Here is a 57,671-nt window from a genome sequence, read left to right as displayed (position 1 = left end):
TTTTAATACTTTTTGCTTTATATGCAAGGTTTGCTAATTGTACGGCTTGAGTGGGTGTCAAAGTATTCATATAAGTTCCCTTTAAATAAATAGTTAAAGTTTACATGATGTGTATATCGCAAAAGTGTGGCTTGTATCTTCTTTAATTGGTATATCGTAAGTTTGTGGCTCTTGGCCAATATCACACTTTAAGTGTGCAAGAAGTTCTTTAAGTGTGTCACTTTCTTCATGAATTGAAATAAGTGTGTACCATAAAACAATCCCTTCTGGCGTACCGTTTTCTAAATAAATATGTTGAACTAACGAATCGTTATCAAACATATTAGCGGGCTTACCTGTTTTTATTGTTTTTTCTGTGAAGGTAAAATAACCCTGTTCATCTGTTGTGGTATCGTCAACGTATTCATCGCCATAGGTAAGTGAGCGCATTACTTTAGTGTTTGCAACTGGCTGCCCATTATCTAATAACTGCCCCTTTACTGGAGCCGATAAATAAAATTCTTGTTTATTAAAAAAGCCAAACATATCTGCACAAGCCCGTGATGTAGTAAAAAAAACAACGGCAATAGAGACTATCACCAACACAAAAATTTTTAAGCGCGATAAAAACAAAGCAAACTCTCTCCCAAGGCCTAGCTATAAACTACTTAATGTATATGGCTAATTAATTACACTAGCCATATTTATACTGAAAAGTAGGGGTCTAATTAGGTACAATTATACTGCATGTTTTTTAATCAAAAAACAATCACTAATCTAATTATAAAATAGTGTATATATTAATTTACCAATGCCACTAAACATGATGCCGCCCATAAGCAAAAAAGCATACATAATACTAATAGCACCGGCTGAAGGATCGCTCTTTTTATCAATTTCTATGCATGCCGTACAAACAACAAAAAATATAAAAAAGTTAGCAATAACGCCTAAAATAAAAGCATTGCCAAATAACGGCGATACGCCAGCTAAAACGGCGCCCAATATTAGCAGCGAGCCTGAAAATGAATGTTTATCAAACCGACTCTCTATTATTTTTATAGCTAATGTGGCTAGCATTAAGAGTAAAAAGTATAAGGTTGGCCAAAACTTATAATATAAATACCCCCAGTTTAAAAGCTCACCTGAATTTGATGAATAAGCTTGCTGGCCTATGTCGGCTGATGAAGCATTCGTGGCATTTTCGGTAAAGAGGTACGCTACCCCACCAATAATTAATTTTATAATCCAAAAAAATAAAAAGCTGGCAATAGTAAACCCAATAGCGTCATCCCTTGTTAATCGTTTTTTAGCTTTGTTTTTTACAATAATGGCAAGCATTAAACCTAGTAGGCATACACTTCCTAAATAAAGTACCGCCTGCCAAAAGTCATCAGGATAAAATACAGCTAACCCTGGCGCTATAAATAGATACATAGCATCTTCGTTATCTAGTGAACGGTTTTGAACACTCCGATCTGACTCTTTAAAAAGAGCTAAATATACAAATAAAGGCTGTAAAAACAGCATTAAAATACTCGTGGTAACAAGGCTCATACATCATCCTTAATGAGAATACGTTAATGCAGCACTTGTGCTGCATTAATATTAAAAATTGAGTGTGTAATTATGATGGGGGTTATAGGTTTATTTTTTGAAAATATGTTTTAAGTTTTAAAAGCCCCGACTCAAGTTCAAATTTTTGTATTTTAGGGTTTTTGAATTTAAACCCATTAGAAATATGGGTATTAATCATCGTCGCCATACCCTCAAACCCAGCTGGCGCAGTGGCAACTAAATCGCTCAACAAAGGTTTTATAAACATTTGATACTCTTCTATTAAAGTTGGGTTTTCGTATATATCGTAAACAAGGTTAGTTAGTGTTTGTTGGTTTTGTTGTTCCATATTATTTCTATAGTGCCTTAGCTTAGGCGTTTATAGCTCCCTAGAGTTCTAAATTGAATAAAGGTAAATAAAATTTTATTACTTTTTGTTCCTTCGGTTACCTTTTGCCATATCTTTTTCGACAGCAGCACGAGCGTCTTTTATATCTTTAAAAAAATCATACTGATATTTAATAAGACCTTGGTATTTTTCACCTTTAATTAAATAAAAAGAGAGCAACATAAAGGCTATATTGATAACTGTTGCAATATAATACCCATCACCTTCTAAAATTATAAAAGTCGGTAAGCAAATCACAGCTAAAAATAAAGCATAGAATTTTAATATATTTGCGCAAAAAAAAGAGCCTTGGCTTACTTTAAAATTTATAAGGCAAAATGCTATCCCTGTAGAAAATAAAATTCCTAACAGCCACTCAGGTTCTGTATCAAAGTATTGCGTTAACACAGTCATTCCGGAGTATACAGTCCCCAAAAGTAAGAGCACTGTTACTAATAGAAACCTTCGTAAAAGCTTCCATGGTGGAAATAATAAAAATACCTCATCGTTTTTAGACACTACTTACTCAACTCCTCATATATTCCAATTGCGAGTGAATTCACCGTTCCAGATAACGCACTTCCCCCAAAACTAAAAGATGCGCCAATAGTATCCTTAAGCTGTAATCTCAATGCTTGGGTAATTTGAACGCCGCTATAGCGCTTAGGAAATTGTCCGCTTCTGACCATCCTCTTCAATACTTGGTTAGAAACGCCAGGGTGATTCAACCTAATTATATCTTGGGTTAAACGTTTTCTTTCACTACTAGAAAGACCCTTTAGAAGAGCCTCGGTAGTTTTATTGGTATTTGCTTTTAGTAGTTTAACTGCTTTTAGAGTTGCAGCACCGGCAGCTGCAGCTCCAGCCAATGAAACTACATCAAGCGCCATAGTTACATTCTGATACCATTCCTTAGAGTCATATAAGTCGTTTAATTCAGGGTTTACGCTTTCGTTATAGGTTCTGACACCACCGTTAATGCATTGAAGTGAACTCGCCGTACTGGCAGCCACTGCTAAATATGTAACGGCAGAACTTGTTCCGCCAGAAATTGGGATCGCCGCAGCACTACCAAAAACGACTATCCAACCTAATACAGCCGCACTACAACTTAAAACTGTACCGGCAACCTCACCAACTAAACGTGACTCTCGTGCACTACTTTGACTGTTTTTCAAATGACCTGCAAACTCTTGCTGATTCATATTTTTTGGTTGTTCGCGAAGTACTATTTTCGGACGAGTTAAAGATGAGCCACTATAAGCTCTCAACTCTACAACCGTAAAGCTTGAATCAATATACATAACTCCAGCGCCAGTCAACCCCGGAAGTTTGTCAATATCTTTAAATAGCCTTGCTTGATTTATTTCATGACTAAGTCGAACTTTTAATTGTCTTTCTTTGTGGCGTTGGTATTCATTCCCAAACATTAAATAATTCCTTTTAATTTGTAAATTAAGTGGGCTTTAATCGATTTGCCCTGTAACGTCAAATATTAAGTTTAGTTATTCTTGTTATTACCCTAAGTACATCATCAATACTATTTTGATTTCGTCAGTACAAAACTATAAGCTTATGATTTTTTTTAACTCATCTAATAATCCACCTTCAATTAACATAATATCGGTTACAAAAAAGTCTTGAAATTTTTTATCTCTTTTCCTATTTGGCCTCGAAAAGTTAGTAAAACGAAAACCCTTTTGTCCTTTAGCTCCCATATTCATTTCTCTATATAAAGCTAAGGTTTCACCATCAACATCTTCTTTATAACTATACTGTCCTTTAGGTAACCCCCCCTGAGCTGCGCTTAACCAGAATTTCTTTTCGATACAATCAATTAACCACTTAATAGATTCCTTGCGAATTTCTAATTGATAAACATAATAGTTTGGGATGTCGGGATTACCGAATTTGGCCGGGGTTAATCCTAAAAAAATTGTATTTTTGCTATCTAAAACTATAAATAACTTCTCATCATCAAACCCGATATGGTCAGCTGAAAAAAAAATAGAGTAATGAGACTCAAGATTAAAAGGGTTAAGTAAATTCATTAATTTCCTTATTAGTTAACTGGGAGCGGAGTTGCTGGAATTATTGCAACAGCATCTCCTAATTGGTTTATTGTCATAGGGTCACGCTCAAAGGTAAACGTTTCAACTACACCATATTTAGTATTTACGTGCTTCCCCCAAGGTGATTCAAGATCAACTTCAGTAAGACCATTCCCGCTAAATAGCTCATTTGTAGTGGTCAATAAAATTGGCCACAGTTTTAGAGTCTTTTTATCTAATCTCAGATTCATTTGGCACTAATCCAGCATCAACCCTGAAAGCCATCAAGTGCAATAATATCTTTTCTAACTTGCCGAATTCTATTTTGGGGTGCGTGACCAGCATAGTCAGTATAATTCAAAAAAACAGTAGAGCACTTCTTGCAAACTCTTATTTTTGATTCGTGGTAGGGGTAATATGCAATTGCAATTGGCGCATTTTCACTCCAATAGTTTGTTCCTTCAGGATGAAATTCCGTATAACCATTTTTTTCTATGTAATAATCTGAATTTTGAAATATTCCGATTACATCCAGAGCTTGATCCATTTCTTTTGATATATTCCCCCAACTCACATATAACTCTTTTGTGCAATTTTCGCATACTTTCTGGTTACCTTTATCAACCAAAGACAAAAATTCATTCAATGTTACCTCTTTAACTTTATCCATCTGCTTACTTACCTTTTTTAATTATTTTAGTATTTGAAAAAAACTTTTCAAAACCTTCAAGGCTTTTATTATGTACTACTTTTTCTGAACCAATTAGTGCTGCTTCTCGCGTTCCCGATTTAGTCTGTCCTCCAGGCACCCATTCCCCAGGAATAGCACCAAACTCGTTACCTGTAGGCATCTCATAAGAAAAGCGACTATCTCCAGGTTCAATTTTTACATAAAGTATACTGTCATTTTCTAAGTCTACATCATTGCCAAGATTTAATTCATCTCTTAACACCTTCCAATCATTATTAGAATTTTTAAATTTATTTATTAGTTCAGTCATCTCTGGCTCTAAGCCAACAAATTTTCTAGGAGGCAATGATGGGTGGCGACCATTTTCTGTCCAACTACCAATAACAATGAAAGCACCTCCTAGCTCATTAAAAATCTGAGCATGAGAGTCTATGTACGATTGCGGAAGATAACTTGATACCTCAGGCTTTTCCCCTAAAGGTAAGACCGCAACTTCTTTCATTTTTTGATAGCTTTTTGATGCCTCACTACTGTTACTAAAGTGCCCTTTTGTTCTTTTCTGAAATACATTCCAGGCATTTTCCTTACAACTCAACCCAAACGGGTCCATCCAATTCACCGGGTTCGGCGCATATTGATAGTGGTTTATGCCACCCACTAAGCCAATTGGATCTTGGTTTATAAAGCGTTGTTGTTTGGGACTATAATAACGATAACGGTTGTAATGTAAGCCGCTCTCTTCATCTAAATATTGTCCTTGAAAACGAATTGGCTGAGTGAAGGTGTTTTCTTTATTAGTGTCAGGCTCGGCTTCTGGCTCTTCATAGCCATACACATCGGCTTGGTTTTCCCATACGACTTCTGCTTTGCTGTTGGTTACAAAGCGTGGGGTATTAAGCTGGTCTAGGTGGTAGTAGTACACCTCACCTTGTTTAATCAGCGCTACTGGGTGAAATTGATTCGGCAGGTTGATATACCACGTATATTCACCGTGCTGGCATTCGCCAATTAACTGGTTGTTATCCCAAATATAGTCAATTTTGCCCTGCTCGGTGTGCTTGGCAATACGGCGCCCTAATGGGTCGTAGTCGTATTGGGTGAGCGTGCCGTTGCTGTTAAAACAGCTTAACTGATTAAACGCGTTGTATTCACGGCGGGTTTTAATGCCTTTGCCGGTTTCGCGTATTTGGTTACCGAACTCGTCGTAGTAAAAGTCGCTGTCGCCAAAGTGTGTTAGGCGGTCGGCGTCGGTGGCACTGTTTATTGTGGTGTTGTTAGTGCCTTCATTATTTACTACTGAGTCTGCATTGCTACTATTTTTACTACTACTTTCACTATTATTTGGTGCTAATTCTTTGTATTCGCTATGCGTGGCGCGTGTTAAATCAATAGAAGAGCTCTCTGTATCGCTAGTTTCTGTATCACACGTGCTTGTATCTTTAGTGTCTGCATCGTTTGTGTTTGATTGAACAGTCTGACTTTGTGGGTTACCAAAGCTATCCCACTGGTAGTGTGTGGTTGTATCAGCACGTGGGCTTGCCAATGTTTGTTGTATTAATTGCCCTAGGCTGTTGTATTCAAAATTAATGTTTTGGCTGCTTACGCCTTCGTTTTTACGGGCAATGAGCTGGTTTACGCTGTCGTAATTGTACGTACAGGTATCAAATAATGTTTGCGCTGGATGTGTAAGCTGTTGCTGCGTTAAACGGTTGAATACATCAAACTGTTGAGTAAGGGTAATACTGTTACCAAACTGCTGGGTTTTAATATTACCTTGGCTGTCGTAGCCTAGTGTTACGAGCGGCTTTGCAAGTTCAACCTCTTTGCTATTGGCTTGCTGTAAGTGAATAGCACTTAGCTGGCCAAACTGGTTGTAGCTGTATTTAAGCGTGGTTGAATCTGGCAGGGTAAGGGTTTGTCTTCTGCCGTATTCGTCGTAACTGTATTTCAGGGTATGCGCTTGTTGCTGGTTATTAACTTGCTCGGCGCACAGTAGCCTACCGCCTTTATCAAAGCGTTGTTTAAGTGTTGATTGTGCATTATGCGCACGCGTAATTTTACCTTGCAGGTTATAACTGTAGTAATTGGCGTTATTAATGATTTGTGAGTCACTGGCAAGGCTTGCATGCTGCGCAGTTACACGGCCTAAACTGTCACGCTCTATTTTTACATGGCGTTTGTTGCTTTGTGTTACTGAGGCTAAACGGTTGCAGTCATCGTATTTATATTGCTGTAGCGTGCCATCAAACCCGGTTATTTGTGTTGGGTTTTCGTTCGCGTCGTAACTTATGCGGTATACGTGGCCGTCGCTTCGCTCGATAGCTGTTAAGTTTCGCTCTTTGTCGTACGTTAAATGCAGTGCGCTGCCATCGGGTTGAATAACACAATGCGGTTGGCTTAGCCCTTCAAAGTGTTGCTCGGTGGTGTCGCCTTTGCTGTTTTGCGAGCTAATTAATCGCCCTGCTTCGTCGTAGCTAAAATTTTGATGCTGTTTATTTTCAGGCTCGTTTTCATCAAAGGCAATGGTTTGTGTAAGCTGGCCGTGGTCATTGTATTTATACTGAGTGAGTAAGCCTGCGTTGTTAATTGTGGCATTTACGCGGCCTAAGCTGTCGTAGCTGTAACGTATTAGCTCATCGTTATAATGCTTTGCTAATAGCTCGCCTTGCTCGTTCCATATAAACTTGGTGATTTGGCCGTTTTTATTTATATGCTGAGTTAACTGGCCAAGCTTATCGTAGCTGTATAACGTGGTACGGCCATCGCCAAAGGTTTCGCTTTGTAATAAGCCAGCCACACTGTATTTACGCGTAATGGTTTGGCCATCAGGTAAGGTAGTTAATACACGTTGCCCAAGTTGGTTGTAAGCAAAATGGGTTTGGCTACCATCTGGCTGCGTTATTGTTTCTAATTGGCCATAAGGTGTATAGCTATAGCGCGTTGTGCTGTTATCGGGCTTAATTTCACTGAGCTTTTGGCCTTGCGCATTATATGTATATTGCCAAACGTTGCCGTTAGGGTCGGTATGTTTTACCAATTTGCCTTGTGCGTTATGTACAAAGTGCTCTTTGTGGCCGCGAGAATCTATACAGGTTGTTTCACCAGCTGCTAAGTTATATTCAAACTGGTAAGTATAGGTGTTGTTATCGCCCCACTGCTTTATACATTTAGCGCTAGGTGAGTAGCTATCCCACTCAAAATGATGGCTAAAGCCACTGGCTCGGGTACGCTTTGTTAATAAGTTAGCGGCATTATAGGCGTAGCGCTCAGTTTCGTTTTGCTGATTAGTAGCCTTAACAAGGTTTTTGTTTTCGTCGTACTCGTAGCTTGCTAGTAATGGCGATAGCAATTGCTGTTTGTTGTTTTTATCGGTGCAGTACGCTGCTACTTTGCTTAATAAACCTTGCGCGTTGTAGCTAATTATACAGCCACGTACTTTGTTTACTTCTATGCGGTGTAGGCGCTCTTTTGCATCGTAATAAAACGCGATGCTTTGGCCTTTTTCGTTAATTATTTTTTCAAGCAACCATGCGCTTTCGCCTGGTTTAAACGTAAGGTGTTGGTCGTCTGGCGTTACTAGTACTTGCTTACCATTTGTTTGGTAATGTAGCGCAAGGTTACTACTTAACTGATAGCTCGATTGGCCAGGCTTTACTTTTTCAAATTTATGTTTAGCGCCGTGCTCGTCTTGGTACTCTAACCAGTAGGTGCCTTTTTGCTTAGGGCCCACTTTTGGCGGTGGCAAGTAATGCTCTGTAAGGCTTGCCATAAAGTCATGGCGCCAACCATTACCCATTGTTGTGCACACATCAGCATGAGATGAGCGGTACAAACGTCGCCACACTAATTGGCGGCTGCCTGCTAGGGTAAAGTCGATAAGCGGGAGAATTTCTTCGCCAGAGAGCATTGATACCGGATCTGAACGGCACTCTTGATTTGTAATGGGCTCTTCGCTTGCGGTGTTATTACTTGCCCCACCCGTATTTTTTGCAGGTGCTTGCGTTGCGCTTTTACCAGATGCGGTTGAGCTTGATTTTTTGTTCGACTTTTTGCCCGCTGCTCCGCTATTGGTATTCTCGCTTACTTGAATGGCCGACTTTGCTTTTTGGTGGTAACACGTTACTGCGCCACTTACTAAGGCCTTGGTAAGTACGCTTGCTGTTTCGCGGGCAGAGGCGCTACGTGGGCAGTTAATGCCTGCACTATTTAGTAAATTAATTACATCAAGACGTTTGGCAGCGTCACCTGTTAACGCACCACCAATTTGGGCTATTTGCTGTTTAGCTGTATCTGGGGTGTTTGCCACAGTTGGCACATAACCTGACGGCGTTTGGCCTTTGCCAGCAACTAGGCAAATGGGGTAACTCGTTCCTTGTAAAACAACCGTATTACTTTGCATTAGTTGTGTACTTCCTCACTTATCCATAAGTATGATGCTGCGGCCTGATATTTTGCTTGTTCTTGAGAAATCACTAACGCGTGTTTAAAGTGATTTACAATAGCCGGGCTTGAGGACAATTGATATAAAATGACAAGTCCTTCAAGCGCACCCATTTTACCTAATTTGTAATTAGGTAATTCATAATGTGTATGCTCATTAATTAAACTGCTGAGCCTTTGTAAATTAGTAAGCCATACGTCACTTTGCTGGTGTATGCCGTTACCTGGAGCAAAAATAAGGTCTATGTAGTCTTTATTATGCTGTGCAATATTTGAAAATATACCGCCTAGTTGGTCGTGCTTTATAAAATCGATTGAAGGGGCAAGCTCATGGCTTACTTGCATCCAGCCGCTTTTAACCGTTTCAATAGCCGCCAGTGCACCACCCACTCCTAAGTATACCCACTCATTGTTTTTATCGGCTTTATAGGTTGCATCAATGGCTATAACATTTGCCTTACGCCATTTTTTTTGCCCCGCCATTTGTACTAACGTATTAGCGCCAACAGCACCATAAAATAATAAGTGCTCTACATGTTCAGGGAACAACTGTTTAAAACTTTTTGCTAAAAGCTGCTTTAGCTCATCTTGGTACGCCAGTGCTGGCAATAGCCATACAAGTGGCAAGTTTGAGTCTTCTACTTTTGCAAAAAGTTCTTTCGCTTTTACTATGCAATCATAAATAAAGGCATTCCATGATTGCCAATTAATACCGTTAGGTGAGTTTGGAGTATCTGCATATAACAGTGTATCTATGTCTTGCGACAAAGGCGTAGAAAAACAGCTTACGTTTACGTTAAACGCCTTCATGCTTGCGCCTCAGCTTTTACATTTTTAGCCACCGATTTATAGTAGGTATACAAATTGAATATTGCTTGGCTATAACAGTCCATTGCCGACATTTCTATTGCGTTTAACTTATGATTAAGTGCTTTACCAGCTACTAACCGTTGTACGCAAAGCTCCTCCTCGTATTTAGGCCAATTTTGCTGTAACTGCTGCTTGAAGGCATCTAGTGCTTGTTGTTCAGCATTAAACGCACTTAATTGAATGTCATAGCTTACGAGTAAGTCGAGCTTATCACCAAGCATACGCCTTATTAGGGCAATAATAGCTGTTGGGTTTTCTACTTGGTTTAACGACATACACGCTAAGGGCACTAGCTTTACATAGCCACTTTGTAATAGCACATGCAACGTATCATCTACTGTTAAAACGTGGCTTGCGTAGTTACTTAACGCGTTTACCTGTTCCCAACTTAGTGATAATAAAAAAAGCGACATTAACGGTGAATTAACAAGCCCACTTTTATATAGCTCATCAAACACATGTTTTAGCAATTTTATATTGGCATTAGGGTTGAATGCGCTGATAAGCGCGACTGTTTCGGCTGTTGTTACCTCTTGTTCAGCGCTATTAGCTAACGCAAAATAAAGAGTATTTAAATCAATTAATGCAATTAAATTAAAGCTGTGTTGCTGTAATAAAACTTTATAAATAACTGCCTTTGCTAAGCCATGCAAGGACGGGCTGTTTAGCAAAGCGTTTATAAAAGCAAGGTTAATTGTTTGCGGTAAATTAGCCATCACTTCTATGCATGCCTGAGAAATTACATCAAGACTCTGTTCGCTAGTTACTAAAGCACTAAGTTGAGTTAAATCGGGCTGGGTAAAACATTGAGGAGTATTGTTTTTTTTAGCGGTTAACCAGGTTATTTCTAACAGCTTTTTTTTGAGCGTTTTTACATAGCCTACAGAAGTAAAAGGGCAGCACTGCGCCTTACTTATATTGAGCAATTGTGCTTGATGATTACTTAAGTAGGTAGACAGCAAAATTAGCCACCTATTAATACAGTAGGGTTGCCAACTACAATTTTTCCGCCGTGGGAGCTATCATCACCCATTCGAGCTGCGGGTTTACCGTTAATTTTTACGCTACCAGAGCCTGACTTTATGCTGTCGGGTGGGCCAACACATACTAACATATCGCCTTTACGTGCCGCAGGCATTCCACCTATTAATACATTAGCAGAGCCAACCACAACAGGGCCGCCAACATGAGGGACTGTACCTGTTGTTTTAGGACATACATGCATATGACCAATTGTAGCTGCGGGCTTACCCATAAAGACTCCTTGTCTTATTTACTTTTTAACAATAAACCTAATCAAATAAAGGAATAATTAATAACTTACTTTGAGCAACTAAACCCGATAACGTATCAATTAATTCCGCTTTATTATAATCAGAAATAGATACAGAGCTTTGCAAAGCATATTGATACAAAGCGGTTATAACATCTTCACTATTTAATGCGTTATGTAAATTACTTAAAAACTGATTAGCGTAATAACCGTTCATCGCTTTTAAATGCGTTAATGCAGGATTTAGCAACGGATCATCAGGCCTATTTATTGGCAAACAAATTAAATAAGGCAATCCATAACGACAATATACAACATGTCCATTATTATTAACTCCGTTTCTATACCCTGAGTAAAAGCTATTTATTATTTCCATAATTGCACTAATTTAATTTAATCATACCGGCAGATAAAGTAATGGCACTACCATCAACTTTAACATTACTGCCTTTAATATCTATATTAGTGCCTTCTATAGTTATATTACCGCTACTGCTCATTTTAATTTGTGCAGAGCCAGTTTTAATTACTATTTCGTCACCCGCCTCAATATTAAGTGTTTTACCCACTTTTAATGTGTCGTTTTCACCTATATCATCGCTGCGGTTTTTAGCCACTTTAAGGGTTTCATTATTGCCAATATCAACTTTTCGATCGTTGCCAATTTCAATATTATGGTCATGATCTGTTTTGTCGTTTTGGTCATTTTTTACGTAAAGCTGTTTGTCTTTTTCTGCTTGAATATAAACAAGCTCGCTGCCTTTTTTATCTTCAAACCTTAGCTCATTAAAGTTATCAGCCCCGCCTTCTTTAGTAGAGCGTGTTTTGATACCACTTTGTGTTTTTTCGCCAGGTAATGCGTACGGAGGCATTAAATCTGCGTTGTAAACAGCGCCACTAATAATAGGTTGATCTGGGTCGCCATTTATAAAGTCTACTAGGACTTCTTGGCCAACTCGTGGGAAGAAAAACGCCCCCCACTTTTTACCCGCCCAGTTTTGCGCTACACGGATCCAGCATGAGCTTTTTGAATCCTTTTTGCCTTCTCGGTCCCAATCAAACTGCACTTTTACGCGCCCGTATTGATCAATCATTATCTCATCGGCGCTATCGCCAGTTACAATTGCAGTTTGTACACCGCTAATTACCGGTTTTTTCTTATTTATTTGTGCTCTGTAAGGGATTTCTTTTGGGACACATTCAAAATGATTTGAATAAACTTCCTCTACCGATGACTGTTGCGAACCAGATTGGTTAGGCACTGTAATTGAGGTCATCATAGAGGTTATGACAAATGTTTTACCCTCAAGGCGTGGGTCTTCGTGCTTTTTAAAGCTAAAGAGTTTACCCACAGTGAATGAGCGACAGTCACTACGACCACTAGAAAGCTTCATGTCTCGCTGTAATGACTCAAGCTGAACAGATGCTAAGTTAGCTGCGCGCGGGTGGCATTCTTGCTCGCCTGTGTATTCAAAAATTTCTGATACTGATTGCGTCGGGAGCTCTGGGTTTGCTTGCTCTCCGTCTGGGTAGCGTGATGGCTGCTTAAAATCGTAACCAACGCGTTTAAAGCTGCCAGGTGCTATGCTTAAACCACCCTGCCAACGCGATACGTGTGATTCGCTTAAATGGCCAGTTGAATAAACAACTTTCGCTTCGTCACATACCTCGTATGCAGTTATATCATCTGCAAGTACCAGTGTGTGGTTGCTATTGGTGTGCTCAAAAAAGTAAAAAATACCTTCTTGTTGAAAAAGTCGTTGGATAAAGTCAAAGTCTGACTCTTGATACTGAACGCAGTACTCATATTTAGGGTATGTTTTACTGGTTTTATCACTAAAGGCAACATTATGCTGACCAAATAAGTCAGCAAAAATTTCTTTAATAGTTTTCTTTTGGAATATTCGGCTGTTTTTACGATTGCGCATTGATGCTGCAAACGGGACGATAGTTGCTTGGTAATCTATATAGTTTTTTTGTTCTTCTACATCAGCTGTGCGGCTACCATTTGAAACTAAGTGACTTACTATTCCGTGATAGTAACGCTCACCACCGCCTTGAGCATTTTTTACTTTAATAGATACAGGCTTACCTACTAAATCTTCGTGCGCTATTTGTTTACCAATCGTGTACATATTGGCAGACATAACAAATAAATCTGACATTGCCTCTTGGGCAACAAATCGGGTTAAATAGAGGGCATCTTTACCAGCAGGGGTGCTAATTTGAATTACGTTATTATCTTGTGTTGCTTGTTGCATTCCTTGCCTTTCCCATCCTAAAGATCAAAAAAAGCTCTGAGCAAAAGCCCAGAGCCATTATAAGGTAACAAAAATTACATTTGTTGACCTTTAACACCGCTGTAACCGTATACAAGTGGAGCAGTAATGTTATTTTTGTCGTCTGTTGGAGTAACAGTCATCATCATTTCTGTGTAGCTGATAGTGATTGTTTCAATAGGACGATCGTTTTGAACTGATACAGAGTAGCTAGAAATCATTGCATCTGTAAGTTCGATTTTCATGATTTCTTCAACTTTATCACCTTGTTTAGTGATATGGAAAATAGCTGGAAGGCCTTTACCAATAGTTGCTTCTTTGAAAAGATCCGGAGATGCTTTATCTTGAAGTTTAGTGATAGTTACATCGCCAAGACGAGTAGAGCTAGACTCACGGTCCATTGCTGTACCAGTTGCTGCACTAATTTCACGGCTTACGTTCCAATCTAAAGATAATACTGTGATTAAATCTTTGAAAGATTCAGCTGTAGTTTCGCCTTTGATTGAACCGTATTTTAAATATGTATTTGCTTGCATTTGATAATGCTCCTTTTAATTAAACAATGTTATCCATTTAGACTGGATTATTTACTTTGGTTTCCCAAAAATTCCTTTGAAATCATTATCTTTAATACAGCAATGAAAAGGCCTTCAGATTCCTTTCCTTAGATGAAGACAATGTCTCAAAATTCCATGTAGTGATTTAAGGCAACAAAATTATAATACCCTAAAAATAAAGAAACAACCTTAATAGAGAGTTAATTTAAATAAACTTTAATTTAACTCAATATCAAATTCATTATCTTTTACAGCCAACTTTATACTATTTATTTCTTTATCATCAATCATGCTTGAAAGTAAAACTTCAGATAATAAAGGCAATAATTTATTTTGCAAAATAGTGTGTATGTTCCTAGCACCGGACCCTGCATTTTGGCAATTATCAATAATATATTCTATTACATCACTTTCATATTTAAGCTCAGCGTCGTAATGCTTATTAACGCGTTTTACAATTTTCGCTATTTGTAATGAGGCAATTTCTGAAAGAATATCGTCACTTAGAGGGATGTACGGAATTACATTAATACGACCTAAAAAAGCAGGCTTAAATGAAGCGAGTAAATCATCTTGTAATGCTTTTAATAAGCCTTTAATACTTGGCTTACTTTCTTCGTCTTCAAATAAGCTCATAGTGGTATCAGTACCCACATTTGAGGTCATAATTATAATTGTATTTTTGAAGTCGATATCACGGCCTTCACCGTCTTTTATTGTACCTTTATCAAACACTTGATAAAAAATATCTTGTACACCAGGGTGTGCTTTTTCCATTTCATCAAGCAGTACTACGCTGTATGGTTTTCTTCTTACGGCTTCGGTTAATATGCCACCTTCGCCATAGCCTACATAACCAGGAGGTGAACCAAGCAGTAGCGACACTTTATGCTCTTCTTTAAATTCAGACATATTAATAACAGTGACATTCTCTTCACTGCCGTACACCTCCTGCGCTAGCGATAGTGCAGTCTCAGTTTTACCTACACCACTTGGGCCTGCCAGCATAAAAATGCCATTAGGTCGGCTTTCATCTGCTAGTTGAGCGCGAGATGTTTGCACTACTTTAGCGATTAAATCTAACGCGTGATCTTGCCCTACTACGCGTTTTTTCATTTCCTGTGCAAGGTTTAAAATGCCATGTATTTCATCTTCGTGCATTTTACCTACAGGGATGCCAGTCCAATCTGATATAACCTGTGCAATAAGCTCTTCATCCACTTGCCAATGAACCATATTATGTTCAAAAGCAGTTAACTTTTCTTTGCTCTGCTTAAGGTTGGCTAAAATTTCATCTGATGAATTTTCTTGATCTGAGTTAATAGACTCGAGTGCCTTATTAAGCTCAGCAACAATTTCTTTTTCTACTTTAAATTGCTCTGCTAATGGCGCTAACTGCTCTTCAATAGTTACAAGTTCAGTTTTAAGTGTATCTAATTGCACTGAATGATCTAAACCTGTTTTTTGTTCACGGTGTAGCATCTGCACTTGTGTTTCTATTTCACTTAAACGATTTACAAGTTGCTCTATAGTGTTTGGTGTAGATGCTTGGCTCATTGCTACCCGTGCGCAGGCAGTATCTAATAATGCCACGGCTTTATCGGGTAATTGCCTTGCCGTAATATAGCGATGCGATAAGTGCACTGCACTTTCAAGAGCCTGCTCAGATATAAACACTTTATGGTGTTTTTCCATCACAGGTACTAAACCACGTAACATAGCCACGGCTTTTTCTGGCGTTGGCTCTTCTACTTTCACCACTTGGAAACGACGTGTTAGCGCAGCATCCTTTTCAAAAAACTTTTTATATTCAGCCCACGTTGTAGCAGCAATGGTTCTAAGCTCGCCACGGGCTAGTGCTGGTTTTAATAAGTTAGCAGCATCGTTTTGGCCTGCGGCTCCACCGCTACCAATCATCGTATGAGCTTCATCAATAAATAAAATAACTGGGTTAACTGAATTTTTCACTTCGTTAATTAATGATTTAAGACGATTTTCAAACTCGCCTTTCATGCCAGCGCCAGCTTGTAATAGTGCTAAATCTAAGCTGTGAATTTTCACATTCTGCAGCACAGCCGGTACATCTTTTTGTGCGATTCTTAAAGCTAAGCCTTCAACTACAGCTGTTTTACCTACACCCGCTTCACCGGTTAAAATTGGGTTGTTTTGACGACGCCTAGTTAAAATATCTACCATTTGGCGAATTTCGAAGTCGCGGCCCAAAATAGGATCTATTTTTCCGGCTTTTGCTTGCGCCGTTAAATCAACAGTAAATTGATCAAGGCTCGGTGTTTTAGAGTTTGTAGCCGATTGGCTAGCCGTGCTTTGTACTGAGTGATTACGCTCTTGCGATTGAGCGACTATTTCTGGCCATGCATGGAGTAACTGCCCTGGCTCTATTTTATTAAATAACTTACTACAGCGTGTTACCAAGCTCGACAAGGTATCGTCTTTTACAAGCGTATAAATAACGTAGGCACTGCGAATTTGGTTATCAGTAAACTCAATACTGGTACTTAACCAAGATTGCTTTAATAGACTCGTAACATGCACAGATAAACTAGGTGATGACTCGCTACCGGTTTTAAACGCTTCTAGAGATTGATTTAAGTCTTGTTTTACTTTTTCTATATCAATGTCAAAAGAGCCAAAAATAAGCCTAACGTCATCTAGTTGCTGCTCAATCATGGCAAGTAACCAGTGTTCAAGCTCCACTGTAAAGTGGCTTCTGCTATTACAAATTGCAACCGCCGCCTCTAGGCTTTTTCTGCAATCAGGGCTTAGTTTTTCAACTAATTTATTGAGTGTCATCGAAGACATACAGTGTTCCTTTTAATTTTAATTATCCCTTAAACGATAACTTAGTAGGGTTAGATTTTGATTTGTTATTTTGTACCGCTAAAAAAGAATTTGCGCCTAATTGGCAGTCATTCTTAGCCAGCTGAGCGGCGCCTAAATGCTGAAAGTCAGTTTCAATAACTAAGCGGAACTGAATTGAATTTCCAACGTAGTCTTTCGTAATTTTATTTGCTAGTTCAAACAAAGCCCCTTTTGGTAAAAGAAGTTTTGCTTTTTTTGGTTCATTTGATTTTATATGCACTTCAATATTAGAAGAGACATCCCAAACCTTTTTACCTAGCATGGTATCTACACCTAACTGAGCATGCTGACCTTCAAATAGTACTTGGCTTGCAAGACGTGTTTGCTCTTGTTCGTGAAGTTCATGCCATTGACCAACCATTTGTTTTATTTTCACTTCGCAGCCAAGGTATGAACTGAGCACACTTTGTAAATCAAATGCATTGCGAATTTTTCGGCTGTACAGACCCGAAAAATGCAACTGATGTTCATTATAGCCACCACTTAGGAGCCCCAAAATTTTGGTATATGGGTCTTTATTTTTGTCATTGTTTACATGGTTTAATGAAGGCTTATATTTTTTCCAAGCTCGGTAATACAAAGAGATCAGGCGATGATTAAACATGTCGTAGAAATCGCGCATGGTCGTGTCTTTATAGCGCAGCCTTTGCATAACCAGTTCGCTATAAAATTGCGGTAATGCACCAGAGCAGCCAGTTAACCCCATAAATGACACCTGTATATTTACTTTGTGCAAGCCATCTTCAAAACCAGCTTCTTCAAGCTTAGTAATTGAATTTCCCGGGTAGCCAAACTTTTGTGTTGCCGTAAATTTTATTAATTCTTGTTTTGGGTTGCTATCGTAGCCAACGTGGCGATAATCTAAGCCACGCTTTTTAAGCTGGTTTTCAATTATGAAAACCGCTTTATAAAAATCGACTTGAGAAGCTTGGGCGATCAGTTGCTTTATCATAGTAATGGTCTATCACCTACGCGTGCAGGCCACTGATAATATATTTGCTCTTGCTCTTTTAAACGCAAGCTCAAACGTGTGTAACTATTTATAGCGGCAAACTGGGCAAAGAAATGATCCAATACAGCTGCAAAAAAGAACATGCCACTACCCGAAAAGTCATCGTTAGCAAAAGTAATTTCTATTTCGCTGCCAGTTACAAAACTTACCCTGCCTTTTTGAATAACACGTGCAGTTGCAGGCTCAATACTAACGCGATATATATTATCTATAAGGCCTTTGGTTTGAGGCGATGCTCTAAAGTCATATAGACGAAGTACTTCTTTTAATTTATTACACGCATCTTCACCACTAAAAGTATCAAGCGTTAAATGGTTAACAAGCTGCCAGCGCGTTGCATCAGCTAATACGGGTCTCACTGCATGCGTAAAAGGCGCTAAACAACGAATTTTTTTAATCACATCGCCGCGCTCTGGCATCAGCAACCCAAGCTCATCGTCGCCAAATGGCATACTTGCAGGTAAATTACGGTTACTGCAATGTGCGCGTACAGTCAGTACAGAGTTACCTTCACCATACTCCATCGCACTGTTTTCAAATTTTGCATCTACCAATGACATAAATGTCTCGGTTCCAGACTCTACATATCCGCCCGCCCACGACGCTGTCTCTCTTCTTATATGCCAAAATAAATCTTCATGACCTTGATAATTTGGATGAGTTTGTCCATAAAATGGTGCAACAACTTGTTTATTACCTTTGTGATCAAACGCTATAACTTCTGAAATACCAATTACTTCTGAAATTTCTGAGTCCATATAACGTGGTGCAAGTTGATACTCATATTCGCTTATTTCAGGGCGAATTGGCTCAAGCTCTTGTTCGAATAAGTTAATTATTGGCGTACATCCGAGCAAAAACATATCCTCATCAACCTGTTTTTCAAGCTCACTTGATTCGGTATCAAGGTATATATAAATATCACATTTGTTGGAGTTTTTAGGCAATGCACCACGTATACCTTCAAGTTCAAAAAAACGAAACTTCTCAGGAAAGGTGAAGTTTTCAACCAGTAATCGATACCCGGCAGCAGAGCGCTGAGAGTAAGGGACAACGGATTCGTGTGTTTCAAACCCGACCGCTTTTAATTGGTTTTTTGATAAGTATTTGATGCCTTCTTCGCCATTATCTACGGCTAAACCAATGCTGTGTTTAAATAAAAGTTCATAAACTTTAAGAGTATGGTGCCATTGCCCGTTTATATATACACGAAGTTTTTCTAAACCCGTTTCAGCAAGTGATACACCCTTATATTCACCAGTAAGCTCTAACTTAAATATAGACTTTGCCTTTTCATGCCAACGCGGCTTAGGGGCAACAAAAGGACTGTTATCAAACTGGGCTTTCGTAATTTCAATGGGCCAAAGGTAGGTTTCGTAACAGGTTTGAAACTTACATTGCTTCATTGAATCCACGTTAGTTTCAACCTCACTTGCTCTTGGAATTACAACACCTGCGGTTGAAAGGTTTTCGGCTTCTAGTTTTACTATCGACATAGAAGGGATAGGTGCTTGGTAATCTGGGAGCATTTGACCTAACAAAGCATCTGTTAGTTCAGGAAAACTGTCATCTAGCTTTTGCCTAATATTGGCAGTTAAAAACGCAAACGATTCAATAAGTCGTGATACATGAGGGTCTTCAACATGATCTTCACTGAGCTTTAAGCGACCTGCTACTTTTGGGTATTTTTCAGCAAAGTCTTTACCTAAATGACGCACAAATGCTAATTCACGATTGTAATACTTTAATAATTCATCGTTCATAAAGATGCCTCAATAATCTTCATACCTAAATTTACAGGCTCTACTTCTGAATCAAAGCTTATAAATTCTGGCTCAGGATCAGCGTATAAGAGCGCATTAATACGCAAGTTTAAAACGCGGTTAACCGGCACTTCCTCATCAGTAAATACTTCAACTTCTAAAAATCGTGGCTCAAATTTTAAAATAGTGTTTTTAACTGTCTCGCATAGCAGTGCTCGGCCTTCATGCGAACTGACCGACATACTTGAAAAATCAGGTAAACCGTACGATAAACACGATGTAGCAAGCTCACTATATTGTGCAGGCCACGTATGCCATTGTATTCGGGCATTGAGCAGCGCTTCTATGTCTCTTCGCACATTTTTGCGTAGCTCACTTATTGTGATCCCTTCGGTACGCGATGGGGCATCTTGAAAGTCAGGCTCATCATCAATGAGCCTATCTAAAATTGATGCTTGAAGCTGCTGCTTATGTTCTATCATTATTGCTCAAATATAAATTATGCTGCTTCTACAGCATTAATTTTTAAATTAGGAATTGTGATGGCTTCATCATTCACAAACAGCATTTTCATGCCTTTACCAATAATAAATTCATCTTTTAGTTCAACCCAATCCGTGACCTGACCTAATTTTTCTAGATCCGATTCAGCATTGGCATAGACAAGCGGTAAGTGCGCTGTACCTGAAGGGCCTTCTTTAATCGTTATTTCAACGCGCAGCCAAATACTTTCTAATACTGAACTTACAGGCTCTACTTTTATCGACTCAATTTCATTAAAATTTGCCAAGTAGAATTCACCATTTGTGCCTAGCACCTCTAAATAAGGGTTTAATGTATCGTCCAAGTCGCGTGCCACAGACTCTGCATCACTTAATGTCTTAACTCTTAAAACTTCCATTTGCGCAGAAAGCTCAGCTGCTTCGTCTATTTCGCCCTCTAGCAATGCAACATGCATTTTTAAAAACAATGTGTCTATCTCATCAGCATCATGAAATAATTTAGGGATCCCTTTACCTTGGTAAAAGTCTATTCGTGATTGCTGAGCACGGATCAAATGTCTAAGATTTACAGCACCGACAGCAAACTCAGGATTCTTTTGAACCATAAAGTCGAGTTGTTTATCTGCTTTTTCTAGATCACCATTGATGCAAAGTAATTCTGCATAGATACTTCTTATGTCAAAATTCAAAGGCTCATCTTGAAGCTCTGTAGCACATAAAGAGAGTGCTTCAGTTAGTTTTCCCTCGCGAATCGAGCTATGTATTTTCTTCATGGTTATTCCTTTATTTTGTGGTGAGGACTGAGCTCTGTTATTAATTTAATGCTCGAGACCATTTGATCTAATTGAAAATGGGGTTGTAATTGTAAAACAGAAAAAAAATGACCTGGGTTTGCTTTGTTTTCACTTACTTTAATACGCGCATTACTCAGTGGGTATTTACTTCTGATTTGCTCTGATGCAGAGTCTGATGCGGTTGTATAATTGTTGATCCATGACTGTAGGTCACGTTCGCACGCATGGGCATTTATGTAAGAGCCCACTCTGTCCCGTGCTAATATTTTTAAATAATGTGCAAAACGAGATACGCATAAAATGTACTGCAACATAGATGAAAGGCGCGCATTAATGTTAGCTGCACTAGATTCGTAATTTTTTGCTTTTTGGACCGAGGCGTTGCTATAAAAAACAATATGCTCAGTATTGGTTACTGATGAGGCTGGAATAAAACCAAGTTCAGAAAACTGTTTTTCAAATTTGCTTGTCACTAATAAATCAAGTGGTGGTTTTGCTTCTTTTTGGTATGTATCATTTGCAAAACTATCTTTGGCGAGGCCTGTAACTAGCCCTTTTGATACTTTTCCCGGCTCTATGCCTCTAATATGCCCAAACCAGCCACTATCACAGTACGCTCTAACTATTGTTGATACAAACTGAAACGCAGCGTTACCCCATAGCATATCTGTTTCGGGGTTTTTAATTTGTTCTTTAAAATAAAAATCTTGATGGCGTTTACCATCGTTGCTGTAAGGTGCTCTTACTAAAACATGTGGCAACGTTAAACCAACAAAGCGCGCCTCTTCCATTTCTCTAAAGCTTTGCCATTTTACATATTCAGGCTGTTCAAATTGATTAAATAAATCTGCGTAATACCCAAGATCAGAAAAACTATCTGCGCCAAAGAGATTAGGGGACGCTGAACATATAAAGGGAGAAAATGCGGCTGCTGCGGTACGCGAGATTTCTTTAATAGTATCAATGTCGTTATAAATAGTGCCATTAGAAGGCATATTACTAATTTCGTAGTCGCCAATTACCACACCAAAAGGCTCACCACCGGCACTATCAAATTCACTTTGATAAAGTAACTGAAAAAAGTAACTTTGGTCGAAATCTATTGCTTTACTGACATCCTTAGAGAGGGTTGCCCAATCACAGTTTAATACTTTTATTTTTACTTTATTTTCTTTGTCGTATTGTTCTGTTTGAAGGGTTAACCACCATAGATTACGCCAGCTAGCCTCTATCTTTTGAAAGCGCGCATCATGAATAATACTATTTAGTTGCTGAGAAATTAATTGATCGAGTTCAACAATAATTCGTTGTAAGTAAGGACCAAGCGATTCTTTGGTCCAAGAAATGGGAGAATCAGAAGAGCCTTCAAGCCACAATAACAGTGCCTTATCTAAGTTTTTCTCGTTTAAAAACCTATCAAGCAAAGCATCATTATCGCTAATTCTAGACTGCGACTTTTGATGAAAAGCGTAGTCTTGATTTATAAATGAAAACTCTTCGTGATTCATTTTACTGCATTATCCTTAACGCTAAAGATTAGTTAATTAACCAATCTCTGGAATTTTAGCTACAAGACGTAATGAAGAAGTAAGCTCTTCCATTTGTAGCCAAGGTCTTAACCATGCCACTGCGTTATAAGCACCTGGCTGACCTGGTATTTCTTTAACTGATACTTTCGCATCGGCTAACGGGTAGCGTGCTCTGATATCTTGACCACCGCCCTCTGTCGCATTTACATACGATAGAATCCAACGGTTTAGCCATGATTCAACATCTTCTGCTTCCATAAAGCTACCAATTTTATCGCGCGCCATAACTTTTAAGTAATGTGCAAAACGAGATGTAGCCATTAAATAGGGTAAGCGTGCTGAAATAGCAGCATTAGCCGTCGCGTCAGGCGTTGAATATACTTGCGGTTTTTGACAGCTTTGGCCACCAAAGAAAACGGCATAATCAGTATTTTTGTAGTGACATAAAGGTAAGAAACCCAGTTTACTAAGCTCTGCTTCACGACGGTCTGTTATACCAATTTCCGTTGGGCATTTAAGATCCGGATCGCCATCATCACTTGTGAAAATATGGGTTGGTAAACCTTCAACTTTGCCGCCGCCTTCAGCACCACGTATTGCAGTACAAAAGCCGTATTGTGAAAACGCTTTGGTCATATTAGTAGCCATTGCGTAAGCAGCATTACTCCAGCAGTAGTCGCTATTATCAGTACTTACTGAACGGCCTGCTTTTGGTTCAACTTCAAACTCTTCAAAGTTAAACTCTTCTACAGGTTTAGAAGCAGCACCGTAAGGTAAGCGTGATAAGAAACGAGGCATAGTTAGCGATACAAAACGCGAATCATCGCTGTCTCTGAACGAGCGCCATTTTGTGTACTCTAATGATTCAAACACTTTTTCTAGATCACGAGGCTTAGTCAATTCTTCCCAGTTATCAAAGCCAAATAAAGACGGAGAAGAAGCTGCAATAAATGGACAGAAGCCAGCCGCTGCCACATTCGACATTAAGCTTAACGTTTCAACATCTTCTGGGTGGTTAGTAAATTCAAAGTCACCCACAATGGTGCCATAAGGTTCGCCACCTGGTGTACCAAATTCAGACTCGTAAATCTTTTTAAATGTTTGGCTTTGATCAAATTCAACAGCTTTGCTTAAATCTTTATGTAGTTCTTTTTTCTTCATGTTTAAAACACGAATTTTAAGCGTTGAGCTTGTTTCAGAGTTCATTACAAGGTGGTGTAACCCACGCCAAGAACCTTCTAACTTTTGAAACTCGTCGCTGTGCATAACAACACTAAGCTGCTTTGATATTTTCTGATCGATTAATTGAATTGCTTCATTAAACGTCACAGTCATGTTTTTATTCCATTGAACTGTGCCTTTTAATGCCTCTTCAGTTAACGTTTTAAGTAGCTCTTCTGCACGACTTGCATCAGTTTGCTTAGTGGCGCCAATTGCTTGCTCTAGTAACGATGAGCTTGCCTCAGCTGTTGACTCTAATTCAGTACTTAGTTGCTCTGCACTCATTTTTCAGTCTCCTCTAGCTTAAGTTCCTTAGCAATAGAATCAAGGCTTGAAGTATTACTTAATACTTCTTCTAAAACATTTTCTAGCTCTTCTGAGCGGTCAATCTTGGTCATTAGATCGCGTAATTTATTACGTGTTTCCATTAGCTTACGCAATGGTTCAACCTGATTAACAACCGCAGCCGGCTCAAAGTCATCGATTGATTTAAAGCTAAGGTTAACCTCAAATTGAGAGTCATCATCACTCAGTGTATTTTCTACAACGAGTTTTAACGAAGGGCTCATGCGTTTTAAAACATCATTAAAGTTTTCACGATCAATTTGAATAAAGCGTCTATCTTTTAACGGCTTTAGTGCTTCAGTGTTATCACCTGAAAAATCACCCATTACACCAACAACAAATGGTAATTCTTTTTTTACCGCAGTTCCTTCAGTTTCAACATCATAAGTGATGTGAACGCGAGGCTTACGTACTCGTTTTAATTTATCATGGATACTCATAGAGAACTCCTTTTACTTATGTTTCAGTTTCGCTGATCTTAATGCCAGACAACTTAAAGTACCCGGTCCTAGCATCACTATCTGTTATTAATTCATTTAATAATTCAGGCAGCGATAATTCGCTCCATCGAATCACTTGTTCTATCGTGTATGACATTGGAGAATGCGGTTCGGTTTTTCTAAAAAACGCCGCTATTTCTTTAAGCTTATTTATTGCATTCTCACGTGAATCAATTGCTTGGCTAATGGCCTTTTTAGGCGCCTCAACTGCATTTTGCTCTTCATCGTTTTGAGTGAGTTGCTCTTGCGTTTGCTCTGATATTAACGCCTGTTCTGCTGCAACAAGTTTGTCTGCAGCAATATGATTAACGGCCGCCAAACTTACCTCAAGCGCTTGTTTAATATTTGAGGTAGGTTGCGGCTGCCCCGTCACTTTATCCATCACATCGCTAAGCTGGGCAAACTCAGTAATCGCCTCTTCAATATCTTGTTTTAACGTTACAAAAAATTCTGTACTTGTCTCTGCAGCACTTTTTTCGATTAATTCAAAATCGACCGCGCCCTGTGCTAGCTTTTTCTCTCTTTTCTCATCATTTAGCCTCGAAATATCATAACCTTGCTGATACTCCCAAAATGTAAAAGGGTCTAAGCTAACACTGTCAGTTAAAAGTATGCTCTTAATGGGGATAATCAGAGTCCCCTCACCTGCGGAACCATTTAATCCGCCAAGCGCTGATACTTTGTCCGAAATTTCATCGTCTGCATCAAGGGAGGGATATAGCGCGTCGAAATAATTATCTAATAAGTGGCTGGCCACTTTAAAGCCAAAAGCAAGTCCTTTAAAACCATGGATTCGACAAAGAGCTTCAATAAACCACGCTAAATACTCAATATCTTTGCTTTCTGTTTTTAGCGCGTTGCTGCATTGTTCTAGTAAAGGTAACCAGTCGCGAGCAAGTGATGAAATACCCTCCTCGTCTACTAGCGCGTTTCTTTCTGCGGCACGAAGTTGGTTTCTTAAATCTTTTAAGGCGTAATAAGTCGACGTAGGAGAAACATCCGAGCGCGGGTCTAAGCCTGCGATTTCAGTTTCAGAAATAGGGGAAATATACTCTTCAAATACAAACATTCCGTCGTCCTAATAATTATCCATAAAACTCCAATAAAGCGGAGCGGATTTCATATTACATTCTTTATATTAAAATACAAGCCCAGTTACAATTGCGTTCAAATCATAAGAATTGCAATTATATAAACAATGAACCTGTATTATAAATTAATTAACACCTAAATTTATATCATTATTAAAAAATAATTATTTAGTAAAAAGTGGAATTGTAGCTTCATCTTGAATTTTGTATGTTTCCGATTTGCTACTAAAATTTTCATGACCGTATTTTATTATAATACAGGTAACATTATCACGTGCACCTCTTACTAAAGAAGAATGCATAAGCGCCATACCTGAATCTATAATACTATTAGGTTCTAATGACAAACATATTTCTTCATCAGACAATTCACCTGTTAACCCATCTGAACAAAGCAAGAAAATATCATTAGTATTTACTTCACCTTGTACTACATCTACTTTAACTTCGTCTGTAACGCCCACAGCGCGTGTAATCACATTCGAAAGCGGGTGCGTTTTCGCTTCCTCAACTGAAATTACGCCTTCATCGATAAGATCGTTCACTTGGCTATGGTCCCGCGATATTTGCTGTAATTGACCATTTCGTAGCATGTATGCTCTGCTGTCGCCTACCCATAAAACGTAATATTGATTATCTTTTATAAATAAAGCAGTTACTGTACTGCCCGCTGTTTTGCTTCCTAAGTACTGAGCACTGTATTCATTTAATTGACGATTTGCATCTTCAATAGCTGAAACAATATGCGAAACGCTAAGCGTAGCTAATGTCTTTTCTTCTACTTTTGCTCTAATCACGTCAACAACAAGCTGGCTTGCAACTTCACCCGCTTCATGTCCGCCCATTCCATCGGCTACTACCCATAAGTTATGGCTGTTAATTTCGACATGGGAGTCTTCATTTAATTGCCTAACAGCACCGCGATGAGTTATTGCGTAACTTGTACTTAAATTGCTAATCACTATTTTTTACCTGTGTGTAATTCCATTCCCAATGCTTCCATCGGCCATCTAACATAGCTGCAACTTGGTTAACAGGCGGTAGTCCTGAAGTAACGAGCATCATAGGCTTTATATTGCATGAACCGTGAGTCCACCAAACACTATAGTCACCATGCTTTTTATATAAAAGTGCATGAAGGGCGTCTTTTAAAACATCACTTGATAGCTCATCACCTGAGAACTCAAATGCTTCACCCTCTTTATTTTTGTCACTAGAGAGAGAAATACTAAGCTGCTTTTTAGGCTCTGAAAGCGTTCTTATCGATTTAGCAACCTCTTTTCTCCACATGAAAAGGTCAACAGAGCTATCTAGCACTTTAAGTACAGTGTCTTCATACTCTAAGGAGAAGACGCCCGAATTTAATACTTCTATTGGCGCAACTTCTAATGTACTGGCTACCGTAAATGGATAATGACGCCCTACTGCATCCATGCTCGGTAACAGAGTTCCCATTACACCTTTATCACCGACAATATTTGGCGATAATGCAAAATGCCATACAGGGCCTGTTAGGTAGTTATCTTGCCAATTGTCACCCAACTGTTCTTTGCTTACAGCAATAGCTGCTTGCAGCCATTGCTCCCAGTGCTCTGAAAATTCTTTCGAAACGCTGTCTTGAACAAAGTCCCCTAAGCTAGGGACTTTGCCAAGGTAGCCTATATTTATAATCGGGTCGGACATGAAAACTTCTCTACACTTTTATTCCAAAATGGATGTCTAATTGATTTTGGCAATAGCTCAACTTTTGCGTTGTTACCCATGAGAGAAAAATGTAACTCTAAATCCTCACGTGTTTTTGCTCTTTTAGCGCTCAACTCATCCAACATGCGATAAAGCGACCATTCACCTTGGTAAGTCGTATTTACAGAGCGCCCTCCATTAGGCGGCGTGAATACAACTCGCGTTTTACTTTGTCCACTTGCGCCTGGCCAAACAAAGTTTGTAACTCTTAAGGGGCCATGGCGGTAAATCATTGATTGACCATCAATTTCAATCATTAAGCTCGATGTAGTTTTATCCAACGATAGCGGACGTAAGCCAAACTCAATTCTAGGAGTTGCACTTCCACCATCGAAGAACACAGTTTGAATTTGATGGGCTAGTTCAAACATGGCTAGAGTATCAGCGCTTATGCCAATGTCTTTTTCAAACTTCCACGGACTCGAACTCATATCCACACTAGGCGCTACATAGTTAGTGAAGAAGCTATCAATGGTGCCATCTGGTCCAAAGAAACGTGTAAAGTCTTTCATATTCACTTCTTTTTGTGCATAAGGAGAGAATGGGTATCGGCCCACAATAGCTGCGTTGTACTCGCGTAAAACCTGGCTTTTCCAAATCTCATTTAAGTGTCTGTTAGCGCTATTTTTAGTGATATTACTGGTATCTCTGCTTATATCTAATAACCAACTATTAAATGGGTAAGGTAGATCACGGCTTTGAAACTCAAGTTGGCGAATGAAACTTGGTTTACTTTTTCCACTGATTTGATCTTTTATCGATGACTTTAACTGATCGCCTCTATCTAGCTTAGTTAGATATACATTAAGTTCTCTGAGATTTTTCTGAATGTTATCTAATTGCTGAGTATCAATATTTATAACATCTTCAAACGCTTCCTCAACCTGATAACCAGGTAGCTTGATATCAAACTTAGGGGCTTCGTCAGGTAAAAAACGTTTAATTCTATTGGCTTTAGTTTGCATTGCAATTTCAGCAGCATTAGCGGCAACTTTACCCGCTGCTTTTTGGTTCTCTGACACCGGCAGTTTGGTTAATTGCACATTTTTTTGCACAGCCATAATAATGTTTTTAATCGGTGCTTCTGAACCTGCTAGTACATCTGTAATATTGACACCCTCAGCAGGTGAGCTGTACTGATTTAGGCTTAGATCGTCGATAAATGACTGCCAAAAGAAGATATAATCTTGAAAATAACGTTGCTCTAATTTCTTTTCAATTTCTTCTTTAGAAATATCATAAGTGCCCGATGCCTCCTCGCCATATACCCAGCTGCTTGCCATCAAATTGCCAAGCATTTTACTTTTCTCAACATTAAAAATGCCGTGAAAACCGTTAAAGGTATATAAACCAGGAATACTTCGAGTCAGCTCGCCATTGTTTCTGAACGTGAATTTTTGCGCACTTTCAAAACTAATAATGTCTGTTAACCTAAACGGCGGAATGCTGCTATCAAGAAAATCAGCTTGTAGGCGTTGGTATGCTCTTTCGGCTATTGGTAACTTAGTTAACTCAGCTCTAGCTATACGCACTGCTTGATTATCTATTTTTGTTTGACTAACACCAAGCTCTAATAAGGCAGCAATGTGGTTCATCAACTGGCCACGAGTCAGCGCATTTTTATCACCTGGTAGGTTTCTTTCAAGGTATGCATTAAACCAAGCCGAAATATCTTCACTTTCAAAGTACTCAGGTTGGAATAGCATTAAATAGCACTTTAGCGTCTCGTATAAATAGCTAAGGTGCTCTGGATGCGCTTCCATTTCTTTAATTAACGTATTGGCTATATAAGGTTCTAAATACGTTTGTAGAGACCTGTTATAGGCTTGTGTAGATGACTGTTTAATTTCATTAAGCTTATTAAAACCTATCGACTGAGATTCATCGTCATCAACTAACGCAGGATTGTTAGCTGGTAAATTTCTTAGCGCATTGAGCCTGTCGTTTAATACTAATAAGTTACTTCTATCAAACGAGGCTCCATCTAGCTCCTGATAAGTTTCAATGGCTTCATCTGTAGCAGCCATTAAATTATTATTCCATGCAAAGCTAAAGTACCACGAAATAGAAAAACCAATTACCGCAATACTAGCTAAAGAAATACTACCTACTCTCAGCCATTTGTTCTGCTTATCGTGATGTTTGTTAGTACTTGCTAGGTTTTGCTCAGGGAAAATCACACCTTCTAAAACGTTTTTAATAAAGAAGCTTTTCGATTGATTTATATAGCTAGAATCTGCTGAGTTTACATCATTTAAAAAGCTAGCTGGCTTCCCTTCTTGAGTGGCACTGGTCAAATACACGCCCCTAAACATAGGGAGTTCTTCATAGGCGTTAGGGGTAAAAATTTCTTTTAAAAACGCATCGCCTACACCTTGCAGCACACGAAGTTGTCTCGGAAATTCAAAAATTTTGGCTCGTATTTCTTCATTACGCTCGTTAATCAACCTACGATTAAGCATTTCTGTCAGTTTTGAAATTAACGCGTGAAACTCTTTATTAAACGCTTCAACTTGAGTGTCTTTATCTAGGTCTAACTCAAAAGTAACCCCCCAAACTTGCTCGCATTCCTCTTCTGTAAGCTCGCCAAAAAACTCTCTAAAACCTTCAATTAAATCAACTTTAGAAAGAATGACGTACACCGGAAAAGTCATACCCAACTGATTTTGTAATTCTTGTAAGCGCTGTTTAATTGCGCGGGCATGCAGATTACGCTCTGTTTTAGTTTGACTCATGAGCTCAGAAATACCCATGCTGATCATTACACCATTAATGGGGCGTAGCGGGCGGTACTTGCGTAAAAGCCCTAAAAAGCCTTCCCAGGCGCGCGAGTCATGCTTTGCGTGGCTACTTTGTGTTGTGTATCGTCCTGCGGTATCAATAAGTACGGCTTTATTAGTGAACCACCAATCACAGTTTCGTGTACCACCTACACCGTGCACTAAATCAACACCTAACTTATCTTTTAACGGATAGTCTAAGCCTGAGTTATTAATAACCGTTGTTTTACCGGCCCCAGGCGGGCCAATCATAATATACCAAGGTAATTGATATATATTTTTACCCTTAAATAGCTTTACATCTTTAAGTAAGTTGATGGCCTCATTCATGCGGTTTTTTAACGTGGTGATCTCTTCATTCACCTCGTTACTGTTCGACTCATCGCTTTCGATTAGCTCATCGGCCATTTTCTCATCGCGTTTGCTTTGTTGCGTTAAGCTATAAATTTTGGTGATAGCAAACACTAAAATAACAAACAAAATTGTTAACAGCCGTGCCGCTACACTCTCTAAAGGAATAAAGTCAGCAACCGCAATAAGCGGGCCGCCAAACCAAATTAATAAAGATAACGCCAAAAAGCCGATAATTAACATGGCTGTTTTAGAAGTGAGTACGTAAGTAATTTTTTTTATTTTGTGTGAAAAACTCATGTCAGCCTCATTAAAATAATAAATCGATTTCAATTCGTCGGTTTAGTGACCGAGAAGCTGAATCTGAATTGCTGGCGATAGGCTCTGCAGCACCTTTACCTTCAGGCCATAGACGGCCACTTAGGTTTGTACTTTTAGCCATAGAATTAGCAACTTGCGTTGCACGGGCTAAAGAAAGGTGCCAATTTGATGGGTATTTATCAGTCCGAATAGGCGTATCATCGGTATGCCCAGTAATTAAAATACGTCCTTTTGTTCCTTCCAAACTAAGTGCTAGCTTTTCTAAAATGGGCTGAATTGACGGTAGTAATTTTGCGTCGCCCTGATTAAATAAGCTTTCGCTGTTTATTGAAATTCGTATGCGGTCTAGGTTTTTCTTTACTGTAACTATCCCCATCTGAATTTCTGTTTGCAGTAACTGCTCAAGTACTAATAGTTGTTTATCTTTTTTATCTATACTTTCGTTTTGCGCTATAGGGTGAATCACAGCTAGCTTGTCGTTAAGTGAAGCAACGCCGTCGTTTAGTTTCATGTTGATAAATAAGTAAACCATTAACAGCACTAAACCCAACACTGAAAAAATCACCCAAAGCGGAACTTGATTTCTAAGCTCTACGCCAGCGGCAACACGCTGCTTCCAATTAGGTGAAAGTTTATTGTTCAATGGACCATCTAATTGATTTAAAAGGTGATACATTTGAGAACGATATTCTTCTATTTTAGTATCGCCACCGTTGTCTAATCTGTATTTACCTTTAAAGCCTAAATTCAAGCAATGGTACTGCAGCTCAATAAATTGTTTGTGTTGTTCAGGTTGAGCCAGTGCGTTATCAAGCAGGGTGTAAAAGTATTCACCGCCAAACGTTTCTTTATGAAACGTCGATAGTAAACTCTCATCAGCCCACTCCATTGAGCTCCATTTAGAATTTAAAACTGATTCATCTAAAATCGCGCACAAGCAATAACGCGAGTTAGTGATTACATCTTTAGAAAGCCCATGGTTGCGCACTTCAACTTCAAAGCGCTTCACAGCCTCAACACAGCGATGCTTTAAAGCAGCAATATTTGTCATCTCTTTAGCTTGGCTAATAGAAATTACAATTGAAAAACAATCTGTTGCCGCTTCTAAAAGTGGGTTTTTAAAAATTGAAACTTTAGACGTATTAGTAATACTGCTGGCAGCGGGCTCAATAGACATTACTGTTTTATCAGTATCGTTATCAACATTAGGAGTGTTTGAAGTGTCACGCCCTAGTCTACCAGGGCGAGGTTTTATAATGGTTTCATCCATTGAAACTCTTCCTTTAAAAGTTAAGTTCTAATTGCCCAAAGGCTTATTTGTAGCTCAGGGTAATTACCCGATAAGTGGATAGCGATACCACCACTTGAACGAAGTTTTTCCCAATGTTCACCCTGCTTGTTTAACTCAAAGTAATGAAAACCTGCATGGTATGGGATTTGGCGCGGTGCCGTTGGTAAGTTACTAATGGTAATACCAGGAATTTGGTTATTAACTAAGTCGCGTATAGTTTCGACACTACCGATCTTAATTTGTGAGGGCAGTATTTTTCGCAGCTCTTCGTGCGGTACACTTGCTTTAATTGCTAAAACAAATTGTGCCGAATTGAGTATAGACTTATCTTTTAGTGCCCCAAACGAAATACCAAACTTACTTTGTTCTAGTTTAATTTCTGTCGCAGTTTGTTCAATGACATGGCTTAAAGATTGATATAAGAAATTGACTACTTCAGCAAAGACTTTAGCCAAATTATTATGATCGTACTTAGGCAACTTTGGTACTCGTTTATTTGCAGTGCTAAAAGTCGATAGCTCGCCGGCAAGCTCGATAAGACGAGTATAAAATACATTTGGGTGGATGTTATTCACGCTAAGTAGATTGTCAAAAATAGCATCGTATTTATTAAGGGTTTGCAGCATGATGAAGTCGGCAACCGAAGTGCTTCCTGCATAGCCTTGGCATAAACGTACAGATATACTCTCTGCGCGCTGTTTTATCATAGAACCTATTTCTCTTACTAAACCATGTAATGGCTTGCATTGACCCACTTTTAAAGAGGGAGGTATATATTTAGTATCAAGTTTAATGCTGCCTTCGCTACTTACTTCAATAATGCGTGCAACAGGCAGTAAAATATACCCAGCACTGTCATCAGAAGATAGCATAAGCTTGCTATAAACTTTAGCAACCTGAATAATCTCTTGGGATTGAGTTCCTAGTGAGTCATCACTTACAGTTAAGTCATTTAGCTTATAGCGCGTAACAATATTCTCATCCAATGCTGAAATATTAATACCACTATTTTTGATTGCCGGGATGGCAAGGTATACCACTTCATCGTACACATCTTTATTAACCACTAATGGCTCAGGTAAAGGAGTAGACTGTGGCATTTCAATTGGGAGCAAGTCTGGCGTAATGGCACTTAAAGACTCAAGAGCTAACTGCCCTGAGCCCAATAACTGTGTGTCTATACTTATATCAAGTATGCCCCACGGATCAGATAAATTGCCCTTACATAATTGGTTTATTAAATTAGAAAAATGCTTATCTGATTGTTGAAAATGTTGCGGCCTTAAGAACATCCCTTCAGTCCACGCAACACGAGTGTTGTCACCCATTTTACAAATCCTTTTTATCGCTCTCTCATGTATGTTGCAATTGCTTCAACATTTACATTTATATCGTCATAGCCAGTAGGGTCAACCTCAATAACTGCTCTCCACCTTGCTTGGTCGATATCTCTATAAGCCACAACAACACCCACGTAACGGGTATTTCTATTAAGGCTCATTTTGTATTTTTGTACTGAGTTTGGTTGTAGTTCTAGCTCATCTTTTTTAAGTAAATCTGGGCCTAATAGTTTTTCAGGTGTTTCGTATAAACTAAAAAAATCCTGAGTATCAAAAATAGTTCTTGAACTTAGTTCAAATATTTTCATGACAACTGGCGACGGTCTCTCTGATGTGTCGGGATTTACATCTTTAGAAACATTAATAATTAAATCAGTTGAAGGCGGCACTATTTTGTTAACGGTGGTACACCCAACCGTCAAAAAGAGTAGGCTAATGCTCATAAAAAAGAGCTTAAATTTAGTCATTATTTACTTTCCTTCCTAAAACGTTTCTTGAGTTTTATCATTATAAGCCTTTAAAAAATCGTCAGATAACGCCATGGCACCTTTGGCATTTACGTCCTGTGCTAACTCTTCATGAAGGCTTTGGTATATCTTCCAACATTTTGCTTCTGACTGGCCTGGAATAATTTTTAATACATTCGAGTTTTCGTTTACTTGCTGGGATATCTGCTGAGGAGAAACCTGCTCTAAAATCCCTTTAAGTACACCATCAGCTCCTGCTAATAAAGCATGTTCATGTCTTCGAGTATCAGTAAAGCTTTCTTTAATTGATTCACGAGACGACAGGAAGCTTGCACTATTTCTGATGAATAAATTCTGAATAACATCATCAATATCTGCAGAAAACTTAATCGGGTTATTTTGTTTAGTTTGAAACATGGTTTGATTCAAGCGTAATTGATTTTTTACCAAAGCTCGTTGTCTTAATGACTCCATTAACTCGTTTAATAATAAATTTAAGCTTTGACCCATTTCGAACCATAACTCAGGTGTATTGAGAGCATTTTGAAGCTCAGCTTTAACACCTAAACCTTTTAAAAACGCCTCAGATAAGGCGGAATTAGCGCTTGCGGTACTAGCCTGTGTTTGCGATTGTTTTACTGGCTGCTTAACGGGTTCTGGTGTTTTTTGTGGCTCAACGTTAACGGGTAGCTCTGCCACTGCAATATCATCAAAATGGTTTTGCGGTGAGACTGATACATCAGGGTTCATTAGATGTGATAATTCATCCCAATTTTCAGGAATTTGATTATCAGGCTGTGCCATGCTTTCTTCTTTCATTGAAACAGAAGGCATTGACTCATCTAAAATAGATTCATTTAAAAATAAATCACTTGAAGAAAAATTATCTATTTCGGGTGCTGGAGCACTATTTCTTAGTGCAAAGTCATCCGTATTAGAGCGGGCTTCTGTGTATGCTGTCGTAGATTGAGAATCAGCTAACTCGACTTCAATTTGAAAATCCCCCACAGTAATTACATCACTGTGCGCTAAACGGTGTTTATTACCTTGACCAAGCGCAGACACGCCAAAATTAACAAACGTTCCGTTAGTGGAGGTATCGTATAAATAAAACGAATCGCCTTCTTTTTCGATACGGCCGTGCCGGCTAGAGATTATTTTTTCAGGATCGGGCAAATGCCAATCGCACGTTTCGGACCGGCCGAAAATAAGGGAGTGTTTAGTTGTTTTAGAAGCTTCAATTTCAGGCGAGAGTCTATGATAACTAGTTATATTTAGTATCAGTTCCATTTGATAAGTCAGTCCCATAAATCTACATTTTCAGTAGGATAAAGTAGAAGCGAAACTATTGTCAACATTGAAATTAATATATAAAAATATACACAGATATTTAAATTTGAAGACAATGATAAATTTAATAAACCTAGAAATATGAAATCCAATAATTAAACTCCTGTTTGAATGTTCCTTTTTCAGCACACTTCCGCAAACTTTATCTCATGAAAAATAAAGTGAATGATTATCGCTGAATGTACCTTTAACGCCTTTTGCAGCGGTTTTAAGGAAGTTATTTTTTAAGTTTAAAAATAAAAATAAGTTTTAAGTGAGTTTCAACAGACGACGTAACCGATTTTGTATGAAACTTCTACGCCAGAAAGATTGCTAAAGTAATCTTTTTTTGTAAAAATACTGCAGTTATCAAAGGGAGAATTGATAAAAACGATAAAAATTCACCTTTGCAATTATTTATATATACACAATAAAAGGATTTATAATGAGCGGTATCAATAACTCTAACGATAAAACTCAGATAGCGTCGCTTGATTCAAATCTCAAAAAGCCACAGGCTAAAAATAAACTAAACCTAATTGGTAAAAAAATATCAGCTCGTTACTTGGTTGAAGAATTAATTGGCCAGGGCGGTATGTGTTATATCTATCGTGCAAGGGATTTATTTTTAGAAAGCCCAAGTCGCCCCGAAGTATTTGTTGCAATAAAGGTGTTACTCGAAGAGTTTTCACACTCAGAAGAGGCCATCACTCTCCTTAAAGATGAAACCACTAAAACACAACAGTTAGCCCATCCCAATATTGTTAAAGTGTATTCTGCAGGTTCAGATGGCGATCTTCATTATGTAACGATGGAGCTTGTTGAAGGTGAAACACTTGAGCAAATAATAAAAAGAAACAAACCCACAGGTATGGTGTTTAAAAAAGCGAAGGTGATTTTAGAGCAATTAGCTAATGCCCTGATTTACGCACATGCACGCGGTGTCATCCACAATGATTTAAAGCCATCAAATATTATTTTTGATTCTAACGGCAACTTAAAAGTGCTTGATTTTGGTATTGCAAAACATAAAACCATTGAAGATGCTTATGCTGTTCAAAACGAGCAAAATGCTGCTGTTGTAGGTGGTTACACTCCCACCTATGCAAGCCCTGAGCAACTTAAAGGAGCTGAGGCTTCAGTTAAAGATGATGTGTTTTCTTACGCATGTATAGCGCTTGAGCTATTAAGCAGCAAACATCCATTTAATCGTGTAGCAGCTGATAAACTAGCGAAAGATACCTCAGCAAAACGCCCTAGTAACTGTCCGTTATGGTTATGGGGTAGCTTAAATAAAGCAATTGCATTAAACGCGTCTGATAGATTAAGCTCGCTCAATCCCGTTTTAGCTAAATTAAAGCAAAATTACAAACCGGCTGTCGCATTAGTCGCAAGCTTGGTAATTGCCTCAGTATTGGTAGGGCAATATTACTTATCTAATAACAACACTATAAAACAGCTCGAAGCTAAGTTAGACAATGCTCAAGCTATAAACCAACAAGTAAAAACATGGATGTCATGGAATGGCCCCAGCATACTCGATAAACTTTCTGAAATACCGCCACAATACGACGTTTTAAAACAAGGGTTATTGCGTGTAAATCAAGAGAGTGTTTTGCAAAGTTTCGATGGTATGGCTAATCAGATAAACAATAGTGGTGGCAAGTTTAAGAACTTCGACGAAACTATAGATGTTTACACGCAAGCACTTGAATACTACCCTGACTCAGAAAAGCTCTCTGTACAGCTTGAGAGTATTTTAAGAGAAAGGCAATCTATTATTTTTGATATTACATCACGAATTAATCTACTTTTAGAACAATCTCGTTATAACGAAGTTGATAATAATAGTATTCCTCAGCTAATTATTGATTTAAAACAGGTTGATGACACCTACGTCTATCAACCTTCGCAAATTCACTTTGATAATTACAAGCTAGCGCTCGAAAAAGCTATAGAAGAAGACAACGTTATTGAACAAAAATCGTTATTAAACGTAGGGAAAGCTATCTTTACTGATACGCAAAAACAAGAGCTGCAATTTGCTGAACTGCTCAAAAGAGAGGCGGCAATCGACGCTCTTAGCTCGTATCAAGAAAGAATCAATAAAGGCCTACAAGCTCAATTTCCAACAGCGGATGCTATTGTATTTTACCAGCCACGCTTTGATCGCTACACAGAAAAACTTGAAAGCGTTGAGCAATACAAAGAACTATTAGAATTTGAAGAGCAAATTAACGTGGAGTCAGTGGATTTACCATCAGACTTTTCGCTTTTGGTTTCTTTAAAACAGGAGTTATCTAAACGATACATTACAATGGCGAATACCTTAATGAAGAGAAAGATGTATCGTACTGCCGAGCAACTAGTAGAGCGAAGTGAAGCCATTACTCAATCACTTGATAATGTTTTATTGTAACTTATTAACTATAAAGCAAAGCGATTGTGGCTTTGCTTTTACAATACACTTTAAAAGTTGATGAACACTTAGTTTTACCGACGAAAGTCAAGGATGACGAGTTAAGCTAACGCTTGTACTCCTCCATGATATTTCGCAATTTTAATTACTATAATGATTTATGGAGTACCAATGAAAAAAATAACCGCACTAGCAGCATTACTCATTTTAAGTGGCTGTGCAAACACTTCAAATATGAATGAAACTGAACAAAAAGTTGAAGACAATGTTGCCGATGTTCAAGCTGAAGTAGCCGAGGTGGTTGCTCCAATCTCACTTACCGTAATTACTAACCCTAATGACGCGCGCGTGCGTATTATGAATATCAAACCGGTATACCAAGACGCGATTGAACTAAAAGAAGGTGAATACGATATTGAAGTAAGCAAGCCTGGCTATCAAACTTATCGTAAGTGGGTCGTGGTTGATAAAAAAACCATACTTACAGTTAATCTAGATGAAGTAGCAAAAACTGAAGCTGCAAACTAAACACCATGTAAATTGTATTTATGCCTTTAAATACGCATTAATTTAAAGGCATAACTCTCGCATTTTCTTCAAACAATATAATACCCCCTATTACACTCACATTCCCAAAAATACATAGCCATAACACCACTATAAAACGTCGCTTTTGCGATTTATGCCTAAGCCATTGCTGTGCAATGAGTGCACCGGGCCAACCGCCAACTAGCGCCAGTATATGTAGTGTGCGCTCAGGTGTGCGGTTTACTTTTTTATGCGTTGATTGCTTTGCTTGTCGTTTATCCCAAGCGTAAATTATATATGTGATTAGGCTCAGTGAGCTTATATAACCTGGTACATAAATAGGCAAGTACTGAGATAGATACGCAAGCCAAATCACAGCCAAAAAAAGCAGTGAGAAGATGATTAATGTTTTATTTATCAATTCATGATCGCCTATACTAAAAAGAGTTAAACCAAAATAATAAGAGCCAAATTATGACATACTTTAAAGCCCTATTTTTAGTATTATGCTTATACGTCTTTAATAGTTACGCCGCTGATACCCCAAGTAACCTTGATAAAGAACTCGCTGTATTTAAACCTTATTTAGGTACTTGGCAGGCCGATTTTAAAGTGCCTGAGGGAGCCAAACCAGTACAAGATATTGGTCGATGGGAGCGAGCATTAAATGGTAAAGCGATACATACCAAGCACTCTATTAATGAAGGTGAATATGGTGGTGAGTCGATGATTTTTTACGACAGTAAGAAAGAGTCGTTGGTGTTTTACTATTTCACTACCGCAGGTTTTTACACAAAAGGCACCATGAAAGTGCTCAGCCCTACCCAATTTGTTGCGTATGAAGAGGTAACTGGCAGTAAAGAAGGCATTACTAAAGTACGCTCGATAAGCGAGCTAAAAAACGATGCGTTTGTTGTTTCAACGTCTTATTTAAAAAAGGGTGAATGGACTAAACCTGAGCAACGTACTTACACACGCAGCACTAAAGCCGTTAAATTTAAATAACGTTGTATTTAAAACACAAAAAGGCAGCTCAGGCTGCCTTTGTCATTTATAAAACCGCTATTATTTAGCAAACTTTTTAAATGGTTCATCAACGGGTGTATCAGCAAGGTGGTTAGTGTAGTTGCTCATTACTTTTTGCGATAAACCAACAATAATTTCTAGTAGTTGCTGTTTACCGTAACCTGCTGCAAAAAATTTCTCAATTTGCTCATCGCTAATTACGCCGCGATCACGTGTCATTGCAAGTGTAGTCTCACGCAAAGTTTCAAGTTTTGCATCTGCTAGTGGTGTTTTGTTTACTAGTGCATCTACAATATCTTGGTCAACTTTCATTGAAGCGGCAATTGCGCTGTGCGCTGGTACACAGTAATGACACTCGTGCTCAACGTTAATTGTTTGCCATACCACAGTTAACTCTTCTGCGTTAAACGACGTTTTTTGAAATAGCTCATGCAGTACTTGGTAGCCTTTAAGTAACGTAGGCGCCTCTGCCATTACTGCGTGAAGGTTAGGCAGCATGCCAAATGCGGCTACTGAATCAGCCATAAGCGATTTTGATTCTTCAGGTGCGTTGTCTTGGGTATATAACGTAAATTCTGCCATGTTCTGCTCCAATAAATTAATGTGTTTGAGTAACCTGAACTCTGGATAATAAATCTATCTCTAACAGCTATTTTCAGCGATAACTGCGTTGAATTTACTTGCAATAGGCTAGCTATTGACGCGTAAATTCGCCTTGTTTTCACTAAAAACCTCTGGCTAGAGAAAATAACGTTTAATATCATCATGAAGAAATATGTTAGTAAATCTCTTAACCAGAGTTCAGGTTAAATAACTTCGAGACACATACTATTTGATTTTGAGCGACTGTTCAAGTTAAAATTGAGCATACGTTCAAAATAGTTGAGATTAAAATGGCTAACAAAGTTAAATTTGAGCGCGATAATGTAATTCGCGTTGCAAGCCAATTGTTTTGGGAAAAGGGGTTTAACGCCACCTCAACCCGCGATTTACAAGAAGCTATTAACATGCGCCCTGGCAGTATATATGCGGCGTTTGGCTCTAAAGAAGGCTTATACAGCGAGTCTTTAAAAGACTACACAGTACAAATGAAAAGCCAAATTGATGGGTTTTTAGCAAGCTCTGACTCTGTTTTAGGTGGTTTACGTGCGTTTGTAGAAAACGTAATTATTAAAACCAAAGACTGTAGCCCAAGTGCTATTTGTATGTTGGTAAAAGCAAACAGTGAATTTGCAGAAAAAGATGCCTCATTATATGAGCTGAGTTTAGACTTATCGGCAAAGTTTGAAGCCTATCTAACCAGCTTGTTTGCTCAAGCTATTAAAAATAATGAGCTGAGCAGTAACCTTACGGCTCTTGAATATGCGCAGTTTTTTCAGGTGCAGTTTACTGGGCTACGTGGCTATTTTAACCGCCCAGGCGTTGATCAATTAGCGCAGCCGATGATCGACCAAATGTTTACCTTGATCAAAAAGCTATAACTTTTCGCATTACTCACTGCTAAAGTCTCAACTAAAAAAAGCGGCTAATTCGCACGAATTAGCCGCTTTTTTATTTTTTAGAACAAACTTCACTTATGTTTTAAGTTTATTGAGCTCGCTATCTTGTTGCGCTACCAATGCATTAAGTGCTTCACTGCTGTCTCCCGCTTGGGTAGATAAGTCAGCAAGCTGCGATGCGGCATCAGAAATAAGCGTAAGGTTACGGTTTATTTCTTCTGTTACTAGGCTTTGTTCCTCCGCTGCGGTGGCAATGTGGGTAATTTGATTTGTAATTTCATCCACTTTTACTACAACACTATGCAGCGCATCAAACGCTACTGAGGTTTCGTTTACAGCACTCTCAGCACGTATAACACCATTTTCAATCACGGTTGATGCGTTACCTACTTCAGATAGTAAACTATCGATAAGTTGGCTAATATCATCGGTAGATGAACGTGTTTTAGAAGCAAGTGCACGCACTTCATCGGCAACCACTGCAAAGCCACGACCATGCTCGCCCGCACGTGCGGCTTCAATGGCGGCGTTAAGTGCAAGTAAGTTTGTTTGCTCTGAAATGGTTCTGATCACATCTAAAATTTGCGTAATATCTTTACTACGCGACGCCACTTTTTCAACCGCTTGGTTGGCTTCTTTTATTTCTTCAGACATGGTTTTAACTTGGCTCATAGCCGATGATAAGCTCGACTCACTACTTACCACTAAACCATTTATTTCATCCGCTTGTTGAGCAGATTGCTCAGAGGCTCTGGCCACCTCAAGTGCGGTGGCGCTCATTTCGTTCATGGCCGTTACTACGCTTTCAATTTCTTGAAATTGCGATTGCACGTTATGTTTTGTATCAATAGCAATATGCTGTGCTATTTCGCCTTGCTGCTTAGTTTGAGATGAAACATCTTTAAGCTCTGCAATTAAGCCACGCAGTTTAGCTAAAAAGGCATTAAAACCACCCGCAAGCGCTATTAGCTCTGCGTGGGTGTCAACATGCAGTGTATGCGTTAAGTCACCTTCTGAGCTGGCAAGGTTATCAACACGTTGTTGGATTTGCTCAAGCGGTGCAACCACGCTACTTACTACTATTTTCATAATAATAAAGGCAATTACAGCTATCACACCGCCCGTTATTAAAATAACTAAACCTAACTGGTTTGCCGAGTCGCTCATATTTTTTGCTAACGCATTAGGCCCTTCCAGCGCTAAATTACTTGGCACTTCAATAAGTAGGCTCCACTGAGTGTTAGCCAGTTTAATGTTAATTGGGTAGTTAACTAAATACTCGCTAGGTGTTTTAAAGAGGCCATGTTGCCCTTTAAATTTAACCAGCTCACTGTAAGTATTGCTACTAACTGCTTCTTTAAATGGGCGCCCTAATTTAGATTTATAATGACTGCTGCCTACAATTAAACCTATGTCACTTAAAAGTGTTACTTTTGCTTGGCCGTTATAAAGTTCGCTCGAGAGTTTTTCGGTTAAGCCCTGAAAAGTAGGTAGCGTTAAATCAACACCCGCTAAACCAATAAAGCGGCCTGATTTAATAATTGGCACCGTTAATGAAGTAAGCATAACAGAGTCGCCAGAGGGGATTTCGTAAAGGTACGGTTCCATAATACAAGGCTTTAATGTGTCTTTTGCACACAAGTACCAGTGGGCCTCGCGAATACCAAACTCGTTTAACGATGTTAAATATTTATCAGCGGCATTAGCTACTTTTTGTTGCTCAATATTGCCGTTTTGGTCGCGCGTTATATACACTTCTAACGTACCATCGCCATTAACAGAGTGTTTAAAACCTTGTGTAAATTGCGCGTCTTGCCCATCAAATGCGTTAGCTTCAAACTGCGAATAAATAGACGATAAAAATTGATTCTTCTCTAAAATAGAGCGATTAATGTTCACCACAGTATCGCGATTTAGCGTTTGAGTTTTAGCTGCATCACCAAGCAATGCGGCTAAAGAATTAGGCACTCGGTAAGCTTCATTTATAAACCCAGCTATTTTTTCACCGTAAGCAGCCGCATTTGCATTAAGCTTTTGCTCAACCTCAGCCACTATATAATCTTCAGATTCTTTTGCGAGCGCTTCACTGTTTGATGACATTTGCCACCACAATACGCCAGAGAGAACCAGCACTGTTAAAAATGTACTACCGACGGTTATCCACAACAGCTTTTTTGCTAACGAGATTTCTTGCACTTAAATTGCCCTTTAATTAAAACTACCGCTACAGTTTAGTAGATCTTGAAAATGAAGCTATTAAAATCGTTACGAAAATAAAAACTAATACAAACGTTTAGCTTTTATTTTTGGTTAAAAAGGCCGTGGCTATAGAGGCCAAAATAAGCAAAATTACACTTGCCCATAAACATGCTACAAAACCATAAACCTGAAATACCCACCCCGAAAGCACCGTGCCTAGCAAACGGCCCATTGCATTGGCCATATAATAAAAGCCAACATCAAGCGATACACCATCGCTTTTAGCAAAGCTGACAATTAAGTAGCTATGCACTGAGGAGTTAACAGCAAATACACCGCCAAAAATAAGCAAACCTATAATCAGCGTGGCATGAACGGCCACCTCAAGTTGCATAAATAGTGCTAATAGTGCGGTTACACCACTTAGCAGCAACACCCATAAATAGGCATGTTTAACGGTATCAACACTTGAATTACTGGTGCCGGTAATACGCGGCGCTTGCGATTGCACGCCGCCATAACCAATAACCCAAAGTGCCATAAAGCCACTAACCCACCAAAAGTTCCAATTAAACTGCTGAGCTAAATAAATTGGTAAAGCCACTACAAACCAAACATCACGCGCGGCAAACAAACATAACCGTGCTGCGCTTAATAAATTTATTGCACGGGATTTAGAAAATAGCTCTTTAAACTTGGGCTTATTTTTAGCCTTGCCCATGTCGCCTTTTAAAAATACAACGCTAATAATCCACGCAATAGTAAGTAGTAGAATAAGCGCCTTCAAAGCACCTACAAAACCCAATACCGTAAGGAGTAAACCACCTAAAAAGAAGCCGACCCCTTTTAACGCATTTTTTGAGCCTGTTAAAATAGCCACCCATTTATAAAGCTGGCCTTGTCCGCTTTCTCCCTCGGGCACTAAGTGTTTAATGGCACTTTTGGCGCTCATTTTATTTAAATCTTTGGCTATGCCACTAAGCGCTTGTGCTGCCATAACATAAGCCACTGTGAGCCACTCACTTGGCGCGCATAACATGGCAAGGGCTATTATTTGCAGCGCCAAGCCAAAGTTCATGGTTTTATTAAGGCCTAAATGAGCCCCAAGCCAACCGCCCACTAAATTGGTGATCACACCAAAAATTTCGTAAAACAAAAACAGCATGGCAATAGCCAGCGCACCATACCCTAACTGATGAAAATGCAGCACCACCAGCATACGTAGTGCGCCATCGGTTAAGGTAAATGCCCAGTAATTACCGGTTATAATTAAATACTGTTTTATTGCTGTAGGTAAATTAGCAAGTTGCTCAAACATGGTTTACGCCCTTAAAACCTTATAAATGGTTAAACCAAATCGCTTTTAGCAACTTTTAGCATAAGCTCGGCGGTACGATTAGCGTAGCCCCATTCGTTATCGTACCAAGCGTATAATTTAAGCTGGGTATTATTAATAACCATGGTAGAGAGCGCATCAATAATGCTACTGCGTGGATCGGTTTTGTAATCAATCGAGACCAGCGGTTTTTCTTCGTAACCTAATACACCTGCAAGCTCGTTTTTAGATGCCTGAGCAAACCATTCGTTAACCTCAGCGGCAGTTACACCACGCTCAAGCTCAAATACACAGTCGGTAATGGATGCGTTAGTTAAAGGTACGCGCACGGCATGGCCATTTAACTTACCTTTTAGCTCAGGGAATATATGCGTAATGGCAGTTGCACTACCTGTTGTGGTAGGTATTAAACTTGTCCCGCACGAACGGGCACGGCGTAAATCTTTATGTGGCGCATCAATAATCGTTTGGGTATTGGTAATATCGTGAATAGTGGTCATTGAGCCGTGTTTAATGCCTACTTTTTCTTGTAGTACTTTTACAATAGGCGCTAAACAGTTAGTCGTACACGACGCCGCAGTCACAATTTTGTGCTCATCTGGGTTATACAAATTATCGTTAACCCCCATAACCACATTTAAAATGCCGTTTTCTTTTACTGGTGCGGTTACTACAACGCGCTTAACACCTTGTGCTAAATATTGGTTTAACAGTTCAGTGGTTTTCATTTTACCGCTGGCTTCTATTACTACATCGCAATCAGACCAATTGGTATCACTAATGGTTTTGTTATTGGTAACGGCAATAGTGTGTTTGCCCACACTAAAGCTATTTTCGTTTGCTGTAACGCTGTGTGCTAAACGCCCGTGTACTGAGTCAAACTCTAATAAATGAGCATGTGTTTTAGCATCGCCTGCAACATCGTTTACTTTAATAAATTCTACTTCTGGCCATTCTAATGCTGCGCGCAGTGTTAAACGTCCCATGCGGCCAAAGCCGTTAATACCTACTTTAATTGTCATAATAAATACCTTTAGTAAAGTTAAACCAATGTGTTTAATTAACAGCAGATTGCTGCACGCTCTGGGCGATTACCCATTGCATTGAGTCGATTTAAATCATCGCTAAAAAATGCAGAATTTTCGTTTCGTGTTTGTGTTAGTACGCTAATAGCCCACTCAGGCAAGGCTTTGTTAATGCTGTAGTAAACCCATTGATTTTGCTTACGGCCGCTTAATAAGCCACATTGCCTAAGCTGCGCTAAATGGCGCGACACTTTAGGTTGGCTAAGTTCAAGCGCGGCAACAAGCTCACACACACATAGCTCTTGCTCATGGCTAATTAATAACATGGCTTTTAAGCGCGTATCGTCGGCTAAGCATTTGTAAAATTGAAGTGGGTTGAGTTGTTCCATAGCATCCTCGTTTAGTTAGTGTGCATACAATAAAACAAAACAAGAATATATGAAATATTGAATATACGATTTTCCGTATATTTATTTAAAAGCCCGCTTCAATTAATGTGATCTCTAGTAAATTGCAGCGCACAAAAAGCCCAGTGGCAAACCACTGGGCTTTTGTAGCGTTTTTGTATGGGCATACTTGGTGTGCTTTATCGCTGCGCCATTTAAAGCCTTATGCTAACAAGGTATTTACGCAGGTCTGTGCGATAAAAAGATGCCCTACGCTTTGATCTACTTCATAAGCAAAGTCTAAATCAATAAGCAGATACATTATATATTGTGCCTGCACAGTAGCTATTGAGGTAATTACCACTAAGTTGCAAAAGAAAGCGCAAGATGATCAAGTAATGCTCGTATTCTTGCCGGTAAGTGGCGATTTGAAGCATACACTGCGTTTAATTCCAATATGCTTGCTTCGTAGGGTTCGAACAGTAACTGCAATGAACCGTCTTTTACGTAAGGCTCTGTCACGTATTGTGGGCCCATGCCTATTCCCAGCCCTTGAGAAGCCATGTGGGTTACTGCTCTGGGGGAGTTAGATGCAAAATCGCCGCTAACATTAACAGTGAACATATTGCCATCTTCCCTGAACTTCCAGTTTTCAGGGTCGTTTTGAGAAGTTTGTAATAAGCAATTGTGTGTCGCCAGCGCACTGGGATGGCTTGGTTTGCCATTGCGCTTTAAATACTCAGGAGAGGCAAAAAAAACAATACGCATATCCATCAATTTTTTTGCGATCAGCGTTGAATCCTTCAACGGTCCAAACCTCACAGCAACATCCACACCTTCATCGATGATAGCCACATACTGATCAGACAGGTTCAGCTCAACATTAATTTTCGGATGCTGGGCTAAAAATGGGGCCAGTGCATCAACTAATTTAGTACTGCCAAATGCGGTAGGTGCGGTTAAGCGAACCGTGCCAGACAGATCAGACTGCCTATGTTGAATGACATCTTCTAGCTCTTCAAATTGTTCCAACAAAGGTACACATCGTGCAAAGTATGCCTTCCCCGTTTCAGTCAAGGTAACAGTGCGCGTAGTACGGTGAAATAACAATGCGCCGTGCTTTTCCTCTAACTGACCAATATATTTACTTGCTAGCTTAGTGCTAATGCCCAATTGTTTAGCCCCCGCGGTGAACGATTTTTGTTTAGCTACCGCAATAAAGGTGCGCATGCCGTCAATGGTATCCATAAAACCTCGTTTAATATCCCAATCACTTTATGAACATATTGTACATAGTATTTCTATAAATCAATGTATTGTTCACAAGAAATTCGGCGCCTATTATTTGTTCGAACGCAAATGTAAGCCCAAACAAGGCCAGTTAACCTTATACTTAACAGAGGATCTATTATGTCAAATGCAGTCAAAATTCATTCGTTCCCACTTTCAGGCCACGCTCAGCGTGTCGAGTTATTTGCGAACATCGCTGGTATCGCCCACCAAGTAATCAATGTTGACTTAGCCAAAGGCGAGCACAAAAAAGCCCCCTTTCTAGCCCTAAACCCTGCGGGTCAAGTACCCGTATTAGAAGACGGTGACACGGTTATCAGTGATTCAAATGCCATTCTGGTTTACCTAGCACGTAAATACGCGCCGAACTATTTACCTACCGATGCCGTGCTTGAAGCCCAAGTGCAAAAGTTCTTGTCATTGGCGGCTGGAGAAATTGCTTTTGGCCCGTGCAATGCACGCTTAGTTACCGTGTTCAACGCAACCTTGGATGCTGACTTTGCGATTGCTACAGCCCACAACGTGTTGAAAAAACTGGATGCACATTTAGAGGATAGAGCGTTTTTGGTAGGAGATAGCCCGAGCATAGCCGATATCGCTATTTATACGTACACAGCCCATGCTCCAGAGGGTAATGTGTCCTTGGCTGAGTACCCAAATGTTCGTCGCTTTTTAGCAAATGTAGAAGCACTAGATGGGTTTAAGCCAATGGCAACGACTAAAGCAGGTCTCGTTGCCTAACCTATTGACTTACCTTTTTTGACTGGGTGCTAAGCCCAGTCATACCAATCAAGCAAATTAACTTACCCGTATTGGAGGCCCCATGGAACCAAGCAATCACTATGCTCCATTTCACGATGGTGAACGTCAGTTGCAAGCCAGTGTAGGTGCTCTGGAGCAGATGGACAATATTGGCCGTCGCGCAATCCGCCCATACATGCCAGATCAGCATAGGCAGTTTTTCCAACAACTGCCGTTTATGGTGCTGGGTAGTACATCAGATAAGGGGCAACTTTGGGCGTCAATTTTGCCTGGAAAGCCGGGCTTCGTGCAGTCCCCTTCCCCAACTCAACTCACAGTAAACACCCCAATTTTATCAGGTGATCCATTAGCCGCAGCAATCACACAAGGTGCTCGATTGGGTTTATTGGGGTTAGAAATGCCGACCCGGCGTAGAAACCGCGTCAACGCTTGTGTTACTAGCGCAGCGAGTCACCAATTTACCCTAGAAGTTGAGCAATCTTTTGGCAATTGTCCGCAGTATATTCAAACTCGCGACCTTCACTTTATCCGTTCGCCAGATGCGCCATACAAGGCCCCGCGCGCTGAAACGTTTTTTGAGTTAGGAGATGCCCTAAAGACCTTCATCTGCCAAGCGGATACGTTTTTTGTTGCCAGTTCTGCGGATCACGAACCTGCAAACAAAGTAAATCGCCAGGTATCTGCCCATAATACTATGGGGGTTGATGTGTCACACCGTGGTGGCATGCCAGGTTTTATAAAGGTTGACGAAAACACCCTCACCATTCCTGATTATGCAGGGAATAACTTCTTCAATACGCTGGGTAATTTCCTGTTAAACCCCAAAGCGGGTTTACTGTTTATTGATTTTACCAGCGGCGATGTTTTTATGTTAACCGGCACAGTTACCTTGCTGGCGAGTGACTCACCGATAATTAAAGGGTTTCAAGGTGCTCAGCGCGGCTGGCAATTTACCCTAACCCAAGGGCTGACATTAAAAGCGGCACTTCCATTTCGCGCTCAATTCGATAGCTACTCCCCCAATTCTGAGGCAACGGGTACTTGGTCACAGGCAGAAGCAATCGTTAAAGCACAAGCTAAACGCAACCAGTGGCGCGCATTTACCGTCAGTAAAATCGAAGACGAGAGTAGTACAATCCGCTCATTTTACTTGCAGCCAAAAGATGATTCTCCCGTACTGCCATTTTCCCCAGGGCAACACTTAACCCTGCGTATTAAGCAGAAAAATACTGAAAACTGGCTTGTGCGCAATTACACTGTATCCAGTGCCCCATCGCAAAGTGGTTACCGTATTTCAGTAAAACGTGAAGAGTATGGTCTGGTATCAAGTACCTTGCATTCTCGAATATCGATTGGCAGTGAAATACAGATTAAAGCACCAAGCGGCCATTTCTTTATCGATAACACACAACAGCGCCCAGCCATTTTAATAGGTGCGGGTGTGGGCATTACACCAATGGTGGCCATGGCAAATGATGCACTTAATGAAGGTATTCGCACTCGCTATATCCGCCCAATGGCAGTAATTCAAGCCGCAAAAAATAGTGAGCAACGCGCTTTTTATGCAGAGCTGAGCAACATTGCAAAGCGCAGCGCTGGGCGTATTCAGTATTATTCTGTATTAAGTCAAGCGCACAGCAATCAAACGCAAAACGCTCTTGTGTCGAACGACTACACTTCCCAAGGGCGAATTAGCCAAAACTTGGTAATGGACGTACTTAATGCAATAGCCACAGAGCATAACATCGATTTCCCATCGCTGTTCGACAAAGACTTTTATCTGTGTGGCCCCCAAGGTTTTATGCAAAGTATGTATGACTTACTGATTGGTATTGGGGTAAAAGATGAAGATATTCATGCCGAAGCGTTTGGGCCGTCGTCTTTAGCACGCCAATCAGCAGATACCAGCAAACACGCTGAGCTAGAGGCTGAATCTGCTGTGGTAAAGTTTGCCCACTCAGGTATTGAACAAAGCTGGAATAAAGGTGATAGCTCCTTGCTAGAGGTGGCCGAAAGCAAAGGGCTTACGCCACCATACAGTTGCCGCAACGGCCAATGTGGATCGTGTACGGTTAAACTAAAAAGTGGTGCTGTAACGTATCGCACCAAGCCAAGTGCATATATTGACCCATCAGACGTATTGTTATGCTGCGCGGTGCCAGCGAAAGATTCCGACATTGTTATATTAGATTTGTAGCTCAATTAATCAGGCTAATATTCAAAGTCACTTATTGATGAAACCTATACAAGTTTTTCAACGTTACTTTACCCAAAGAGGATTTAAACATGAGTACACGCCCACCACTGCCCCCTTTTACCCGCGAAAGCGCCATCGAAAAAGTGCGCCTAGCAGAAGATGGCTGGAACAGCCGTAACGCTGAAAAGGTATCACTTGCTTATACAGTGGATACCAAATGGCGTAATCGCAGCTCTTTCGTGAACAGCCGCGAAGAAGCCGCAGAATTTTTAACAGGAAAATGGGAAAAAGAATTTGAATATAGGCTGATAAAAGAGTTATGGGCTTTCACTGAAAATCGTATAGCCGTGCGTTACGCGTATGAGTGGCACGACGACAGCGGCAACTGGTTTCGCTCCTACGGCAACGAAAACTGGGAATTCGATGAAAATGGTTTAATGCAAAGCCGCTTCGCTTGCATCAACGACTTACCCATCAAAGAATCAGAGCGCAAATTCCACTGGCCACAAGGGCGCCGCCCCGACGATCACCCAGGGTTATCGGAATTAGGGTTGTAAGCACACCCGATAATGGCGATACAGACTATAAAGCCAGCCTTCTATAGGCGTTCTTGCAGAACGCCTTAACCCTTTTCATCCTCCCAACATTTTTCAGCATTAAAGAGCTGCTTACTTAATCACTGCAATGACAAATACAACTGTGTCAATTGCTGGTACATGGGTTAATTTAATCATGCTGTTTTCATGTATTTATAAAGCTATTTAATAAACTTTGCTTACAAAAAAGCCCAGTGGCAAACCACTGGGCTATTACAATGCTAAGTAATCAGTTAATTAAATAACCGAAAGCTCTACTTCAATGTTGCCGCGTGTAGCGTTTGAGTATGGGCATACTTGGTGTGCTTTATTTACAAGCTCTTGCGCTGCTGCTTTATCCATATCACCGAGCGATACTGCTAATTTAACTGCAATGCCAAAACCGCCCTCAATCGCGCCAATAGAAACTTCAGAGTTAATATGCGTATCACTTGGTAAATCAATTTTTTCGCTACCGGCTACAAATTTTAGTGCGCCAATAAAACACGCTGCGTAACCAGCTGCAAATAATTGCTCTGGGTTTGTGCCTTGTCCATCATCGCCACCTAGCCCTTTTGGGGTTGATAAGTTTACATTTAAACGGCCATCGTCTGATTTAGCTACACCTTCACGGCCACCGGTTGCAGTTGCTTTTGCTGTGTAGGCAACGTTTTGTAATACATTCATAGTGAACTCCAAAGTTTATCAATTAATTTATTTTGCACGCAAAATAATAGGGCAAGTAATTAGAGATTGCAAATACTTTGCATGCAAATTAAAATGTTTTTTGAGTTAAAGGTATTAACACGTTGGGAGTTAGGTATGTCGTTTGAGCAATTAAAATTAAAAAATCAGCTGTGTCATAGGCTATATATGGCATCAAATAGCATTGCACGCGCTTACCGTGAGCCTTTAGCTGCACTTAATTTAACGTATCCGCAGTATGTAGTAATGATGGCACTGTGGGAGCAAGATGAAGTAACCATTGCGCAGCTAATAGATAAAACCGCTATTGATGGCGGCGCTATGACCCAAATACTCAAAAAAATGACCGAAAAGTGTCTGCTGGCTGTTATTAAAGACGAACACGACAAGCGTAAACGTCTAATTCAGCTTACCCAACGTGGGCAAGCCCTTAAAAACGAAGCCGCTGATATTCCAAAAAATATATTATGTAAGTTTGAAAGTGTAGACCCCACACAAGCTAAACAGCTTATGCAGCTACTTGATTTAGTAATAAGCGATTTAACAACTAAAAACGATGATGAGTTAGCCAACTAACGCGGTTATTTTTTGTTGAATAAACGCCCTAAATGCGCTGATCACCGGGGTCATTTGTCGCCGGTCGGCGTACATCATATAAAGCGGTAGCGGATCGCTTTGCCACTCGGGGCATAAATGAACGAGCTGCCCACTTGCTAAATCATCAATAACATCTAAGTACGACTTATACGCAATGCCTTTGCCCTCTAGCGCCCATCGTCTAACCATTTCGCCATCGTTAACTATGTGTTGGCAATTTAGCTGCACTTTTTGCACTGCGCCATTTTTATAAAATCGCCATTCTTTAAACACTTCGCCAAAGCGCATAAACGTAATGGTGGTGTGCTGCGTTAAGTTAAGTGGATGTGTAAGCAATCCATTGTTTGCTACATATTCAGGAGAGGCAACTAAAATACGCGCATTATTTAAAAAAAGTGGCGCTGCAATTAACTGCGAATCTTTTGGTACACCAAAGCGCAGTGCAATATCAATTGATTGGCTGTAAATGTCGCTTACTTCGTCACTTAAGTGCAGCTTAAGTTTTACATGCGGGTAGTGTGCTAAAAACTCATTAAGCCATTCACTTAGTTTATTGCGCCCTAAATCGCACGGGGCCGATACCTGTAGCGTTCCTGTTACTTCGCCTACTGCGGTTTGTACTGCAGCTACCCCTTGTTGAATAAGCGAAAGGGAGTCTTTGGCGTAACTTAAAAACTGCTCCCCTGCCACACTTAGGCGTAAGCTGCGGGTAGAGCGAATAAACAATACGTTCCCTAAATCTTTTTCTAGGCGCTTGATAGCTGCACTTACTGCCGCTGGGGTTTGCGCGTTTTGCCTTGCAGCCTCAGAAATACTGGCGCAACTGGCCACATCTATAAAAGTTTGAATATCGTTAAATGATCGCATATTTTCAATTAAAATTTGAAAGTGCTTTAGTTTTTCATGTCTTTTTCTATTTTTCAACTGAGCTATAGTGCTTATAAGTTAAAAATACTTGGTTAAAACCATCAGGAATTCACATGAAAGCATTTGGCTACACCAAAAACACTAAAACGCTTACAGCAAGCTCTATACAAGCTATTGAGCTTGATACCCCAACCGCCACCGGACACGACCTACTTATTGAAGTTAATGCTATTTCGGTAAACCCTGTAGATACAAAAATACGTGCCAATGTAGCGCCAGAGCAAGGCTACAAGGTATTAGGCTGGGACGGCGTAGGCGTTGTAAAAGCCGTTGGCGAGTCGGTTTCGTTATTTAATGTGGGGGATCGCGTATTTTACGCCGGCGATTTATCGCGCCAAGGCAGTAATGCGCAATTGCAATTAGTGGATGAACGTATTGTAGGGCGTGCGCCTAAAACATTAACCGACGCACAAGCCGCCGCACTGCCACTAACCAGCATTACCGCTTACGAAATGCTGTTTGATCGCCTGCAAGTGCCTAAAAATAAGCAAAATACTCAGCAATCTATGTTAGTCATTGGTGCAGCAGGTGGCGTTGGCTCTATTTTAGTACAGCTTGCCAAGCAGCTTACTGGGCTAAACGTAGTAGGTACTGCATCGCGCGAGCAAAGCGTAGCCTGGCTTAAAGAGTTAGGAGCCGATCACGTGCTCGATCATTCTAAAAACTTAAACGAGCAGCGCAAAGAACTGGGTTTAGCTGAGTTTGATTACGTTATTGGCTTAACCCATACCGACCAATACCAAGATCAAATAGTGGAGTGTATTAAACCCCAAGGTAAATTTGCGCTAATAGACGACCCAATATCGTTCGATATTTTAAAATTTAAGCGTAAGTGTATTTCGGTGCATTGGGAGTTTATGTTTACCCGCTCGCTATTTACAACTGCCGATATAACAGCGCAGCACACTTTACTTAATGAAATTAGTGAGCTGATAGACTCAGGTACACTTAAAACCACGCTTGGGCAAAATTTAGGCCCAATTAACGCCGCTAATTTATATAAAGCGCACCAAATTTTAGAATCGCACACCTCACGCGGTAAACTTGTTTTAGAAGGCTTTGAAGCATGAATCAGATTAAAAAAATACTTTTAGTTGCAGCCTGCAGCACCGCGTTTTTAACCAGCAGTGTGTTTGCTAATACCGCTAATCAAAATGCTGATTTAAAAACAGTAGCCACATTCGACGCTCAGCACCCACCGGGTAATATTGCTATTACCCCATCGGGTCGTAAGTTTTTATCGGTACATGGTTTTTACGGCCAAAAACAAAAAATTATGGAGCTATTAAGCGATGGCACCACTAAACCCTACCCTAATAAAGAATGGGCATACGCGTATAAAAACGGTAAAGGCTTTTACGATGTACTTGGCATAAATGTATCTGCCGATGGCGTATTATGGATGCTTGATACATCAGGCCCTGATCATGCTGGGCGTTTAGTTGGTTGGGATACCAATAAAGAGCAGCTGCATAAAATAATTTATTTAGCTAAACCCACCATTACCGACAGCTCGTTTTTAAACGATTTAGTTATCGATAATAAACACGGCGTTGTATACATCGCCGATACCGCACAAGGCAGCCAAGCCGCTATTATTACCGTAAATTTAAAAACAGGTGAGGCGCGCAGAGTATTACAAAATAGCCCATACACCACAGCCGAAAACATTGATATGGTCATTGAAGGGCGCACAATGAAACTAGGCGGTCAACCAGCTCGTTTAGGCGTAAACCCAATCACACTCGACCCAAGCGAACAGTGGCTTTACTTTGGCGCTATGTCTGGCACGTCGGTTTACCGTATTGCCACCAGCGATATTAACAATAAAAGCCTGAGCGCAAGCACCCTTGAGAGTAAAGTAATGCGTTACGGCACTAAACCCATTTCAGATGGCATTATTATTGATGGCGGCGGCAATGTGTATGTTACCGACATAACCAACGGCGCAATTGGCGTAGTAAAACCAAGCGGTAAATACCAGGTATTATTTAAAGACGAGCGCTTAAGCTGGCCAGATGGCTTTAGTTATGGCGCCGATCATAAAATATATTTTACCGTAGATGAGCTACATCGCTCGCCAGTATTAAATGACGGTAAAAATGCCAGCCAAGGAAAATTTAGTGTGCTGTCGTTCGACCCGCTAGTAAAAGGTAAAGTAGGGCGCTAATTACAGCGTATAAAACCCAAGCCACGCACATGCTGCGTGGCTTTTTGGTGCAACTTTTAAGCCTTTTAGCCCCAAAGTGGTGCTAAGCGTTTAAAAGTTATTTTTAGTGGTTTAATAAATACCTGATTTGTATTCATAAAATATTCAATTAACAGTTGGCATAATTCTTCCAAAGTACAAATGTGTTCAGTGAAACTTTCAAGGAAAATACCATGGCTAACCTATACCACACCCTTTACCTATTATGGCGTTTAGACATTAGCGTATGGCAGGTAAACGATCCGAGTAATACCCATACTACGTGCGACAAAGAGCGAGTTTACAGCCGATAAACTTCGTATTGATAGGCTTTGCAAGCACAGCCAATGCGTTGTATTGTTAAGTTACTAAAAACAATATGATTGGAACGTGTATGCACGCCTTAGAAGTAAATTTTGATGGCTTAGTTGGCCCTACTCACAACTATGCGGGTTTATCGTATGGTAACGTTGCCTCGTTAAATAATGCGGCAAGTTTTTCAAACCCGCAAGAAGCTGTGTTACAGGGCCTTGAAAAAATGAAAGCCATGCACGACAAAGGCTTAACACAAGGTGTGTTTGCGCCCCACGCACGCCCCGATCTGAACGTACTACGCCGCTTAGGTTTTACCGGCAACGACTCGCAAGTTATTCATAAAGCATTTAAAGCCGACCCTATTTTATTGCGCGCGTGTTATTCGGCCTCTGCAATGTGGACCGCCAATGCCGCTACTGTGTCACCCTCGCCTGACACCCTCGATGGCAAAGTGCATTTTACCTCAGCTAATTTAAACAATAAGTTTCACCGCTCGCTAGAGCCTGCTACAACTACCCGCTTACTAAAAGCTATGTTTAATAACGATAGCTACTTTGCTCATCACACGCATTTGCCTGCTCAGGGCTTTTTTGGCGACGAAGGCGCGGCTAACCATACCCGACTTTGCGACAGCCACGGCGAGCAAGGCTTAGAAATGTTTGTATTTGGCGCAAGTGCCTTTAATAGCCAGTTGCCAAAACCGGCTAAGTTTCCTGCAAGGCAAACATTAGAGGCCTCAGAAGCCATTTGCCGGTTACATAATTTAAAAGAATCGAGCCAAATTTTACTGCAGCAAAACCCAGATGTTATAGATCAAGGCGTGTTTCATAACGATGTAATTGCAGTAGGTAACGCAAACGTACTGCTTTGCCACCAGCAAGCATTTTTAAACCAACACGATGCCCTGCAAGAAATTCGCGATGCCTACACCGGCAGCAAACAGCTATACATAATTGAAGTACCTACCGATAAAGTAAGCATTAGCGATGCAGTAAGCAGTTACTTATTTAATAGCCAATTAGTAAGCCTAGACGATGGCTCAATGCTATTAGTAGCGCCACAAGAGTGCCAACGTAACAGTGCTGTAAATGCCTACATTGAAGAAATGATTTTAGCGGATAACCCAGTAAACCAAGTGCAGTTTTTTGACCTGCGCCAAAGTATGCAAAACGGCGGCGGCCCTGCCTGCTTACGTTTACGCGTAGCCCTTAACCAACAAGAGCTAAGCGCAGTAAACCCAGAGGTTATTTTAACCGATACTAAATACACTCAGCTTTGTGACTGGGCAAAACGTAATTACCGCGATAAGTTAGGCGCAAACGACTTTGCCGACTCAGCCCTCCTTACCGAAAGCTACCAAGCTCTGGATGAACTAACCCAATTGCTTAACTTAGGTTCAGTGTACGACTTTCAATTAGAAGGTTAATACCTCGTCAGTAAAACTAATGCAAAAATAGCGAGCCGAAGCTCGCTATTTTTATTTGGCTTATGCCAATGCTAATACGTATTTAAGCATCTTTTTAAGATCAGCAACGCGCTTTACCGTAACAGTACGATAAGTTCGTCAATACAAGCGTATATTCAACACGTTTGTGCTGTTGCTTGCTGCCGGTTTAATTGCAAGTAGCTTAAAAACCACATTACCAAGCCGCCTAAAAACAACGCAGCTGCAACATAACCCGTTTGATTAGGTGCTGCACCTTGTGCAATAACAGCCCCGCCAACCCAAGGGCCAATAGCATTTGCGGTGTTAAATGCGCATTGTACTAATGCACCAATCATAGCATGGCCCTCTGGGGCGACATCCATTAATAAAGATTGAATAAGCGTTGCCAAACCCACACTGCAACCAATTAAAAATATTACCGTATACAGCAACCAAACATTGTAACTTGCGCTAACGTAGGCAATGGCAAATACAATGGTGCACACCAGTGCAAGGCCGGTGGTTTTAATGGCAGATTTATCAGCCGCTTTACCTAATAGGTAATTACCTAATGTACTACCAATACCAAACATCACCATGGCGATAGAAATAGTGTAAGGGGCTGTTTTAGTTACATCTAAAATGGTATCGGCAATGTATGTATAAATACAAAACACGCCGCCAAAGCCAATAATAACAATCCCTAAAATAGACCACACCAGTTTATTTTTAAGTACGCCAAACTCGTTAAGTAAGTTAGATGGCTTAGCGTTATCAATATTTGGCACTACTTTGTACACAAATATAAATGCAATAAACGCTAAAACGGCAGCGCCCCCTAAGCAATACCGCCAGCTTAGATTTTGCCCCACCAAGGTAACAATAGGCACGCCAACAATGGTTGCAATGGTCAAGCCCATAAATAC

Annotated in this window: 53 protein-coding genes (1 of these 53 running past the window's edge); 11 read left to right on the top strand and 42 right to left on the bottom strand. The window is 39.9% G+C overall.

Annotated features, from left to right (window positions below; genetic code table 11):
- From AN389_RS13725 to tagH, 32 genes are all read right to left on the bottom strand, one after another.
- Positions 1 to 70: the 5' portion of a lipase family protein gene (locus AN389_RS13725; protein ID WP_055018312.1), read on the bottom strand. Its footprint begins 1,097 nt before the window's first position; the window shows 70 of its 1,167 coding nt (coding positions 1-70); its start codon is at positions 68 to 70; its stop codon lies off the left edge, out of view.
- A 23-nt stretch (positions 71 to 93) separates the two neighbouring features.
- Positions 94 to 525: a DUF6795 domain-containing protein gene (locus AN389_RS13720; protein WP_235575979.1), complete on the bottom strand. Its 432-nt coding sequence runs from the start codon at positions 523 to 525 to the stop codon at positions 94 to 96.
- A gap of 231 nt (positions 526 to 756) precedes the next feature.
- Positions 757 to 1,536 carry a hypothetical protein gene (locus tag AN389_RS13715; protein WP_055020044.1) on the bottom strand — a complete coding sequence of 260 codons (780 nt, stop codon included), beginning with the start codon at positions 1,534 to 1,536 and terminating at the stop codon, positions 757 to 759.
- Positions 1,537 to 1,618: 82 nt separating this feature from the next.
- Positions 1,619 to 1,885, bottom strand: coding sequence for a hypothetical protein (locus tag AN389_RS13710; RefSeq protein ID WP_055020043.1), 267 nt, complete (start codon positions 1,883 to 1,885; stop codon positions 1,619 to 1,621).
- Positions 1,886 to 1,963: 78 nt separating this feature from the next.
- The gene (locus AN389_RS13705; protein WP_146258086.1) at positions 1,964 to 2,443 is read right to left on the bottom strand and encodes a hypothetical protein; all 480 of its coding nucleotides are present in this window, start codon (positions 2,441 to 2,443) and stop codon (positions 1,964 to 1,966) included.
- Complete coding sequence (locus AN389_RS13700; protein ID WP_055020041.1) at positions 2,443 to 3,354, bottom strand: hypothetical protein; 912 nt, start codon at positions 3,352 to 3,354, stop codon at positions 2,443 to 2,445. Before AN389_RS13700 ends, AN389_RS13705 begins: the two co-directional genes overlap by 1 nt.
- A 135-nt stretch (positions 3,355 to 3,489) precedes the next feature.
- Positions 3,490 to 3,975: a hypothetical protein gene (locus AN389_RS13695; protein WP_055020040.1), complete on the bottom strand. Its 486-nt coding sequence runs from the start codon at positions 3,973 to 3,975 to the stop codon at positions 3,490 to 3,492.
- Positions 3,976 to 3,986: 11 nt separating this feature from the next.
- Positions 3,987 to 4,226 carry a hypothetical protein gene (locus AN389_RS13690; RefSeq protein WP_055020039.1) on the bottom strand — a complete coding sequence of 80 codons (240 nt, stop codon included), beginning with the start codon at positions 4,224 to 4,226 and terminating at the stop codon, positions 3,987 to 3,989.
- 17 nt (positions 4,227 to 4,243) lie between these two features.
- Complete coding sequence (locus AN389_RS13685; RefSeq protein ID WP_055020038.1) at positions 4,244 to 4,645, bottom strand: hypothetical protein; 402 nt, start codon at positions 4,643 to 4,645, stop codon at positions 4,244 to 4,246.
- A gap of 4 nt (positions 4,646 to 4,649) precedes the next feature.
- Entirely contained in the window at positions 4,650 to 9,065 is a 4,416-nt protein-coding gene (locus AN389_RS13680; protein ID WP_235575978.1) for an RHS repeat-associated core domain-containing protein, read from the bottom strand.
- Positions 9,065 to 9,916: a hypothetical protein gene (locus AN389_RS13675; RefSeq protein WP_055020037.1), complete on the bottom strand. Its 852-nt coding sequence runs from the start codon at positions 9,914 to 9,916 to the stop codon at positions 9,065 to 9,067. Before AN389_RS13675 ends, AN389_RS13680 begins: the two co-directional genes overlap by 1 nt.
- Positions 9,913 to 10,938 carry a hypothetical protein gene (locus tag AN389_RS13670; protein WP_055015738.1) on the bottom strand — a complete coding sequence of 342 codons (1,026 nt, stop codon included), beginning with the start codon at positions 10,936 to 10,938 and terminating at the stop codon, positions 9,913 to 9,915. The genes AN389_RS13675 and AN389_RS13670 overlap by 4 nt, the downstream gene beginning before the upstream one ends.
- A gap of 2 nt (positions 10,939 to 10,940) precedes the next feature.
- Positions 10,941 to 11,231, bottom strand: coding sequence for a PAAR domain-containing protein (locus AN389_RS13665; RefSeq protein WP_055015739.1), 291 nt, complete (start codon positions 11,229 to 11,231; stop codon positions 10,941 to 10,943).
- A gap of 37 nt (positions 11,232 to 11,268) precedes the next feature.
- Complete coding sequence (locus AN389_RS13660; protein ID WP_055020036.1) at positions 11,269 to 11,625, bottom strand: hypothetical protein; 357 nt, start codon at positions 11,623 to 11,625, stop codon at positions 11,269 to 11,271.
- A gap of 7 nt (positions 11,626 to 11,632) precedes the next feature.
- Complete coding sequence (locus tag AN389_RS13655; protein ID WP_055018323.1) at positions 11,633 to 13,510, bottom strand: type VI secretion system Vgr family protein; 1,878 nt, start codon at positions 13,508 to 13,510, stop codon at positions 11,633 to 11,635.
- 74 nt (positions 13,511 to 13,584) lie between these two features.
- Entirely contained in the window at positions 13,585 to 14,064 is a 480-nt protein-coding gene (locus AN389_RS13650; protein WP_024032870.1) for a type VI secretion system tube protein Hcp, read from the bottom strand.
- A gap of 237 nt (positions 14,065 to 14,301) precedes the next feature.
- Positions 14,302 to 16,905, bottom strand: coding sequence for a type VI secretion system ATPase TssH (gene tssH, locus AN389_RS13645; RefSeq protein ID WP_055020035.1), 2,604 nt, complete (start codon positions 16,903 to 16,905; stop codon positions 14,302 to 14,304).
- 22 nt (positions 16,906 to 16,927) lie between these two features.
- The gene (gene tssG / locus AN389_RS13640; RefSeq protein ID WP_055020034.1) at positions 16,928 to 17,917 is read right to left on the bottom strand and encodes a type VI secretion system baseplate subunit TssG; all 990 of its coding nucleotides are present in this window, start codon (positions 17,915 to 17,917) and stop codon (positions 16,928 to 16,930) included.
- Positions 17,914 to 19,740, bottom strand: a complete 1,827-nt coding sequence (gene tssF, locus AN389_RS13635) for a type VI secretion system baseplate subunit TssF (protein ID WP_055020033.1) — start codon at positions 19,738 to 19,740, stop codon at positions 17,914 to 17,916. Before tssF ends, tssG begins: the two co-directional genes overlap by 4 nt.
- Entirely contained in the window at positions 19,737 to 20,222 is a 486-nt protein-coding gene (gene tssE / locus AN389_RS13630) for a type VI secretion system baseplate subunit TssE (RefSeq protein ID WP_055018327.1), read from the bottom strand. The genes tssF and tssE overlap by 4 nt, the downstream gene beginning before the upstream one ends.
- A gap of 17 nt (positions 20,223 to 20,239) precedes the next feature.
- Complete coding sequence (locus tag AN389_RS13625) at positions 20,240 to 21,016, bottom strand: type VI secretion system accessory protein TagJ (RefSeq protein ID WP_055018328.1); 777 nt, start codon at positions 21,014 to 21,016, stop codon at positions 20,240 to 20,242.
- A 2-nt stretch (positions 21,017 to 21,018) separates the two neighbouring features.
- On the bottom strand, positions 21,019 to 22,545 hold the full coding sequence (gene tssC / locus AN389_RS13620) for a type VI secretion system contractile sheath large subunit (RefSeq protein WP_055018329.1): 1,527 nt from the start codon (positions 22,543 to 22,545) through the stop codon (positions 21,019 to 21,021).
- A 36-nt stretch (positions 22,546 to 22,581) separates the two neighbouring features.
- Entirely contained in the window at positions 22,582 to 24,072 is a 1,491-nt protein-coding gene (gene tssC, locus AN389_RS13615) for a type VI secretion system contractile sheath large subunit (RefSeq protein ID WP_055018330.1), read from the bottom strand.
- Positions 24,069 to 24,572, bottom strand: coding sequence for a type VI secretion system contractile sheath small subunit (gene tssB / locus AN389_RS13610; RefSeq protein WP_055018331.1), 504 nt, complete (start codon positions 24,570 to 24,572; stop codon positions 24,069 to 24,071). Before tssB ends, tssC (AN389_RS13615) begins: the two co-directional genes overlap by 4 nt.
- A gap of 16 nt (positions 24,573 to 24,588) precedes the next feature.
- A complete protein-coding gene (gene tssA / locus AN389_RS13605; protein ID WP_055018332.1) occupies positions 24,589 to 25,701 on the bottom strand; it encodes a type VI secretion system protein TssA in 1,113 nt (370 codons plus the stop codon).
- Positions 25,702 to 25,887: 186 nt separating this feature from the next.
- A complete protein-coding gene (locus AN389_RS13600) occupies positions 25,888 to 26,685 on the bottom strand; it encodes a PP2C family serine/threonine-protein phosphatase (RefSeq protein WP_055018333.1) in 798 nt (265 codons plus the stop codon).
- Positions 26,678 to 27,406, bottom strand: a complete 729-nt coding sequence (gene tagF / locus AN389_RS13595) for a type VI secretion system-associated protein TagF (protein WP_055015753.1) — start codon at positions 27,404 to 27,406, stop codon at positions 26,678 to 26,680. The genes AN389_RS13600 and tagF overlap by 8 nt, the downstream gene beginning before the upstream one ends.
- Positions 27,388 to 30,897 (bottom strand): type VI secretion system membrane subunit TssM, encoded by a 3,510-nt coding sequence (gene tssM, locus AN389_RS13590; protein WP_055020032.1) that lies wholly within the window; start codon positions 30,895 to 30,897, stop codon positions 27,388 to 27,390. The genes tagF and tssM overlap by 19 nt, the downstream gene beginning before the upstream one ends.
- A gap of 10 nt (positions 30,898 to 30,907) precedes the next feature.
- A complete protein-coding gene (gene tssL / locus AN389_RS13585) occupies positions 30,908 to 32,188 on the bottom strand; it encodes a type VI secretion system protein TssL, long form (RefSeq protein WP_055020031.1) in 1,281 nt (426 codons plus the stop codon).
- Between the two features lie 20 nt (positions 32,189 to 32,208).
- On the bottom strand, positions 32,209 to 33,537 hold the full coding sequence (tssK, locus tag AN389_RS13580) for a type VI secretion system baseplate subunit TssK (protein WP_055018337.1): 1,329 nt from the start codon (positions 33,535 to 33,537) through the stop codon (positions 32,209 to 32,211).
- Positions 33,538 to 33,551: 14 nt separating this feature from the next.
- Positions 33,552 to 34,016 carry a type VI secretion system lipoprotein TssJ gene (gene tssJ / locus AN389_RS13575; RefSeq protein ID WP_055015757.1) on the bottom strand — a complete coding sequence of 155 codons (465 nt, stop codon included), beginning with the start codon at positions 34,014 to 34,016 and terminating at the stop codon, positions 33,552 to 33,554.
- 15 nt (positions 34,017 to 34,031) lie between these two features.
- Positions 34,032 to 35,306: a type VI secretion system-associated FHA domain protein TagH gene (tagH, locus tag AN389_RS13570; protein ID WP_055018338.1), complete on the bottom strand. Its 1,275-nt coding sequence runs from the start codon at positions 35,304 to 35,306 to the stop codon at positions 34,032 to 34,034.
- A 484-nt stretch (positions 35,307 to 35,790) separates the two neighbouring features.
- Here tagH and AN389_RS13565 point away from each other — a divergent pair, with 484 nt between their 5' ends.
- The gene (locus AN389_RS13565; RefSeq protein WP_055020030.1) at positions 35,791 to 37,764 is read left to right on the top strand and encodes a serine/threonine-protein kinase; all 1,974 of its coding nucleotides are present in this window, start codon (positions 35,791 to 35,793) and stop codon (positions 37,762 to 37,764) included.
- 171 nt (positions 37,765 to 37,935) lie between these two features.
- The gene (locus AN389_RS13560) at positions 37,936 to 38,292 is read left to right on the top strand and encodes a PEGA domain-containing protein (protein WP_055015760.1); all 357 of its coding nucleotides are present in this window, start codon (positions 37,936 to 37,938) and stop codon (positions 38,290 to 38,292) included.
- Positions 38,293 to 38,329: 37 nt separating this feature from the next.
- Here AN389_RS13560 and AN389_RS13555 read toward each other — a convergent pair whose 3' ends face one another.
- Positions 38,330 to 38,713 (bottom strand): DUF1294 domain-containing protein, encoded by a 384-nt coding sequence (locus tag AN389_RS13555; protein ID WP_055020029.1) that lies wholly within the window; start codon positions 38,711 to 38,713, stop codon positions 38,330 to 38,332.
- A gap of 53 nt (positions 38,714 to 38,766) precedes the next feature.
- Between AN389_RS13555 and AN389_RS13550 the strand changes: the two genes are divergently transcribed.
- On the top strand, positions 38,767 to 39,297 hold the full coding sequence (locus AN389_RS13550; protein WP_055015762.1) for a hypothetical protein: 531 nt from the start codon (positions 38,767 to 38,769) through the stop codon (positions 39,295 to 39,297).
- 60 nt (positions 39,298 to 39,357) lie between these two features.
- Here the strand turns inward: AN389_RS13550 and AN389_RS13545 are convergent, their stop codons facing one another.
- Entirely contained in the window at positions 39,358 to 39,900 is a 543-nt protein-coding gene (locus AN389_RS13545) for a carboxymuconolactone decarboxylase family protein (RefSeq protein WP_055015763.1), read from the bottom strand.
- A gap of 311 nt (positions 39,901 to 40,211) precedes the next feature.
- Between AN389_RS13545 and AN389_RS13540 the strand changes: the two genes are divergently transcribed.
- On the top strand, positions 40,212 to 40,799 hold the full coding sequence (locus AN389_RS13540; protein ID WP_055015764.1) for a TetR/AcrR family transcriptional regulator: 588 nt from the start codon (positions 40,212 to 40,214) through the stop codon (positions 40,797 to 40,799).
- A gap of 93 nt (positions 40,800 to 40,892) precedes the next feature.
- Here the strand turns inward: AN389_RS13540 and AN389_RS13535 are convergent, their stop codons facing one another.
- The 5 genes from AN389_RS13535 to AN389_RS13515 form a co-directional block, all read right to left on the bottom strand.
- Entirely contained in the window at positions 40,893 to 43,013 is a 2,121-nt protein-coding gene (locus AN389_RS13535; protein WP_055018341.1) for a methyl-accepting chemotaxis protein, read from the bottom strand.
- A 97-nt stretch (positions 43,014 to 43,110) separates the two neighbouring features.
- Complete coding sequence (arsJ, locus tag AN389_RS13530; protein WP_055015766.1) at positions 43,111 to 44,334, bottom strand: organoarsenical effux MFS transporter ArsJ; 1,224 nt, start codon at positions 44,332 to 44,334, stop codon at positions 43,111 to 43,113.
- 29 nt (positions 44,335 to 44,363) lie between these two features.
- Positions 44,364 to 45,374 (bottom strand): ArsJ-associated glyceraldehyde-3-phosphate dehydrogenase, encoded by a 1,011-nt coding sequence (locus tag AN389_RS13525; protein ID WP_055018342.1) that lies wholly within the window; start codon positions 45,372 to 45,374, stop codon positions 44,364 to 44,366.
- Positions 45,375 to 45,412: 38 nt separating this feature from the next.
- Positions 45,413 to 45,766, bottom strand: a complete 354-nt coding sequence (locus tag AN389_RS13520) for a metalloregulator ArsR/SmtB family transcription factor (protein ID WP_055015768.1) — start codon at positions 45,764 to 45,766, stop codon at positions 45,413 to 45,415.
- Between the two features lie 360 nt (positions 45,767 to 46,126).
- Positions 46,127 to 47,011: a LysR family transcriptional regulator gene (locus AN389_RS13515; protein WP_055015769.1), complete on the bottom strand. Its 885-nt coding sequence runs from the start codon at positions 47,009 to 47,011 to the stop codon at positions 46,127 to 46,129.
- A 162-nt stretch (positions 47,012 to 47,173) separates the two neighbouring features.
- Between AN389_RS13515 and AN389_RS13510 the strand changes: the two genes are divergently transcribed.
- The 3 genes from AN389_RS13510 (at position 47,174) to AN389_RS13500 (ending at position 50,569) form a co-directional block, all read left to right on the top strand.
- Positions 47,174 to 47,794, top strand: a complete 621-nt coding sequence (locus tag AN389_RS13510; RefSeq protein ID WP_055015770.1) for a glutathione S-transferase family protein — start codon at positions 47,174 to 47,176, stop codon at positions 47,792 to 47,794.
- A gap of 82 nt (positions 47,795 to 47,876) precedes the next feature.
- Positions 47,877 to 50,012, top strand: a complete 2,136-nt coding sequence (locus tag AN389_RS13505; protein WP_055018343.1) for a pyridoxamine 5'-phosphate oxidase family protein — start codon at positions 47,877 to 47,879, stop codon at positions 50,010 to 50,012.
- Positions 50,013 to 50,101: 89 nt separating this feature from the next.
- The gene (locus AN389_RS13500; RefSeq protein ID WP_055015772.1) at positions 50,102 to 50,569 is read left to right on the top strand and encodes a nuclear transport factor 2 family protein; all 468 of its coding nucleotides are present in this window, start codon (positions 50,102 to 50,104) and stop codon (positions 50,567 to 50,569) included.
- Positions 50,570 to 50,845: 276 nt separating this feature from the next.
- Here AN389_RS13500 and AN389_RS13495 read toward each other — a convergent pair whose 3' ends face one another.
- On the bottom strand, positions 50,846 to 51,274 hold the full coding sequence (locus tag AN389_RS13495) for an organic hydroperoxide resistance protein (RefSeq protein ID WP_055015773.1): 429 nt from the start codon (positions 51,272 to 51,274) through the stop codon (positions 50,846 to 50,848).
- 135 nt (positions 51,275 to 51,409) lie between these two features.
- On the opposite strand from AN389_RS13495, the gene AN389_RS13490 reads away from it, so the two are divergent.
- Positions 51,410 to 51,868, top strand: a complete 459-nt coding sequence (locus tag AN389_RS13490) for a MarR family winged helix-turn-helix transcriptional regulator (RefSeq protein WP_055018350.1) — start codon at positions 51,410 to 51,412, stop codon at positions 51,866 to 51,868.
- On the opposite strand, the gene AN389_RS13485 is transcribed toward AN389_RS13490, so the two are convergent.
- On the bottom strand, positions 51,857 to 52,756 hold the full coding sequence (locus AN389_RS13485; RefSeq protein ID WP_235575977.1) for a LysR family transcriptional regulator: 900 nt from the start codon (positions 52,754 to 52,756) through the stop codon (positions 51,857 to 51,859). The genes AN389_RS13490 and AN389_RS13485 overlap by 12 nt on opposite strands.
- Positions 52,757 to 52,869: 113 nt before the next feature.
- Between AN389_RS13485 and AN389_RS13480 the strand changes: the two genes are divergently transcribed.
- The 3 genes from AN389_RS13480 to astB all read left to right on the top strand — a co-directional run bounded on the left by AN389_RS13480 (position 52,870) and on the right by astB (position 56,745).
- A complete protein-coding gene (locus tag AN389_RS13480; protein ID WP_055018344.1) occupies positions 52,870 to 53,886 on the top strand; it encodes a zinc-binding alcohol dehydrogenase family protein in 1,017 nt (338 codons plus the stop codon).
- Positions 53,883 to 54,986, top strand: coding sequence for an L-dopachrome tautomerase-related protein (locus AN389_RS13475; protein WP_055018345.1), 1,104 nt, complete (start codon positions 53,883 to 53,885; stop codon positions 54,984 to 54,986). The genes AN389_RS13480 and AN389_RS13475 overlap by 4 nt, the downstream gene beginning before the upstream one ends.
- Positions 54,987 to 55,398: 412 nt before the next feature.
- Positions 55,399 to 56,745 (top strand): N-succinylarginine dihydrolase, encoded by a 1,347-nt coding sequence (gene astB, locus AN389_RS13470; protein WP_055018346.1) that lies wholly within the window; start codon positions 55,399 to 55,401, stop codon positions 56,743 to 56,745.
- Between the two features lie 155 nt (positions 56,746 to 56,900).
- Here the strand turns inward: astB and AN389_RS13465 are convergent.
- The coding region (locus AN389_RS13465) for an MFS transporter (protein ID WP_146258085.1) at positions 56,901 to 57,671 on the bottom strand (771 nt) is incomplete at its 5' end.

It is taken from the genome of Pseudoalteromonas sp. P1-7a, assembly GCF_001401855.1.
Classification (GTDB): domain Bacteria; phylum Pseudomonadota; class Gammaproteobacteria; order Enterobacterales; family Alteromonadaceae; genus Pseudoalteromonas.
This window is presented reverse-complemented; position numbering and strand designations above follow the sequence as displayed.

Excerpts from the sequence above, each read along its gene's own strand:
- AN389_RS13680 (WP_235575978.1), bottom strand. The coding sequence starts at position 9,065 with ATGCAAAGTAATACGGTTGTTTTACAAGGAACGAGTTACCCCATTTGC.
- AN389_RS13660 (WP_055020036.1), bottom strand. The coding sequence starts at position 11,625 with ATGGAAATAATAAATAGCTTTTACTCAGGGTATAGAAACGGAGTTAAT.
- AN389_RS13500 (WP_055015772.1), top strand. The coding sequence starts at position 50,102 with ATGAGTACACGCCCACCACTGCCCCCTTTTACCCGCGAAAGCGCCATC.
- AN389_RS13550 (WP_055015762.1), top strand. The coding sequence starts at position 38,767 with ATGACATACTTTAAAGCCCTATTTTTAGTATTATGCTTATACGTCTTT.
- tssF (WP_055020033.1), bottom strand. The coding sequence starts at position 19,740 with ATGAACGATGAATTATTAAAGTATTACAATCGTGAATTAGCATTTGTG.
- tssH (WP_055020035.1), bottom strand. The coding sequence starts at position 16,905 with ATGTCTTCGATGACACTCAATAAATTAGTTGAAAAACTAAGCCCTGAT.
- AN389_RS13510 (WP_055015770.1), top strand. The coding sequence starts at position 47,174 with ATGTCAAATGCAGTCAAAATTCATTCGTTCCCACTTTCAGGCCACGCT.
- arsJ (WP_055015766.1), bottom strand. The coding sequence starts at position 44,334 with ATGTTTGAGCAACTTGCTAATTTACCTACAGCAATAAAACAGTATTTA.
- AN389_RS13520 (WP_055015768.1), bottom strand. The coding sequence starts at position 45,766 with ATGGAACAACTCAACCCACTTCAATTTTACAAATGCTTAGCCGACGAT.
- tssA (WP_055018332.1), bottom strand. The coding sequence starts at position 25,701 with ATGTTTGTATTTGAAGAGTATATTTCCCCTATTTCTGAAACTGAAATC.
- AN389_RS13560 (WP_055015760.1), top strand. The coding sequence starts at position 37,936 with ATGAAAAAAATAACCGCACTAGCAGCATTACTCATTTTAAGTGGCTGT.
- AN389_RS13690 (WP_055020039.1), bottom strand. The coding sequence starts at position 4,226 with ATGAATCTGAGATTAGATAAAAAGACTCTAAAACTGTGGCCAATTTTA.
- AN389_RS13720 (WP_235575979.1), bottom strand. The coding sequence starts at position 525 with ATGTTTGGCTTTTTTAATAAACAAGAATTTTATTTATCGGCTCCAGTA.
- AN389_RS13485 (WP_235575977.1), bottom strand. The coding sequence starts at position 52,756 with ATGCGATCATTTAACGATATTCAAACTTTTATAGATGTGGCCAGTTGC.
- AN389_RS13710 (WP_055020043.1), bottom strand. The coding sequence starts at position 1,885 with ATGGAACAACAAAACCAACAAACACTAACTAACCTTGTTTACGATATA.
- tagH (WP_055018338.1), bottom strand. The coding sequence starts at position 35,306 with ATGGAACTGATACTAAATATAACTAGTTATCATAGACTCTCGCCTGAA.
- AN389_RS13495 (WP_055015773.1), bottom strand. The coding sequence starts at position 51,274 with ATGAATGTATTACAAAACGTTGCCTACACAGCAAAAGCAACTGCAACC.
- tssE (WP_055018327.1), bottom strand. The coding sequence starts at position 20,222 with ATGATAGAACATAAGCAGCAGCTTCAAGCATCAATTTTAGATAGGCTC.
- tssC (WP_055018329.1), bottom strand. The coding sequence starts at position 22,545 with ATGAATCACGAAGAGTTTTCATTTATAAATCAAGACTACGCTTTTCAT.
- AN389_RS13625 (WP_055018328.1), bottom strand. The coding sequence starts at position 21,016 with ATGAAGAAAATACATAGCTCGATTCGCGAGGGAAAACTAACTGAAGCA.
- tssJ (WP_055015757.1), bottom strand. The coding sequence starts at position 34,016 with ATGACTAAATTTAAGCTCTTTTTTATGAGCATTAGCCTACTCTTTTTG.
- AN389_RS13490 (WP_055018350.1), top strand. The coding sequence starts at position 51,410 with ATGTCGTTTGAGCAATTAAAATTAAAAAATCAGCTGTGTCATAGGCTA.
- AN389_RS13475 (WP_055018345.1), top strand. The coding sequence starts at position 53,883 with ATGAATCAGATTAAAAAAATACTTTTAGTTGCAGCCTGCAGCACCGCG.
- AN389_RS13675 (WP_055020037.1), bottom strand. The coding sequence starts at position 9,916 with ATGAAGGCGTTTAACGTAAACGTAAGCTGTTTTTCTACGCCTTTGTCG.
- tssB (WP_055018331.1), bottom strand. The coding sequence starts at position 24,572 with ATGAGTATCCATGATAAATTAAAACGAGTACGTAAGCCTCGCGTTCAC.
- AN389_RS13695 (WP_055020040.1), bottom strand. The coding sequence starts at position 3,975 with ATGAATTTACTTAACCCTTTTAATCTTGAGTCTCATTACTCTATTTTT.
- tssM (WP_055020032.1), bottom strand. The coding sequence starts at position 30,897 with ATGAGTTTTTCACACAAAATAAAAAAAATTACTTACGTACTCACTTCT.
- AN389_RS13715 (WP_055020044.1), bottom strand. The coding sequence starts at position 1,536 with ATGAGCCTTGTTACCACGAGTATTTTAATGCTGTTTTTACAGCCTTTA.
- tssL (WP_055020031.1), bottom strand. The coding sequence starts at position 32,188 with ATGGATGAAACCATTATAAAACCTCGCCCTGGTAGACTAGGGCGTGAC.
- tagF (WP_055015753.1), bottom strand. The coding sequence starts at position 27,406 with ATGTCCGACCCGATTATAAATATAGGCTACCTTGGCAAAGTCCCTAGC.
- AN389_RS13665 (WP_055015739.1), bottom strand. The coding sequence starts at position 11,231 with ATGGGTAAGCCCGCAGCTACAATTGGTCATATGCATGTATGTCCTAAA.
- AN389_RS13505 (WP_055018343.1), top strand. The coding sequence starts at position 47,877 with ATGGAACCAAGCAATCACTATGCTCCATTTCACGATGGTGAACGTCAG.
- AN389_RS13685 (WP_055020038.1), bottom strand. The coding sequence starts at position 4,645 with ATGGATAAAGTTAAAGAGGTAACATTGAATGAATTTTTGTCTTTGGTT.
- AN389_RS13565 (WP_055020030.1), top strand. The coding sequence starts at position 35,791 with ATGAGCGGTATCAATAACTCTAACGATAAAACTCAGATAGCGTCGCTT.
- AN389_RS13480 (WP_055018344.1), top strand. The coding sequence starts at position 52,870 with ATGAAAGCATTTGGCTACACCAAAAACACTAAAACGCTTACAGCAAGC.
- AN389_RS13655 (WP_055018323.1), bottom strand. The coding sequence starts at position 13,510 with ATGCAACAAGCAACACAAGATAATAACGTAATTCAAATTAGCACCCCT.
- tssK (WP_055018337.1), bottom strand. The coding sequence starts at position 33,537 with ATGGGTGACAACACTCGTGTTGCGTGGACTGAAGGGATGTTCTTAAGG.
- AN389_RS13525 (WP_055018342.1), bottom strand. The coding sequence starts at position 45,374 with ATGACAATTAAAGTAGGTATTAACGGCTTTGGCCGCATGGGACGTTTA.
- AN389_RS13650 (WP_024032870.1), bottom strand. The coding sequence starts at position 14,064 with ATGCAAGCAAATACATATTTAAAATACGGTTCAATCAAAGGCGAAACT.
- AN389_RS13540 (WP_055015764.1), top strand. The coding sequence starts at position 40,212 with ATGGCTAACAAAGTTAAATTTGAGCGCGATAATGTAATTCGCGTTGCA.
- AN389_RS13545 (WP_055015763.1), bottom strand. The coding sequence starts at position 39,900 with ATGGCAGAATTTACGTTATATACCCAAGACAACGCACCTGAAGAATCA.
- astB (WP_055018346.1), top strand. The coding sequence starts at position 55,399 with ATGCACGCCTTAGAAGTAAATTTTGATGGCTTAGTTGGCCCTACTCAC.
- AN389_RS13515 (WP_055015769.1), bottom strand. The coding sequence starts at position 47,011 with ATGGATACCATTGACGGCATGCGCACCTTTATTGCGGTAGCTAAACAA.
- tssG (WP_055020034.1), bottom strand. The coding sequence starts at position 17,917 with ATGATAAAGCAACTGATCGCCCAAGCTTCTCAAGTCGATTTTTATAAA.
- tssC (WP_055018330.1), bottom strand. The coding sequence starts at position 24,072 with ATGAGTGCAGAGCAACTAAGTACTGAATTAGAGTCAACAGCTGAGGCA.
- AN389_RS13700 (WP_055020041.1), bottom strand. The coding sequence starts at position 3,354 with ATGTTTGGGAATGAATACCAACGCCACAAAGAAAGACAATTAAAAGTT.